The 57,671-nt window shown below is 29.4% G+C and carries 53 protein-coding genes and 4 tRNA genes (1 of these 57 running past the window's edge); 27 read left to right on the top strand and 30 right to left on the bottom strand.

The genetic code is table 11. The features are described from left to right. The 7 genes from Q0731_RS10930 to pdxA form a co-directional block, all read right to left on the bottom strand. Positions 1–169, bottom strand: the 5' portion of a protein-coding gene (locus Q0731_RS10930) for an Hpt domain-containing protein (RefSeq protein WP_299063953.1). It extends 164 nt beyond the left edge of the window; the window shows 169 of its 333 coding nt (coding positions 1–169); the start codon lies at positions 167–169; its stop codon lies beyond the left edge, outside the window. Positions 170–422: 253 nt separating this feature from the next. Beyond that, positions 423–1,760 (bottom strand): acetyl-CoA carboxylase biotin carboxylase subunit, encoded by a 1,338-nt coding sequence (accC, locus tag Q0731_RS10925; protein ID WP_299063951.1) that lies wholly within the window; start codon positions 1,758–1,760, stop codon positions 423–425. Positions 1,761–1,846: 86 nt separating this feature from the next. Further along, positions 1,847–2,326, bottom strand: coding sequence for an acetyl-CoA carboxylase biotin carboxyl carrier protein (accB, locus tag Q0731_RS10920; protein WP_299063949.1), 480 nt, complete (start codon positions 2,324–2,326; stop codon positions 1,847–1,849). Between the two features lie 24 nt (positions 2,327–2,350). After that, positions 2,351–3,346 carry a beta-ketoacyl-ACP synthase III gene (locus Q0731_RS10915; RefSeq protein ID WP_299063946.1) on the bottom strand — a complete coding sequence of 332 codons (996 nt, stop codon included), beginning with the start codon at positions 3,344–3,346 and terminating at the stop codon, positions 2,351–2,353. A gap of 153 nt (positions 3,347–3,499) precedes the next feature. Further along, positions 3,500–3,694, bottom strand: coding sequence for a 50S ribosomal protein L32 (rpmF, locus tag Q0731_RS10910; protein WP_299063944.1), 195 nt, complete (start codon positions 3,692–3,694; stop codon positions 3,500–3,502). 1 nt (position 3,695) lies between these two features. Next, entirely contained in the window at positions 3,696–4,232 is a 537-nt protein-coding gene (locus Q0731_RS10905) for a DUF177 domain-containing protein (RefSeq protein WP_299063942.1), read from the bottom strand. A gap of 69 nt (positions 4,233–4,301) precedes the next feature. Further along, positions 4,302–5,339 (bottom strand): 4-hydroxythreonine-4-phosphate dehydrogenase PdxA, encoded by a 1,038-nt coding sequence (pdxA, locus tag Q0731_RS10900; RefSeq protein WP_299063939.1) that lies wholly within the window; start codon positions 5,337–5,339, stop codon positions 4,302–4,304. A 59-nt stretch (positions 5,340–5,398) separates the two neighbouring features. Between pdxA and Q0731_RS10895 the strand changes: the two genes are divergently transcribed. Next, positions 5,399–5,983 (top strand): riboflavin synthase, encoded by a 585-nt coding sequence (locus Q0731_RS10895; RefSeq protein ID WP_299063936.1) that lies wholly within the window; start codon positions 5,399–5,401, stop codon positions 5,981–5,983. A gap of 96 nt (positions 5,984–6,079) precedes the next feature. Here the strand turns inward: Q0731_RS10895 and rpsT are convergent, their stop codons facing one another. The 3 genes from rpsT to proS all read right to left on the bottom strand — a co-directional run bounded on the left by rpsT (position 6,080) and on the right by proS (position 8,016). After that, positions 6,080–6,331, bottom strand: coding sequence for a 30S ribosomal protein S20 (gene rpsT, locus Q0731_RS10890; protein WP_299063933.1), 252 nt, complete (start codon positions 6,329–6,331; stop codon positions 6,080–6,082). Between the two features lie 38 nt (positions 6,332–6,369). Further along, positions 6,370–6,441 (bottom strand) — tRNA-Glu (locus Q0731_RS10885). A 96-nt stretch (positions 6,442–6,537) separates the two neighbouring features. Next, the gene (proS, locus tag Q0731_RS10880) at positions 6,538–8,016 is read right to left on the bottom strand and encodes a proline--tRNA ligase (RefSeq protein ID WP_299063931.1); all 1,479 of its coding nucleotides are present in this window, start codon (positions 8,014–8,016) and stop codon (positions 6,538–6,540) included. Positions 8,017–8,171: 155 nt separating this feature from the next. Here proS and Q0731_RS10875 point away from each other — a divergent pair, with 155 nt between their 5' ends. The 5 genes from Q0731_RS10875 (at position 8,172) to Q0731_RS10855 (ending at position 13,422) form a co-directional block, all read left to right on the top strand. Beyond that, the gene (locus tag Q0731_RS10875; protein ID WP_299063929.1) at positions 8,172–9,422 is read left to right on the top strand and encodes a hypothetical protein; all 1,251 of its coding nucleotides are present in this window, start codon (positions 8,172–8,174) and stop codon (positions 9,420–9,422) included. A gap of 39 nt (positions 9,423–9,461) precedes the next feature. Next, the gene (locus tag Q0731_RS10870; RefSeq protein ID WP_299063926.1) at positions 9,462–10,877 is read left to right on the top strand and encodes an outer membrane protein transport protein; all 1,416 of its coding nucleotides are present in this window, start codon (positions 9,462–9,464) and stop codon (positions 10,875–10,877) included. A 134-nt stretch (positions 10,878–11,011) separates the two neighbouring features. Beyond that, entirely contained in the window at positions 11,012–11,917 is a 906-nt protein-coding gene (locus Q0731_RS10865; RefSeq protein WP_299063923.1) for a NifU family protein, read from the top strand. A 69-nt stretch (positions 11,918–11,986) separates the two neighbouring features. After that, positions 11,987–12,718: a bifunctional demethylmenaquinone methyltransferase/2-methoxy-6-polyprenyl-1,4-benzoquinol methylase UbiE gene (gene ubiE / locus Q0731_RS10860; protein ID WP_299063920.1), complete on the top strand. Its 732-nt coding sequence runs from the start codon at positions 11,987–11,989 to the stop codon at positions 12,716–12,718. Further along, a complete protein-coding gene (locus Q0731_RS10855; RefSeq protein ID WP_299063917.1) occupies positions 12,718–13,422 on the top strand; it encodes a porin family protein in 705 nt (234 codons plus the stop codon). The genes ubiE and Q0731_RS10855 overlap by 1 nt, the downstream gene beginning before the upstream one ends. A gap of 92 nt (positions 13,423–13,514) precedes the next feature. Here Q0731_RS10855 and Q0731_RS10850 read toward each other — a convergent pair whose 3' ends face one another. Beyond that, the gene (locus Q0731_RS10850) at positions 13,515–14,249 is read right to left on the bottom strand and encodes an RNA methyltransferase (RefSeq protein ID WP_299063914.1); all 735 of its coding nucleotides are present in this window, start codon (positions 14,247–14,249) and stop codon (positions 13,515–13,517) included. Positions 14,250–14,318: 69 nt separating this feature from the next. On the opposite strand from Q0731_RS10850, the gene Q0731_RS10845 reads away from it, so the two are divergent. The 7 genes from Q0731_RS10845 (at position 14,319) to Q0731_RS10815 (ending at position 24,808) form a co-directional block, all read left to right on the top strand. After that, entirely contained in the window at positions 14,319–16,808 is a 2,490-nt protein-coding gene (locus Q0731_RS10845) for a BamA/TamA family outer membrane protein (RefSeq protein ID WP_299063911.1), read from the top strand. A gap of 96 nt (positions 16,809–16,904) precedes the next feature. Then, positions 16,905–17,972 carry a class II fructose-bisphosphate aldolase gene (fbaA, locus tag Q0731_RS10840; RefSeq protein ID WP_299063908.1) on the top strand — a complete coding sequence of 356 codons (1,068 nt, stop codon included), beginning with the start codon at positions 16,905–16,907 and terminating at the stop codon, positions 17,970–17,972. Positions 17,973–18,156: 184 nt separating this feature from the next. Next, entirely contained in the window at positions 18,157–19,014 is an 858-nt protein-coding gene (gene accD, locus Q0731_RS10835) for an acetyl-CoA carboxylase, carboxyltransferase subunit beta (RefSeq protein WP_299063905.1), read from the top strand. A 194-nt stretch (positions 19,015–19,208) separates the two neighbouring features. Further along, positions 19,209–19,478 carry a 30S ribosomal protein S15 gene (gene rpsO / locus Q0731_RS10830; RefSeq protein WP_299063903.1) on the top strand — a complete coding sequence of 90 codons (270 nt, stop codon included), beginning with the start codon at positions 19,209–19,211 and terminating at the stop codon, positions 19,476–19,478. A 266-nt stretch (positions 19,479–19,744) separates the two neighbouring features. After that, positions 19,745–21,976: a polyribonucleotide nucleotidyltransferase gene (locus Q0731_RS10825; RefSeq protein ID WP_299063900.1), complete on the top strand. Its 2,232-nt coding sequence runs from the start codon at positions 19,745–19,747 to the stop codon at positions 21,974–21,976. A 169-nt stretch (positions 21,977–22,145) separates the two neighbouring features. Next, positions 22,146–23,270: a 2-amino-4-hydroxy-6-hydroxymethyldihydropteridine diphosphokinase gene (gene folK / locus Q0731_RS10820; protein ID WP_299063897.1), complete on the top strand. Its 1,125-nt coding sequence runs from the start codon at positions 22,146–22,148 to the stop codon at positions 23,268–23,270. 53 nt (positions 23,271–23,323) lie between these two features. Continuing rightward, complete coding sequence (locus Q0731_RS10815; protein WP_299063894.1) at positions 23,324–24,808, top strand: OmpA family protein; 1,485 nt, start codon at positions 23,324–23,326, stop codon at positions 24,806–24,808. Positions 24,809–24,969: 161 nt separating this feature from the next. Here Q0731_RS10815 and gldC read toward each other — a convergent pair whose 3' ends face one another. Continuing rightward, entirely contained in the window at positions 24,970–25,302 is a 333-nt protein-coding gene (gldC, locus tag Q0731_RS10810) for a gliding motility protein GldC (protein WP_299063891.1), read from the bottom strand. Further along, positions 25,302–26,261 (bottom strand): gliding motility lipoprotein GldB, encoded by a 960-nt coding sequence (gene gldB / locus Q0731_RS10805; RefSeq protein WP_299063889.1) that lies wholly within the window; start codon positions 26,259–26,261, stop codon positions 25,302–25,304. Before gldB ends, gldC begins: the two co-directional genes overlap by 1 nt. Positions 26,262–26,320: 59 nt before the next feature. Between gldB and nadE the strand changes: the two genes are divergently transcribed. Continuing rightward, positions 26,321–27,109, top strand: a complete 789-nt coding sequence (gene nadE, locus Q0731_RS10800) for an NAD(+) synthase (RefSeq protein ID WP_299063886.1) — start codon at positions 26,321–26,323, stop codon at positions 27,107–27,109. 285 nt (positions 27,110–27,394) lie between these two features. Here the strand turns inward: nadE and dnaG are convergent, their stop codons facing one another. The 8 genes from dnaG to Q0731_RS10760 all read right to left on the bottom strand — a co-directional run bounded on the left by dnaG (position 27,395) and on the right by Q0731_RS10760 (position 37,857). Continuing rightward, complete coding sequence (gene dnaG / locus Q0731_RS10795; RefSeq protein ID WP_299063883.1) at positions 27,395–29,437, bottom strand: DNA primase; 2,043 nt, start codon at positions 29,435–29,437, stop codon at positions 27,395–27,397. 216 nt (positions 29,438–29,653) lie between these two features. After that, a complete protein-coding gene (gene clpX / locus Q0731_RS10790; protein WP_299063880.1) occupies positions 29,654–30,892 on the bottom strand; it encodes an ATP-dependent Clp protease ATP-binding subunit ClpX in 1,239 nt (412 codons plus the stop codon). A 77-nt stretch (positions 30,893–30,969) separates the two neighbouring features. Beyond that, complete coding sequence (gene clpP, locus Q0731_RS10785; RefSeq protein WP_299063877.1) at positions 30,970–31,632, bottom strand: ATP-dependent Clp endopeptidase proteolytic subunit ClpP; 663 nt, start codon at positions 31,630–31,632, stop codon at positions 30,970–30,972. A gap of 177 nt (positions 31,633–31,809) precedes the next feature. After that, positions 31,810–33,126, bottom strand: a complete 1,317-nt coding sequence (gene tig, locus Q0731_RS10780) for a trigger factor (protein WP_299063874.1) — start codon at positions 33,124–33,126, stop codon at positions 31,810–31,812. A 94-nt stretch (positions 33,127–33,220) separates the two neighbouring features. Beyond that, entirely contained in the window at positions 33,221–33,580 is a 360-nt protein-coding gene (locus Q0731_RS10775; protein WP_299063871.1) for a phage holin family protein, read from the bottom strand. 468 nt (positions 33,581–34,048) lie between these two features. Next, a complete protein-coding gene (locus Q0731_RS10770; protein WP_299063868.1) occupies positions 34,049–35,845 on the bottom strand; it encodes a lysophospholipid acyltransferase family protein in 1,797 nt (598 codons plus the stop codon). A 277-nt stretch (positions 35,846–36,122) separates the two neighbouring features. Next, entirely contained in the window at positions 36,123–37,376 is a 1,254-nt protein-coding gene (locus Q0731_RS10765) for an aspartate kinase (protein WP_299063867.1), read from the bottom strand. Position 37,377: 1 nt separating this feature from the next. Next, a complete protein-coding gene (locus Q0731_RS10760) occupies positions 37,378–37,857 on the bottom strand; it encodes a GNAT family N-acetyltransferase (RefSeq protein ID WP_299063864.1) in 480 nt (159 codons plus the stop codon). 173 nt (positions 37,858–38,030) lie between these two features. Here Q0731_RS10760 and fbp point away from each other — a divergent pair, with 173 nt between their 5' ends. The 6 genes from fbp (at position 38,031) to Q0731_RS10730 (ending at position 41,839) form a co-directional block, all read left to right on the top strand. Next, positions 38,031–39,041 (top strand): class 1 fructose-bisphosphatase, encoded by a 1,011-nt coding sequence (gene fbp, locus Q0731_RS10755; protein ID WP_299063861.1) that lies wholly within the window; start codon positions 38,031–38,033, stop codon positions 39,039–39,041. A 108-nt stretch (positions 39,042–39,149) separates the two neighbouring features. Continuing rightward, positions 39,150–39,755, top strand: a complete 606-nt coding sequence (locus Q0731_RS10750) for a superoxide dismutase (protein WP_299063859.1) — start codon at positions 39,150–39,152, stop codon at positions 39,753–39,755. A gap of 288 nt (positions 39,756–40,043) precedes the next feature. After that, positions 40,044–40,115, top strand: a tRNA-Gly gene (locus tag Q0731_RS10745). Between the two features lie 19 nt (positions 40,116–40,134). Further along, positions 40,135–40,220: transfer RNA gene (locus tag Q0731_RS10740), tRNA-Leu, on the top strand. A 277-nt stretch (positions 40,221–40,497) separates the two neighbouring features. Continuing rightward, positions 40,498–40,686: a hypothetical protein gene (locus tag Q0731_RS10735; RefSeq protein ID WP_299063856.1), complete on the top strand. Its 189-nt coding sequence runs from the start codon at positions 40,498–40,500 to the stop codon at positions 40,684–40,686. 760 nt (positions 40,687–41,446) lie between these two features. After that, positions 41,447–41,839: a hypothetical protein gene (locus Q0731_RS10730; RefSeq protein WP_366915414.1), complete on the top strand. Its 393-nt coding sequence runs from the start codon at positions 41,447–41,449 to the stop codon at positions 41,837–41,839. 365 nt (positions 41,840–42,204) lie between these two features. On the opposite strand, the gene prfA is transcribed toward Q0731_RS10730, so the two are convergent. The 3 genes from prfA to Q0731_RS10715 form a co-directional block, all read right to left on the bottom strand. Continuing rightward, entirely contained in the window at positions 42,205–43,281 is a 1,077-nt protein-coding gene (prfA, locus tag Q0731_RS10725; protein ID WP_299063854.1) for a peptide chain release factor 1, read from the bottom strand. Between the two features lie 169 nt (positions 43,282–43,450). Next, the gene (locus tag Q0731_RS10720) at positions 43,451–44,629 is read right to left on the bottom strand and encodes an AIR synthase related protein (protein ID WP_299063851.1); all 1,179 of its coding nucleotides are present in this window, start codon (positions 44,627–44,629) and stop codon (positions 43,451–43,453) included. Positions 44,630–44,915: 286 nt separating this feature from the next. Continuing rightward, positions 44,916–47,099 carry a glutamine synthetase III gene (locus Q0731_RS10715; protein WP_299063848.1) on the bottom strand — a complete coding sequence of 728 codons (2,184 nt, stop codon included), beginning with the start codon at positions 47,097–47,099 and terminating at the stop codon, positions 44,916–44,918. A gap of 170 nt (positions 47,100–47,269) precedes the next feature. Between Q0731_RS10715 and Q0731_RS10710 the strand changes: the two genes are divergently transcribed. After that, positions 47,270–48,283, top strand: coding sequence for a glutamine synthetase beta-grasp domain-containing protein (locus Q0731_RS10710; RefSeq protein WP_299063846.1), 1,014 nt, complete (start codon positions 47,270–47,272; stop codon positions 48,281–48,283). 504 nt (positions 48,284–48,787) lie between these two features. On the opposite strand, the gene Q0731_RS10705 is transcribed toward Q0731_RS10710, so the two are convergent. Next, entirely contained in the window at positions 48,788–49,738 is a 951-nt protein-coding gene (locus Q0731_RS10705; RefSeq protein WP_299063843.1) for a calcium/sodium antiporter, read from the bottom strand. A 164-nt stretch (positions 49,739–49,902) separates the two neighbouring features. On the opposite strand from Q0731_RS10705, the gene Q0731_RS10700 reads away from it, so the two are divergent. From Q0731_RS10700 to Q0731_RS10680, 5 genes are all read left to right on the top strand, one after another. Beyond that, positions 49,903–50,055: an SsrA-binding protein gene (locus tag Q0731_RS10700; protein ID WP_299063840.1), complete on the top strand. Its 153-nt coding sequence runs from the start codon at positions 49,903–49,905 to the stop codon at positions 50,053–50,055. Positions 50,056–50,325: 270 nt separating this feature from the next. Continuing rightward, a tRNA-Arg gene (locus tag Q0731_RS10695) sits at positions 50,326–50,399 on the top strand. A gap of 90 nt (positions 50,400–50,489) precedes the next feature. Continuing rightward, positions 50,490–52,145, top strand: a complete 1,656-nt coding sequence (locus tag Q0731_RS10690) for a HAMP domain-containing sensor histidine kinase (RefSeq protein WP_299063837.1) — start codon at positions 50,490–50,492, stop codon at positions 52,143–52,145. Further along, positions 52,142–52,774 (top strand): response regulator transcription factor, encoded by a 633-nt coding sequence (locus tag Q0731_RS10685; protein ID WP_299063834.1) that lies wholly within the window; start codon positions 52,142–52,144, stop codon positions 52,772–52,774. Before Q0731_RS10690 ends, Q0731_RS10685 begins: the two co-directional genes overlap by 4 nt. Positions 52,775–52,925: 151 nt before the next feature. Then, complete coding sequence (locus Q0731_RS10680; protein ID WP_299063832.1) at positions 52,926–53,237, top strand: hypothetical protein; 312 nt, start codon at positions 52,926–52,928, stop codon at positions 53,235–53,237. Positions 53,238–53,633: 396 nt separating this feature from the next. Here the strand turns inward: Q0731_RS10680 and Q0731_RS10675 are convergent, their stop codons facing one another. The 5 genes from Q0731_RS10675 to Q0731_RS10655 all read right to left on the bottom strand — a co-directional run bounded on the left by Q0731_RS10675 (position 53,634) and on the right by Q0731_RS10655 (position 56,485). Next, positions 53,634–53,906: a hypothetical protein gene (locus tag Q0731_RS10675; protein ID WP_299063830.1), complete on the bottom strand. Its 273-nt coding sequence runs from the start codon at positions 53,904–53,906 to the stop codon at positions 53,634–53,636. Positions 53,907–53,908: 2 nt separating this feature from the next. Then, positions 53,909–54,184: an ATP-dependent Clp protease adaptor ClpS gene (locus Q0731_RS10670; RefSeq protein ID WP_299063828.1), complete on the bottom strand. Its 276-nt coding sequence runs from the start codon at positions 54,182–54,184 to the stop codon at positions 53,909–53,911. Positions 54,185–54,194: 10 nt separating this feature from the next. Continuing rightward, positions 54,195–55,031 (bottom strand): 50S ribosomal protein L11 methyltransferase, encoded by an 837-nt coding sequence (gene prmA / locus Q0731_RS10665; RefSeq protein ID WP_299063825.1) that lies wholly within the window; start codon positions 55,029–55,031, stop codon positions 54,195–54,197. 79 nt (positions 55,032–55,110) lie between these two features. Next, positions 55,111–55,869 (bottom strand): triose-phosphate isomerase, encoded by a 759-nt coding sequence (gene tpiA / locus Q0731_RS10660; protein ID WP_299063822.1) that lies wholly within the window; start codon positions 55,867–55,869, stop codon positions 55,111–55,113. 115 nt (positions 55,870–55,984) lie between these two features. Further along, positions 55,985–56,485: a TlpA disulfide reductase family protein gene (locus Q0731_RS10655; protein ID WP_299063819.1), complete on the bottom strand. Its 501-nt coding sequence runs from the start codon at positions 56,483–56,485 to the stop codon at positions 55,985–55,987. A gap of 284 nt (positions 56,486–56,769) precedes the next feature. Here Q0731_RS10655 and pyrF point away from each other — a divergent pair, with 284 nt between their 5' ends. Beyond that, positions 56,770–57,588, top strand: a complete 819-nt coding sequence (gene pyrF / locus Q0731_RS10650) for an orotidine-5'-phosphate decarboxylase (RefSeq protein ID WP_299063816.1) — start codon at positions 56,770–56,772, stop codon at positions 57,586–57,588. Positions 57,589–57,671 lie beyond the last annotated feature (83 nt).

The raw sequence follows: 57,671 nt of genomic DNA, 5'->3' as shown, positions 1-57,671 counted from the left end.
ACTTATGAATGTTATTAGCTACTTCTTCAAATCGCTTTTGTTCAAAATTCTCTTTAAAAATAAGTAATTCTTTAGGAAACTCCTTTTTTAACACACTTAATATACTTTCTTCGAAATTAATATCACCACCAGAAAGTTCTCTTATATAGTTTAAATTTGGTGTCTCCATTTTTATTGTTTTACTTAAAAAATTATAAAGTTAAATAAGTTTTAAGTTAAGAATAAGAAAAACTAATCTATTATTACTTATTTGTGCTAATTTAAAGAATTTAAATGTCTTTACATATTTAATAAATTTTATTGTAAATAACGTTTAAAATATCATAAATATAATAGCATCCTTAAATTCTTTAAAAATCTAATAAAAAAGAGAACACAAATTGTGTTCTCTTTATCTAAAATATTTAAAATAAAGATAGAATCTAATTCATTTTAAAATCTTCCATAAACTTTGTGGTGTAATTTCCAGCAATATAATCTGGATGATCCATTAATTGTCTGTGAAAGGGAATTGTTGTTTTAATACCTTCAATTACAAATTCATCTAAAGCACGTTTCATTTTATTAATAGCTTCTTCTCTTGTTTGAGCAGTCGTTATTAATTTAGCAATCATAGAATCGTAATTTGGCGGAATCATATAACCTGCATATACATGTGTATCTATTCTAATTCCATGACCTCCTGGAGCATGAAAAGTTGTAATTTTCCCTGGAGCTGGTCTAAAATTATTAAATGGGTCTTCAGCATTTATTCTACATTCTATTGAGTGCATTTGAGGAAAATAATTTTTACCTGAAATTGGTACACCTGCAGCTACTAAAATCTGTTCTCTTATTAAATCGTAATTAACAACTTCTTCTGTAATAGGATGTTCTACTTGTATACGTGTATTCATCTCCATAAAAAAGAAATTACGGTGTTTATCAACTAAAAACTCTACAGTACCTGCACCTTCATATTTGATAAATTCTGCAGCTTTTACAGCTGCATCCCCCATTCTATTTCTCAATTCGTCTGTCATAAAAGGAGAAGGAGTTTCTTCAGTTAATTTTTGATGACGACGTTGAACAGAACAATCTCTTTCAGATAAATGACATGCTTTTCCAAAAGAATCTCCCACAATCTGAATTTCGATGTGTCTTGGCTCTTCAATAAGCTTTTCCATGTACATATCATCATTACCAAATGCTGCTTTAGATTCGTGTCTTGCAGAATCCCAAGCATCTTTTAAATCTTCTTCTTTCCAAACAGCACGCATTCCTTTACCTCCACCTCCAGCTGAAGCTTTTAACATAACAGGATAACCTGTTGCTAGAGCAACCTTTTGGCAATCTTTAAAACTTACTATTACACCTTCACTACCTGGAACACAAGGTACACCTGCAGCAATCATTGTAGATTTTGCATTGGCCTTATCTCCCATTTGGTCAATCATTTTACCTGAAGCTCCTATAAACTTAATATTATGTTCATCACATAAACTAGAAAATTTAGCGTTTTCTGATAAAAAACCATAACCTGGATGGATAGCATCTGCATTTGTAATTTCTGCTGCAGAAATAATGTTAGACATTTTTAGGTAAGATTCTGAACTGGGTGCAGGTCCAATACAAACAGCCTCATCAGCAAATCTAACATGTAAACTTTCTGCATCTGCTGTAGAGTATACTGCAACAGTTTTTATACCCATTTCTTTACAGGTTCTAATAACTCGTAATGCTATTTCACCTCTATTGGCAATTAATATTTTTTTAAACATCTTTTTAAATTTAGATTAATTAAATAATTGACTATTAGACAATTTAGAGTTTAAGTCTAAACATCTAGAAATCTAATGATCTAAAATTAAGATGGATCTACCAAAAATAATGGTTGGTCAAATTCTACAGGAGAAGAATCATCAACTAATATTTTAACAACTTTTCCAGAAATTTCAGATTCTATTTCATTAAAAAGTTTCATTGCTTCAATAACACAAACAGTATCTCCTTCAGAAATATCAGTACCTACCTCAACAAAATTAGGTTTGTCTGGTGATGGTTTTCTGTAAAATGTTCCGATAATTGGAGATTTTACAGTTATATATTTAGAATCTTCACTTGCTACTTTTGGTTTTGCTACTTCTGATACTGCAATTGGCGCAGCAGCAACAGGAGCAGCAGCTTGAGGTAATCCACCAATTGGTGCTGCTTGAAGAATTGTTGTTTCTGTTTTACCAGAACCTGTTCTAATTGTAATTTTTACATCTTCCATTTCTAACTTTACCTCACTTGCACCAGATTTAGCTACAAATTTTATAAGGTTTTGAATTTCTTTAATATCCATACTCATAATTGTTTAGTTATTTTTTTATGAATTATACGCCCATTTTACATAAGCAGCTCCCCAAGTGAAACCGCCACCAAATGCAGCAAAAATTATATTATCTCCTTTTTTTAATTGATTTTCGTAATCTGCTAATAACAAAGGTAAAGTTGCAGAAGTAGTATTTCCGTAATTTTGAATGTTCATCATTACTTTTTCTGATGAAACTCCTACCCTTTTAGCAGTTGCTTCAATTATTCTTTTATTAGCTTGATGGGCTGCTAACCACTGTATATCTCTTTCTTCAAGATTATTTCTAGTTAACATTTTTGCTGCAACCTCTGCCATATTAGAAACGGCATATTTAAAAACAGTTTTTCCTTCTTGATATACAAAGTGCTTTTTATCATCTAAGGTTTTTTGAGTGGTTGGCATTAAAGATCCACCAGCTTCAATTCTTAAAAAGTCTCTACCTACTCCATCACTTCTTAAAAACTCGTCTTGTAAACCTAAACCTTCTGTATTAGGTTCAAATAATGCAGCTCCTGCACCATCTCCAAAAATAATACAAGTAGCTCTGTCTTTATAATCTATGATAGAAGACATTTTATCAGCCCCAATCAATAATACTTTTTTGTACCTACCCGACTCAATATAAGCTGCTGCTGTAGACATGCCGTACAAAAAACTAGAACATGCTGCTTGTAAATCATAACCAAAAGCATTTACTGCACCTATTTCAGAGGCCACATAAGCTGCTGTAGATGCTACAAATAAATCTGGTGTTGCTGTTCCCAAAATTACCATATCTATTTCAGTAGGGTCTATATTTGATTTTTGTATAAGTTCTTGTGCTGCTTTTATTGCAAGATAAGAAGTACCTAAACCTTCTTCTTTTAATATTCGTCTTTCTTTGATACCTGTTCTACTAGTAATCCATTCATCATTTGTATCAACCAAAGTTTCTAACTCTTTATTTGTTAGAATATAATCAGGAACGTATTTCCCAACAGCTGTAATTGCTGCAGTAATTTTTGTCATATTATATATTGTTTTCTAATATAATTAGGATATCAAAAGTAGTGAAATTTATTTCACTTTTTCAGCTAAAAATGATCAAAAGAGACAATTTCCATCCAAAAAACGCAAAAAACCCTCAATAATGAGGGTTTTTGTATATACTTTAAAATACTACTAAGCTTCTGCTACTGCAGATTCTAACACTACTTGACCTCTATAGTATAATTTACCTTCGTGCCAGTGAGCTCTGTGATATAAGTGAGATTCTCCTGTTGTAGGATCTGTAGCAATCTGCTGATAAGATGCCTTATAATGAGTTCTTCTCTTATCTCTTCTAGTTTTGGATATCTTTCTTTTAGGATGTGCCATTTTATGTCTTTTTTTCTGTTATTAAATTCTTTAATTTATCCCATCTAGGGTCTGTTTCTTCAACAGGTTTTACTTTTTTTACTTGTAATTCTTTAAACTTATCTAATGCTTTAGATTTCATTGTTCCATCAATAACTTGTGGATGAATTCTTTTATTAGGAACTGATAATACAATCATTTCATATATAAATTGAGCTACATTAAACTCATAAGCTTCATGAGGTAGTATTAAAATCTCCTCATTATCGTCATTAAATTCAGAACCAAAATTTACAATTAATGGTAAAACTGACTGTATGTCTTGGTTATAAAACTCATTTGTAATATCGCAAGGTAATTTAACATACCCTTTAGCTGCAAAGCTTAACTCAAATAATGTGCTTTTTTTAATAAAATTTAATGTTACTTTAATTGATGAACTTTTAAATTCATCATAATTAAAATATGTAAAGAACGTGTTATCAATTTCATATTCAAATAAATGATTACCTTCTTTTAATCCTACAAACTGTATGTTGAATTCTTTTAAGTCTTTCATTACCAAACATCAAATTAAGCGTGCAAAGATATAAAAAATTATTATTTTACAGTCTTTTCTTTTAAAAATTTATTTTTTAACTAAAAGAGGGTTTTTAACCAGTTTCTTATAATCACTTCTCGTTTTAAATATTTCAATTCCGGTAAACAAAGCCTCCTTAAATGAAGATGGGTTTGCTAAGTTTTTACCTGCAATATCAAAACCAGTTCCATGATCTGGTGAGGTTCTTATTTCACTTAAACCAGCTGTATAATTTACCCCGTTTCCAAAAGACAATGCTTTAAAAGGAGCTAATCCTTGATCGTGATACGTTGCTAAAACACCATCAAACTGCTTATACGTTTCAGAACCAAAAAATCCATCAGCTGCATAAGGCCCAAAAACTAATTTTCCAGACTCTTTAATTTCGTTGATTGTTGGTAAAATAATTTCATCATCTTCATTACCAATAACTCCATTATCACCACAATGAGGATTCAATCCTAAAACAGCTATTTTTGGTTTATTAATTCCAAAATCTTGCACTAAAGAAGTGTACATCGTCTCCACTTTATCTTTAATTAAACTCGGGGTAATTGATGTTGAAACTTTAGAAATAGGAATATGACCAGTAATTAAACCTATCCTTAATTTATCAGTCATTAAAATCATTAAGCTTTTCCCATCAAGTTTATCTTCTAGATACTCTGTATGTCCAGGGAAATTGAAAGTATCAGACTGAATTGTCTCTTTATTTATCGGTGCAGTTAATAAAACATCTATTTTCTTTTCTCTTAAAGAAACAACAGCTGCTTCTAAAGATTTTGCTGCATAGCTTCCTGATTCTTTAGTTGCTTGTCCTAATTCTATAGAAATATCTTCTTTCCAAAGGTTTAAAACATTAATTTTATTGTGATTTATTTGATCTAAAGAATTAATACCTTGTACTAAAGTCTCTATTTTTAAAGCTTTTTTATGATAACTAACTACTTTTGTACTTCCAAAAAGAACTGGTGTACAAAAATCTAACATTCTCTTATCTTCAAAAGTTTTAAGAATTACCTCTAAACCAATTCCATTTAAATCTCCTATTGAAATACCAACTATAATTTTATCAGATTTATCCATAGTAACTCTTCTATTATTCTTATTTTTGATTACTACAAAAGTAATTAAAATTTATAGATATGTTTACCGGAATTATAGAAACACTTGGCACAATTTCTAACATTACTAAAGAGCAAGATAACCTTCATTTAACTGTAAAAAGTAATTTTACAAACGAACTAAAAGTTGATCAAAGTGTAGCACATAATGGGGTATGTTTAACGGTTGTTGATATTAAAAACAATGAATATACAGTAACTGCAATTAAAGAAACTTTAGAGAAAACAAATATTGGACACCTCTCTATAGCTGATTCTGTTAATCTAGAAAGAGGAATGAAACTTGGGGATAGACTAGATGGACATATTGTTCAAGGACATGTAGATGAAACAGGTATTTGTACAAGTATTAAAAATGAAAATGGAAGTACTATTTTTACTTTTTCTTATCAATCTGATAAAAACAATATTACTATAGAAAAAGGCTCTATTACTGTAAATGGGGTAAGTTTAACAGTAGTAAACTCTAAACAAAACGAATTTAGCGTAGCAATTATACCTTACACAATAGAAAATACAATTTTTAAATATCTTAAATTGAATGACGTTGTAAATTTAGAATTCGATGTTATTGGTAAATATGTTGCTAGATTAACAAAATCTTAATTTTATAGTTTTCTAAAAAAAATAAAATAAATTTAAACATAAAAAAAAGCTCTAAATATTAATTTAGAGCTTTTAAATTTTGTAATAATAAAATTTTTACAATGCAGCAACGTGCTTTGTTAATTTAGATTTTAAGTTTGCAGCTTTATTTTTATGAATAATATTATTCTTTGCTAATTTATCTAACATAGAAATAACTTTCGTTAATTTAGTTTCTGCATCTTTCTTATCTTCTGCAACACGTAAATCTCTTACAGCATTACGAGTAGTTTTATGCTGATATTTGTTACGTAATCTTTTAGCTTCGTTACTTCTAATTCTTTTTAACGCTGACTGATGATTTGCCATAATTCTTAATTTATTTAGTTTTTTATATTAAAACTTTGTAGTCCGTACGGGAATCGAACCCGTGTTACATGGATGAAAACCATGCGTCCTAACCCCTAGACGAACGGACCAGAACAATCAAGTATGTCTCAATTGCGGGTGCAAATATACAACGTTTTTTAAATTGTGCAATTAATTTTGAAAAAAAATCACTTTTTTTTTCAAAATTAATATGCTTTGGCAAAAAGCACTCTTCTAGAAGAAGGTTTACCTGTTAAAACACAGATACCTACCTCTTCTTTAGCATTATTAGGAATACATCTAATAGTTGCCTTTGTATATTCTTTTATACGGTCTTCTGTCTCTTCTGTACCATCCCAATGAGCAGAAACAAAACCTCCTTTATTTTTTATTACTTTTTTAAATTCTTTAAAATCATTTACAAGTGTTGTATGCTCCTCTCTATATTCTAAGGCTTTTTTAAACAAATTACTTTGTATTTCTTTTAAAAGATTTTCAATATAAACAACAGCATTATCCTGAGCTACTGTTTGTTTCTCTAAAGTATCTCTTCTGGCTATTTCTAGGGTTCCGTTTTCTAAGTCTCTATTACCAATAGCAACCCTAACAGGAACACCTTTTAATTCGTATTCTGCAAATTTTGCTCCTGGCCTGTATGTATCTCTAGTATCAAATTTAACAGATATTCCTTTTTTACGAAGTTCCTTTACAAAAACATTCATTTTTTCTGAAATTGCATCTAATTGATCATCTCCCTTGTAAATAGGTACAATTACCACTTGAATTGGTGCTAATTTTGGAGGTAATACCAAACCTAAATCATCTGAATGTGTCATAATTAATCCACCAATCAAACGAGTTGAAACCCCCCAAGAAGTTGCCCAAACATGTTCTTTCTTTCCTTCTTTAGTAGTAAACTTTACATCAAAAGCCTTTGCAAAATTCTGACCTAAAAAATGGCTAGTACCTGCTTGTAATGCTTTTCCATCTTGCATTAAAGCTTCTATTGTATAAGTATCTTCTGCACCTGCAAAACGTTCGCTATCAGATTTAAAACCTTTTACAACAGGCATTGCCATAAAATTTTCTGCAAATTCTGCATACACTTCTTGCATTTGTTTTGCTTCAATTACCGCTTCATTTTTAGTAGCATGAGCTGTATGCCCTTCTTGCCATAAAAACTCTGCCGTTCTTAAAAATAAACGTGTACGCATTTCCCAACGAACCACATTTGCCCATTGGTTTATTAATAATGGTAAATCTCTATAAGACTCAATCCAACCTTTATAGGTGTTCCAAATAATTGCTTCAGATGTTGGCCGAACTACTAACTCTTCTTCTAATTTAGCTTCAGGATCTACTCTTAACTTCCCTTCATTGTCTGGGTCATTTTGCAAACGATAATGGGTAACAACAGCACATTCTTTTGCAAAACCTTCTGCGTTTTTTTCTTCAGCTTCAAACAAACTCTTTGGCACAAATAATGGAAAATAAGCATTTTCATGTCCTGTTTCTTTAAACATTCGGTCTAATTCTGCTTGTATTTTTTCCCAAATGGCAAATCCATAAGGTTTAATAACCATACATCCTCTTACAGCAGAGTTTTCAGCTAAATCAGCTTTTATTACTAATTCATTATACCATTTAGAATAATCGTCAGCTCTTTTTGTTAAATGTTTACTCATAGTTAATAGTTTGGCACAAATCTTGTTAAGTTTTAAAGTGAAGATTTTGTTAAAAATTAGCGTCTTTTTACAAAAACGATACAAAACTACTATAAATTAAAGAGTTTTCAGTAAATTTAATCAATAAAACAGTCATTCATCTAAATATATTCATCATGAAACTACAAAATTTAAAATTCGGTCTTAGTCAATTATTTGTATTACTAGCAACAAATTTGGTTTTAGTTTCTTGTGGTAGCTATGAATATGCATCAAATAACGATGGTATTTATGGTGATGAAAGAAATTATAGTGAAAGAACAAGAGCAGTTGTTAGTAATCAAAATCAACCTAACAACAGCCAAGAAAATTATTTCTTAAAAAGATTGAATGAGTTAGAGACAAATGACAGTAATGCAATCTTTACAGATGTTGATACTTATAATTCTGTAGATACTATTTATATTGATGAAGAAAGCAACGAGCGAAACATCAATTACAATCAAAACCAACCTTGGGGACAAGGAAGCAACAATGATGTGGTTGTAAACATAAATAATGATCCTTTTTGGGGTGGAAATCAAAATTGGAATGGATTTAATAACTGGAACAGCTTTAATAATTGGGGTTGGGGATTTAACCACTGGGGAGGAATAGGTTTTAACAATTGGGGTTGGGGAAACAATCTCTGGGGTGGAATAGGCTTTAATAATTGGGGATTTAGAAATAGGTTTTGGGGTGTAAACCCATATTGGCATCCTTACCATAACAACTTTGGATGGAACGTTGGTTTTAACAATCCTTATTTTGGAAATCAGTTTTTGTGGGGCAATAGATTCAATAATAACTTTTACAGAAATAATCTTTTTTACGGAAGAAGAACTGCAAACAACAACACATTTAGAAGAAATAACACTATTAATTCTATCAATAGAAACACAACTAGTAGAAGAAGTACTACTGTAGCTAATGGAAGAACAACAACTTCTAGGAGAAGTACGAATACAGGTATTACTAATAGAAGAAGCACAAATAACACAAATAACTCCACTTCAAGAAGAACTAGTTCACCAACTAGAACTACTACAAGAAGAGGTACTGCCAATGTTAACAATAACACAAATAACAATAGACAAGTAGTTGTTGTTAGAAGACCTTCTGCACCTAATACTGCTAAAAGATCTAGTACAACTAACAATAGAGCTACAAATAGCAACACGAATACAAGAAGAAGTACATCTAACACAAGTACGTCTCGTAGAAATACATCTAGCAGAAACACTAACAACAACACTTCTACAAGAAGTCGTAGTTACAATACTCCTTCTAGAAGTGCAAATAGCAGAAGTTCTTCCTCTAGATCTTCTACAAGAAGTACCCCTAGTAGAAGTAGCTCAAGAAGCTCTTCATCTAGAAGTAGAAGGTAAAACAGGCTGTAAAATTAAAAAAGAACAAATACTATTTATATGAAAAGATATATAACAATTGCTATTTTATTTGCTGTAACAATTACATCTAATGCCCAATCTTTGGGATATCAAGATCTAGGACTCCTTTTTTCTGAAAACGACAATAATGGATCTGCACGTTTCACAGCTATGGCTGGAGCTTTTGGATCATTAGGAGGAGATGTTTCTGCAATAAACGTAAATCCTGCTGGTATTTCTGTATTTAACACGAGTACTTTTTCTGGTACTTTTAATTCTAGAAATTCGGAAACTACTGCTAATTATTTCGGAAATTCACTAAAAACACAAGATCAATTTTTCAACCTTTCTCATGCAGGTGCTGTTTTGGTTTTTGATTCTGCTTATAAATCTGAATGGAATAAATTTGCAATTGGATTTAATTATAGAATTACTAAAGACTTTACAAACAGTTTTCTTGCAAATGGAAATAGTGGTGTTGCTACTTTTAGAGAGTTTCCACTAGATAATACGATTGATTATAATATTGCTGATGAACAATTTTTCTCCAATAATTACTCAGGAAAAATGTCTGAATTTAATCTTGCTTTCTCTGCTGTTCATCAGAAAAAATTACACGTAGGTTTATCTCTTAATTTTTATGATTTAAACTTTTCACAAAGAGCACAATTAACCGAATTTAACAGTGACGCTTCTAATAACGAGCTAGATGCAAACTTATACCAAGAAAACACAACTTTAGGCTCTGGTTTTTCTGCTAATGCAGGATTTATTTACAAAGCAAACCAAAACTTTAGATTTGGTTTAGCTTACCAAACACCTACTTGGTTTACTGAGCTTTTTGAAGCTACTAACATTACAGATAATGATGGTTTTTTAGGAGACACAGAAATAACAGTAAGTAATGATAATAGAGCTTACAGTAATACTGCTGATGGCTTTTTTCCTTCACAAGAGTTCTTTTACCGATTAAAAACTCCAGGAAGATTAACTGCCAGTGCTGCATATATTTTTGATAAAAATGGCTTGATTAGTCTAGATTACATACACAGAGGCTATAATGCTCTAAAATTATCTAATAGCGACTTTCGTGCTGAAAATCAATTTTTTGAAAACGATTTAAGAAACACACATTCTTTTAACTTAGGAACTGAATGGAGATTTGATAGATTTAGCATTAGAGGAGGATATCAATTTGAACAAAGTCCAAACATATCATCTATAGAATCTGGTACTTTTAAAGATTCTGGCAATGTTATCGCATCAGAAAACATAAATGGATATTCTTTTGGTGGTGGTTATAATTTTGGAAAGTTTAAAATAGATTTATCATATAGTAACAACAACAGAAACGGAGTTTATAATTTTTATGCTCAACAAGAATTTGATGTAACAGAAACAAATTTAACTATAGATAATAGAACAGTTACAGCAACAATTACTCTAGACTTATAATTCTATAATCAATAAAACATATATCCACTTTTTATAGATCCTTTATATCTGTAGAAAGTGGAATTTTTATTTATTAAATAAAGCAATTATTTTTCCCTTTTTTCCCTTAATTTTGCAAATCAATTTTTAGTATTATGAAAGACGTAAAAATTACAATTCAAGAAACGACCAACAATACCATTATAAAATTTAATATCAATAAAGTTTTAATTAATGGTGGTAGTTATGAATACAATAATATAGATGAAGCTAAAAACTCTCCTTTAGCACAACAATTATTCTACTTACCTTTTGTAAAAAAGATATTTATTACCGCAAATTTTATAGCTATTCAACGCTTTGATATTTTAGAATGGATAGACGTTCAAGAAGAAGTAAAAGAACAAATAGAAGCGTATTTAAATAACGATGGTATTGTGGTTGATGAAAAACCAACTTCTAAAAAAGAAGCTATTGAGGTCTATGCAGAGGCTACTCCAAATCCTTCAGTAATGAAATTTGGCAGCAATAAATCTTTAACACAAACAGATGTTGAATATAAAAATATTGATGAAGCTAGTAAATCATCTCCTCTAGCACAAGCTATTTTTAATTTTCCTTTTGTAAAAGAGGTATTTATTTCTGACAATTACATTTCTGTTACCAAATATGATATGGTAGAATGGAAAGAAGTTTTTACAGAAGTAAGAAATTTTATTCGCGAATATTTAGTTTCAGGAAAAACAATTATTAAAGAATTACCAACAGAAGAAAAATCAATTTCAGAAAATAAAGTTAAAAAACCTCAAGTTCAATTAAATGGTATGGCTGCTAAAATTGTAGATATTTTAGATGAATACATAAAACCTGCAGTTGCAAGTGATGGAGGAAACATTGCTTTTAGATCTTATGATGAAGAACATAAAGTAGTCAGTGTTGTTTTACAAGGTGCTTGTAGTGGTTGCCCATCTTCTACAGCTACCTTAAAAAACGGAATAGAAAATTTACTAAAAGAAATGCTACCTAATCAAATTAACGAAGTGGTAGCAATAAATGGCTAAACTTACCTTACGCAATAAGCTTTAAGCAATAAGCTTACAGCATACTGCATAAAGCTTAAAGCAAAAAAAATGTCAGCAGAAAAAATAAACCCATACAAAGACTCTAAACTTGGCAAAAAAGAACAAGTTGCACAAATGTTTGATAACATTTCTGAAAATTATGATGGCTTAAACAGGGTTATTTCTTTAGGAATTGATGTAAAATGGCGTAAAAAAGTTGTAAAAATTGTTGCAAAAAACAATCCGAAACAAATTTTAGACATTGCTACAGGTACTGGAGATTTGGCCTTAATGATGGCTAAATTAAACCCAGATAGAATTGTAGGTTTAGATATTTCTGAAGGAATGCTCGAAGTTGGAAAGCAAAAAATTGCAAAAGCTAACTTAAATAACAAAATAGAAATGATTGTTGGCGATTCTGAAGATATACCTTTTACAGATAATACTTTTGATGCAATTACAGTTTCTTTTGGAGTCAGAAATTTTGCAAACTTGGCTAAAGGAATAAAAGAAATTGCTAGAGTTTTAAAACCAAATGGTGTTTTGGTTATATTAGAAACCTCTAACCCAACAAAATTTCCTTTTAAACAAGGCTACAAATTATATACTAATTTGTTTTTACCAATTGTTGGTAAACTATTTTCTAAAGACAAAGTTGCATATTCATACTTATCAGAATCTGCAAACTCTTTTCCTTTTGGAGAAGCTTTCAACAATATTTTACAAAAAAATGGGTTTAACCATACAAAAGCTACTCCAGTAACTTTTGGTGTTGCTACAATTTATACTGCCCATAAATAATGATGTGTAAAAGATTTGTAATATTTGTTTTTTTTCTATGTACCTCTACCGCTTTTTTGGCACAAAGAGATAGAGTTGAGTATTTACCAACTTTTGACGATAGAAGAATACACTATGGTTTTTATCTAGGTTTAAATCAAAATGATTTTAAAATTAACCTGCAAGAAAATAATGATGTACCTAATGCAGGAATTACAGTAAATCCTAACATAGGATTTAACATTGGTTTGGTTGCAGATTTAAGATTACACAAAAATTTAAACTTACGTTTTGAACCTGGTTTAATTGCAAATTCTAAGAGAATTATCTTTAATCATTTAATTGATGAGGTGGATAATTTTAGAGATGTAAGTTCTACTTTTTTACATGTTCCTTTAGTCTTTAAATTTAGTGCAGACAGATACAGAAACATAAGACCTTATGTATTAGGAGGAGTTTCTTACAACTACAACCTTTCTAGTAATCAAGACAACCAAGAAGATAATTCTGCAGGAGAGTTTAGAATGACAACGAACAACTTTATGTACGAGGTTGGAGTTGGCATAGATATTTACCTTTATTTTTTTAAATTCTCACCTTCTATTCGTGGAATTTTCGCAATTAACAATGAAATAAAATATGACAACGACCCAAACAGTCAATGGACAGCTCCAATAAGTTATATGGGTACAAGAGGTGTGTTTTTAACCTTTTCCTTTGAGTAAAGTTTAACTGAGTTGCTCATTGTTTTTTTTTAAAAGAGAATTCAACTAAGATTATTTTTTGATAAAAACTCTGGACATTAGGTAGTCTAAACTTAAAATAAACTTCTTTTAAACTCACTTAATAAAACTGCAGTTGCAGTTGCTACATTTAAACTTTCTGTTTGTTGTGTGATCCCAAACCTAGGAATAGAAATTTTATGTTTTATTAAATTTTTAATATCCTTAGAAACTCCATTTGCTTCATTTCCCATAATAAGAATTCCTTCTTTTGGTAAAACTGCTTTATAAACGTTTTCTCCATTCATATCTGCAATAAAAGTTGGTAAATCTGTCTCAGAAAAATAGGTATGTAAATCTACATAACTAATAGAAACTCTAGTTAAAGACCCCATGCTTGCTTGTACCACTTTTTGATTATAACAATCTACAGTATCTTTTGAGCAAATTAACTCATCAACCCCAAACCAATCACATAAACGAATAATAGTACCTAAATTACCAGGATCATTTATGGTATCTAAAGCAACTATTAAACCCTTTTTTATAATTGGTTTTTTTTCAGGAAATTGAAATAGCCCTAAAACTTTATTCGGTGTTTTTAAACTACTAATTTTCTTTAAATCACTTTCAGAAATACGAAATATTTTTTCATTTGTAATCGTGGAAGAAAAATCATCAGTACAAAAGAGAGTATCTACTTTAAATGAAGAATTTAATATTTCTTCAACAACTTTTACCCCTTCAGCTATAAATAATTTATGCTTTAGCCTATACTTTTTTTGAGATAAACTTGTTATTAATTTTAATTGATTTTTTGAGATGCTCATTAATTGATTCTTATTGAAAATAAACCATTGAAAAATACTATTTTTGAATTTGATAGCTCAGCTAAAGTAATGAAAAAACTTTCTTTATACTTTTTTTTAATTTACATATTCGTCTCATGTAATTCTACAAAACATGTTGCAGAAAATGAATATATGCTAACACAAAATTATATTTTTGTTGATAGTATTGAAGACAAAAGTAATGATATTCAGAAATATATTCTTCAAAAACCAAATCCAAGGTTTTTAAATTTACCAATTGCTTTGTATATCTATAATATGGGTAATTATGACAAACCAAAAACTCCATCAGAATGGGGAAAGCAGCACCCTTTATCTTATAATATTATCAAAAACATATTTTCAGAAAAACAAAGTATAAGCTATGCTAATTCTTTTATTCAACTGAATAATTGGTTTTTAAATTACCAAAAACCAGAGATTATCAATACACAAAAAATAAAAAAAACAAAAGATAATTTATGGGCTTACTACAAAACGCAGGGCTATTTTAAATCTAAAATAGAAGCTGATGTGACTAAAACTAAAGATAAAAAAGCTACTGTAGTGTATAATGTAACTAAAGGAAAGCCAACGCTTTTAGATACTATTAACTTTAAAATAGAATCTCTAGTATTAGATTCTATTTATAAAAACGCTAAATCAACATCTTTACTAAAATCAGGAAATCAATACAATGACAATACTTTTAGGCAAGAAGCTAGCAGAATTTTAAAACTTTTTAGAAACAATGGTGTTTTTCATTTCTCAGAATCTGCCCTAGGGTTTTATGTAGATACTACAAGGACAGATTTTAAAACCAATGTAGATTTTTTAATCTCTGGAAACCGATTGGAAGAAAAAAAAGGGAATTATGTAAAAACGCCTTACAATGTTCAAAAAATAACAAAAATAAATGTAAAAACAGATTATTCATTTGCTAAAAAAGGAGAACCTTTACTGGATTCTTTAAATTATAAGGGAATTAATTTTTTTGCTCATGATAAAATTAAATACAATCCAAAATATCTATCACAATCTATTTTTTTTAAACCAAATGAAATTTATAAAGACACTTTAAGGAATTTAACAAGAAATCACTTAAAATCACTTAAAAATTTTAAATCTACCAATATCGAGTTTATACCAATTCCAGGCACAGAAAATGAGTTAAACATGGTAGTAAAATTATCTCCATTAGAAAAATACACTTTAGGTTTTGAAACAGAAGCAACCCATTCTAATATAAGAAATATTGGTATCTCTGGTAAGTTTTCTGTAACTAACAGAAATGTTTTTAAGGGTGCAGAATTATTAAAAGTTTCTCTTTTAGGATCTTGGTTTAATTCTAATATTGGTCCTGGTTGGGAAATTGGTGCAGATACCTCTTTAGAAATACCAAGATTTCTTGCTCCTTTTGGTTTAAGCAAATTAGTCCCAAAAGCAATGTCACCTAGAACTTTGTTTTCCATTGGATCTAGTTTTCAAAAAAATATAGGCTTAGACAGGCAAGCAATTACTTTTTTATCTGACTATAAATGGCAGTATAATGCAAAAAAAACAATTCAATTAGAGGTTTTTAATACACAATACATACAAAATTTAAATATCAATAGTTATTTTAATATTTATAGTTCTGAATTTAACTCACTTAACGCTGTTGGAAAAACTTTAAACAATGACGCTAATTTTACGCTTCCTGTTGATCAAACTAAATTTTCTGAAACTATTAAATTTATGAATGATGTTGCAGAAAATAACAATTTTCAAGCTTCAAACCCAGAAGAATATAATACTGTTCTAAACATATTAGATCGTTATAATATTATAACCTCAGATTTTTTAATACCTGTACTTGCATATTCATACACTTACAATAATCAAACAAATTTTAATGACAATAATTTTTCGTTTTTTAAAGCAAGGATTGCAAATTCTGGAAATATTTTAGGATTAGTATCTAACCAAAAAAACACAAATAACAAAAAAACTTTTGCTAAAATACCATTAGCACAATATTTTAAAACTGATTTAGAATACAAACGATTTTGGAATGTTGGCCTAAATTCAGTTTTTGGAATCAGAACCTTTTTAGGAGCTATTTTAACTTATGACAATTCAGATATTCCGTTTACAAAAAGTTATTTTGCAGGGGGATCTAATGATATTAGAGCTTGGCAAACTTATGAACTTGGTCCAGGGAGTAGAAATACAGGTCTTGAATTTAATGTAGGAAGTCTTAAATTTTTGACAAGTGCAGAATATCGATTTGATATAATAAGTAAATTAAAAGGAGCTATTTTTATTGATGCTGGTAACATTTGGGATATTACAGAATCTGAATTTGTTGACGATGATGCCAAATTTAATAATATATCATCTATACAAGACATTGCTATTGGCTCTGGTTTTGGAGCAAGGCTAGACTTTAGTTTTTTAATAGTACGTTTAGATATTGGTTTTAAAACCTACGAACCTTATTTAAAAGGTAATAAATGGCTTAAAAACTATAACTTTAAAAACGCAGTATATAATATAGGTATCAACTATCCTTTCTAAAAACATTAAAAACCTATAACGTTTTCGTTATTTTATGTTCACTTTACAGGCTATTTTCACTACTTTTGATGGTATAAACGATTAAAATATAGAAAAATGAGTCATAATATAAAACCAGGTGTTGCAACTGGATCAGAAGTACAAGAAATTTTTAATTTTGCAAAGGAAAAAGGATTTGCTTTACCAGCAGTAAACGTAATTGGGTCTAACACAATTAATGGGGTTTTAGAAACTGCAAGAGATTTAAATGCTCCTGTAATTATTCAGTTTTCTAATGGTGGTGCACAATTTAATGCAGGTAAAGGATTGTCTAACGAAGGGCAAAAAGCTGCAATTGCAGGTGGTATTGCAGGTGCAAAACATGTACATGAATTGTCATTAGCTTATGGAGTACCTGTAATTTTACATACAGACCATTGTGCAAAAAAATTATTACCATGGATTGACGGTTTATTAGAAGCATCAGAAAAACATTTTGCAGAAACTGGTAAGCCTTTATACAGTTCTCACATGATTGATTTATCTGAAGAACCATTAGAGGAAAACATTGAAATATGTAAAACTTATTTAGCTCGCATGAGTAAAATGGGTATGACTTTAGAAATTGAATTAGGAATTACAGGTGGAGAAGAAGATGGTGTAGATAACTCTGATGTTGATGAATCTAAATTATACACACAACCAGAAGAAGTTGCGTATGCTTATGAAGAGTTATCTAAAGTAAGTAATAAATTTACAATTGCAGCAGCTTTTGGAAACGTACATGGTGTTTATAAGCCAGGAAACGTAAAATTAACTCCAAAAATCTTAAAAAATTCTCAAGAATTTATTACAAAGAAATATGGTGTTGAAGAAAATCATATCGATTTTGTATTTCATGGTGGATCTGGTTCATCGTTAGAAGAAATTAGAGAAGCTATTGGTTATGGTGTTATTAAAATGAATATTGACACAGATTTACAGTACGCTTTTATGAGCGGAATTAGAGATTATATGGGAGATAAAGTAGATTATTTAAAATCTCAGATTGGAAGTCCTGATGGACCAGATTCTCCAAACAAAAAACATTACGACCCAAGAAAATGGTTGCGTGAAGGAGAAGCTACTTTTATTACACGTTTAAAACAAGCATTTTCAGATTTAAACAACGTAGATACTTTATAGTATTACTTTTTACATACTTTTATAAAAGCATTTTGATTTATATAAATCAAAATGCTTTTTTTGTAAACAACAATAAACAAATTAAGGATGTAGATTTTACAAAAAATCTTTTACATTTGTATTTCATATTTTATTTCTAAATACTTTTTATTTTTGAAATAAAACATTAAAACAAACACATAACATGGCTTGGTTTAAAAGAACAGATAAAGGAATACAGACTTCAACAGAAGATAAAAAAGATACTCCAAAAGGTTTGTGGTATAAAACACCTAGTGGAAAAATAATAGATACAGAAGAATTAAAAAGAAACTTATACGTAAGTCCAGAAGATGGTTACCATGTAAGAATAGGTAGTAAAGAGTATTTCGAATTATTTTTTGATAACAATAAATTTAAAGAATTAGATAAAAACCTTACATCTAAAGATCCTTTAAAATTCGAAGACACAAAAAAATATCCAGACAGATTAAAAGCAGCACAAGAAAAAACAAAATTAAATGACGCTGTTAGAACTGCTGTTGGTAAATCTTTAGGAAAAGATATTGTAATTGCAGCCATGGATTTTGCTTTTATTGGTGGTTCTATGGGCTCTGTTGTAGGAGAAAAAATAGCAAGAGCTATTGACTACTCAATTAAAAACCAACTTCCTTTTTTAATGATATCTAAGTCTGGTGGAGCAAGAATGATGGAAGCCTCACTCTCTTTAATGCAATTAGTAAAAACATCTGTAAAATTAGCACAATTAGCAGAAGCTAAAATACCTTACATTTCCCTTTGTACAGACCCAACAACAGGAGGTACAACAGCATCTTATGCAATGTTAGGCGATATAAATATTGCAGAGCCAAACGCATTAATTGCATTTGCAGGACCTAGAGTTGTAAAAGATACCACAGGTAAAGATTTGCCAGAAGGTTTTCAAAAATCAGAATTTCTATTAGAGCATGGTTTTTTAGATGCTATTTATGAGCGTAAAAATTTAAAAAAACAAGTTAACCTATATATAGACTTAATACAAAACATACCTGTTAGAGCATAAAAAAACTCGTCATTAAGAAGACTTTAGAACGAAGTAGTCTTTTTGATTGTTATTAAGAAATATATTAATTCGTTTCTAGTAAAGACGAAATAATGTGTTCGTTTTCTTATATCAAATTAAAAAAATAAAACTATATTTGCAGCTTCAATGAAAACATCATTGATATACATAAAAATCATTTAAATAATATTGGAATGTATTTAACTAAGGAAGTAAAAGAAAGCATCTTCGAAAAACACGGTAAAGGAAAAAACGATACTGGTTCTTCAGAAGGGCAAATTGCATTATTTACACACAGAATTAACCACTTAACTGGGCACTTAAAAAACAATCGTAAAGATTATAATACAGAGCGTTCATTAGTAATGTTGGTTGGTAAGCGTAAAAATTTATTAGATTATCTAAAGAAAACAGAAATCAATAGATACCGTGCAATTATTAAAGAATTAGGAATTAGAAAATAATTCTTACAAAAAGAGGTGCTTAAACGTACCTCTTTTTTTCTTATAAAAGTTTCTTGTAGCTTGCTACAAATCCTTTAATTTCTTTCCTGCGAAAGCAGAAATCTGATTCTTTCTGTTAAAACTGAAAGCTAATCAAAAAAATATTTTCTGTCTAACTAACAGATTTTATATAAAAAATCAGAATTACCAACAATAATTCTGTATTTCCATTGCAACAACAAACAACAACGCAACAACAAACAAATTAAAAATTAGAATTAAAATTTATGATTCCAAAAGTATTTAACGAGGTAATAGACCTTGGAGATGGTAGAACCATCTCATTAGAAACCGGTAAATTAGCAAAACAAGCTCACGGTTCAGTTGTTGTTCAAATGGGTAAAGCAATGTTATTATGTACTGTAGTATCTAGCTACAAAGCAGGTACTGTAGACTTTTTACCATTAACAGTAGATTATAGAGAAAAATTTGCAGCTGCAGGACGTTATCCTGGAGGATTCTTTAAAAGAGAAGCAAGACCAAGTGATGGAGAAGTATTAACAATGCGTTTAGTAGACCGTGTTTTACGTCCATTATTTCCAAAAGATTATCATTCTGAAGTACAAGTAATGATTCAATTGATGTCTCATGATGAAGATGTTATGCCAGATGCTTTAGCAGGTTTAGCAGCATCAGCAGCAATTCAATTATCAGATTTCCCATTCGAATGTCCTATTTCTGAAGCACGTGTAGCTAGAGTAAATGGAGAATTCGTAATTAACCCAAGTAGAGCTCAATTAGCAGAGTCTGACATTGATATGATGATTGGAGCTTCAGCGGATTCTGTAATGATGGTTGAAGGCGAAATGGATGAAATTTCTGAAGAAGAAATGGCAGACGCTATTAAGTTCGCTCATGAATCTATTAAAATTCAATGTGCTGCTCAAGTAAAATTAGCAGAAGCTTTTGGTAAAAAAGAAACAAGAGAATACGAAGGAGAAAGAGAAGATGAAGCATTAGCAGCAAAAATAAACGACTTTTGTTATGACAAATGTTATGCAATTGCCAAGAAAGGAACTTCTAAAGTAGAACGTACAACTGCTTTTGCTGAAGTAAAAGAAGCATTAAAAGCTACATTTACAGAAGAAGAACTTGAAGATTATGGAGATTTAGTTGGTAAATATTTTAACAATTCTCAAAAAAATGCAGTAAGAGAATTAACTTTAGCTGAAGGCTTACGTTTAGATGGTCGTAAAACAGATGAAATTAGACCAATATGGTGTGAGGTAGATTATTTACCTTCTGTACATGGTTCATCTATTTTTACTCGTGGAGAAACTCAAGCATTAGCTACCGTTACTTTAGGAACTTCTAGAGACGCAATGAAAATAGATATGCCATCTTACGAAGGTGAAGAAAATTTCTATTTACACTATAACTTCCCTCCTTTTTGTACAGGTGAAGCAAGACCTTTAAGAGGAACTTCTCGTAGAGAAGTTGGTCATGGTAACTTAGCACAACGTGGTTTAAAAGGAATGATTCCTGATGATTGTCCTTATACAGTAAGAGTTGTATCTGAAGTTTTAGAATCTAACGGTTCTTCTTCTATGGCAACTGTTTGTGCTGGTACAATGGCATTAATGGACGCAGGTGTACAAATGACTAGACCTGTTTCTGGTATTGCTATGGGATTAATTTCTGATGGTGATCGTTATGCAGTTTTATCTGATATTTTAGGCGATGAAGATCACTTAGGAGATATGGACTTTAAAGTAACAGGTACATCAGAAGGAATTACTGCTTGCCAAATGGATATTAAAGTAAAAGGACTTTCTTATGAGATTTTAGTAAATGCACTAAAACAAGCAAGAGAAGGACGTTTTCATATTTTAGGCAAAATAACAGATACTATTGCAACTGCAAACAGTGATGTTAAAGCACATGCTCCAAAAATGATTAACAGACGTATTCCTAACGATATGATTGGAGCGTTTATTGGACCTGGAGGAAAAAATATTCAAGAATTACAGAAAGAAACAGAAACTACAATTGTAATCACTGAAGATCCTGTAACTGAAGAAGGTATTATAGAAATTTTAGGTACAAAACCAGAAGGAATCGAAGCAGTTATTGCTCGTATTGAATCTATGTTATTTAAACCACAAGTTGGTAGTGCTTATGAAGTAAAAGTAATTAAAATGTTAGATTTTGGTGCTGTTGTAGAATATGTTGGAGCGCCTGGAAATGAAGTTTTATTACATGTATCTGAATTGGCTTGGGAACGTACAGAAAACGTAACTGATGTTGTAAATATGGGAGACGTTTTTGATGTGAAGTACTTTGGTTTAGACCCAAGAACTCGTAAAGAAAAAGTTTCTAGAAAAGCATTGTTACCTAAACCAGAAGGTTATGTAGCAAGACCACCAAGAGATAACAATCGTTCTGGTGGACGTGATAACAGAAGTAGAGACAATCGTAGAGACGATAGAAAACCTAGAGCACCTAGAAAAGAAGACTAGTTTCTAATACATTATTATAAATGTAATCTATTTTAGGATTCTTAATAACTTATTAAAATCGTCAATTAATTTTGACGATTTTTTTGTGCTTTTTTGTTTCTTTGTTATAAACAATGATCAAAGAAATATTTATTTTTTTGCAGTATATTCCTTTTTAATCATAATTTTATTGAAAACCAAAAGAATCACCTATTTATCATTAGGTACAAATCAAGGAAATAAACTTGAAAACCTACAAAATGCTATCAATTTAATTGCTGATGAAATTGGTAATATCCAAAAAGTTTCCTCTGTATATAAAACTCCCTCTTGGGGATTTGATGGTAATGACTTTTATAACATCTGTGTAAAAATTTCTACATTTTTATTGCCAGAAATATTATTGAGTTCTTTATTAAAAATAGAAAATAAGTTAGGTAGAACACGTTCTGATAAAGAAGTATATCAAAATAGAAATATAGATATAGACATTCTGTTAATTAATGATAAAATTATATTTTCTAAAGCATTAATTGTTCCACATTCTAAAATGTTAGAACGAAAATTTGTTCTAATTCCGTTAGCAGAAATTGCATCAGAAGTAACGCATCCCATACAAAAAAAAACTATTGCCAATTGCCTACAAAATTGTAATGACTCTTCTGAAATAGCATTAGTTGAAAAAAAGTTAAAAAGACCAATTCCTATTTCAGAAAAATACAATTACATAGCTATTGAGGGTAATATTGGTGCAGGCAAAACCACTTTAGCAGAAATACTTTCAAAAGAATTTAATGCTAAAACAGTTTTAGAGCGTTTTTCTGATAATGCTTTTTTGCCAAAATTTTACAACGATAAAAAACGCTATGCATTTCCATTAGAAATGAGCTTTTTAGCAGATAGATATCAACAATTAACTGATAATTTAGCTCAAATTAGTCCATCAGAAAATCTTGTTATTTCAGATTATTACATTTTTAAATCTTTAATTTTTGCACAAATAACTTTGCAAAAAGAAGAATATTTACTGTATAAAAAAATGTTTAATTTGGTATACAAACAAACTACAAAACCCGATTTATACATTTATTTATCTCAAAATACAGAGCGTCTTTTAGAAAATATAAAAAAAAGAGGAAGAAGTTATGAACAAAATATTGAAAATTGTTACTTAAAAAATATAGAAAACGGTTATAATAATTTTATCAATAGAGAAAAAATATTAAATTTACAGACGATTGATATATCCAATTTGGACTTCGTTAATAATCCACAAGATTGTAAAACAATTATCAATAAAATAAAAAATTTCTAAAATTAGGGTAAAAATACAACCTACATTAAATCAAACTTATGTCGTATTTAAATATGAATAAAAATATCTTACTTACATTTTTTACTCTATTTATAATAACAATTTTTCCTAGTCAAGCACAAGAAGATACTAGTTCTAAAGATAAAATTGACTTAGACAATAGTAATAGTTGGGCTGTTGGTGCTGGTGCAAGTAATTTTATAATGCATGGAGATTTACGCTCAATTGGTACGCATGATGATACAAATTATTGGAATTTTGGTTTTTATGCGCATGTAGATAAAATGTTTAATCCTTTACTTGGTTTAGAATTAAAGGCTAATTATTACAAAATGACTGGTGGGGCTCAATCCTTTACAGATTTAACAAACCATAGAATTTCTTATGCAGATGATATTCAAAACCCTTTAAACCTAAATTTTGAAGGAGAAGGTTTTGGAGCAGAATTAAATTTGATTTTTAGTTTTACAAACCTATATCAAAGAGAACCTACTAAATGGAATATCACTGGGTATGCAGGTATTGGTTACCACCAGTATAATTCTGCCTTGTTTGAATTTAGAGATGGAGGTGCAACAAATTATAAATTTCCAGGTGCAGATTTTGGCTTCAACCCAAATAGAAATAGTGTTAACTTTGCCAGTTCTATTTATTTAACTGGTCAGATTGGTCTTAAAAGAAGAATTAGCCAGCGTATAGATTTAGAGTTAAGAACTGGTATGTATTTTAATAATGAAGATCATTTAGATGCAGCTATCTCTAGCAAGCAAGATTGGGAAACTTTTTTCTTAACAAGTATTGGTTTGGTTGTTAAATTAGGAAAGAAAAAAACGTTTACAATTTGGAATAACGAAAAAACAGAAGCTTTTAAAGTTATAGATACTGACAAAGATGGTGTAATGGATAATTTAGATATAGAACCAAATACACCTGCAGGTGTAATGGTTTATGGAAACGGTAAAGCTATTGATACAGATAAAGACGGGATTCCTAATTACAAAGATAAATGCCCTTTTAAATATGGATTAGTTAGTGATGAAGGATGCCCTATAAAGGAAGAGTCTGACGAAAAAGAAATAGCTAGTACTAAAAATACTACACCAACAAGCTTAAATAATCAAAACAATAATTTACCAGCAGAAAAAGTAATTATAATGGATAATTACGAAAGAACATCTATTAGCGAAAAAATTGCATTATTGTCTACAAGTATTTATTTTGATACAAATAGTAATAAAATTAAGGATGTTAGTTATGCTAACATCGATAAAATTATTGAGTTGATTAAAAAAGTACCCAATGTAAATTTTGTTATTGAAGGTCATACTGATAATACGAATAGCGAAAAATACAATTTGCTGCTATCTCAAAAGAGGGTAATTACTATAAAAAACTATATGGTAAACAATGGTGTTGCAACAGACAGATTAAAATGCTTTGGTTATGGAGAAAGTAGACCAAAATACTCTAACTGGAATTCTGGAGGAAGACAATTAAATAGAAGAGTTGAAATTAAACCTATAGGTTCTTTTGACTAAAAAATAAAAATACAGCATAATAAAAAAGAGATTACATTTAGTAATCTCTTTTTTGTCTTTTAAAAAGTATTCTTATTCTATGATTAAAAAAATCAATTGTTGTTTTTTAATATTCATCTATAACAACCAATAAAAAATGATTTTTTAGAAAAAAGCAACTATTACTTTAATTCTAATTTTTCTGCAAAATACTGACAAAAATCACGCATTGTTGCACTCATTTTTTGATCATCAGTAGCACGTTCAAAACTATCTGCCATAGAAACTAACGTTTGATGATAAAATTGCTTCATTTCATCAACAGGCATATCTTTTGTCCATAAATCCATTCTTAAAGTATCTTTTTTATGATGATCCCAAACAGAAATCATAATTGCTTTAGAGGCTTCATTATCTATACCTCCATCTTTTGCTGTCCAAGCAATTTCTTCTGGCACTTTGTTTTCATCTAATCCTATCTGGAAATTTATTTGTGAATTGTGTTTTACTGACATTATTTTTTAGGCTTATATTTTGATTTTTTAAATAACTTTTCTGGATCAATTATTAATAATTCTTGCAAAGATACATCATTATTTTGCATAAAAGATTTCACAATTTGCCACCCCAACCAAACACCAATTCTTCCTGGTGACTCATCATCATTTTCTAGGTAAAACTTAGAAAATGGGGCATTTTCTAAAAATCTTTTATTCAACTTTGTTTCTGTACTAAACAATAGTTTTTTTTCTACAAAATACTTCCAAATACCTTCTTCGTTTATAATTGCCCAATCTAACTTTTCTTTTGAATAACCAATCTTAAATCTATCAGAAATAGTAGGCAAATACAAATCTAATAAATACATTTTTTTTCCTTCATAGATCATTTTACCAATAAAACTTCTATTTGGGCAAGGCACTAATTGTTCATCTATTATAGCATTTGTAACATCAACAATTATATGATCCTTTGTGTTATTTTCTTTGATATAATTTGGGTAATCAATATAAAACGGATGTTCATTTCCTAAATAAACATCCAAAGAAACAAGTAATAAACTGTCTGCATAAATTACTCTGCTATCATAATCTATATTAGAAATCATGGTAACAACATTGGGCGATTTAAATTTAGGATTGTAATAGGTAACATGTTTAAAAAGTGATTTTAATTGCACTTCTAGTTCTACTATATTTTGATATAATTTTTGAGTTTCATTAAATAACTCTTGCTCTTCTTTATCATTAATTTTTGCAAAAACTAAGCTGTCTGTAAGTACATTTGGAAACAAATAGGGATATTTTTCCTTTAATTTGGGTAAGGTTTCTTTATTTGTATTGTAAAAATCTACTTCGTGCCTTTTTATAGAAAAATCAACATTTATATTAGAAACATCAATTTGATGCTTTTTTTTATCAGTACACGAAAAAAACAAGCAGAAAATTATTATAATCGTTAAATAAAATCTCATATTCTTTGTATCTTAGTAATTAGATTTAAGAACGATAAAAATACTAAAATAGTTTATCAATGAAGGTAGAAAAAGTTGCAGAACATATAATTAGTTGGTTAAAAGAGTATGCAGAAAATGCAAAAGTAAAAGGATTTGTAGTTGGAGTTTCTGGAGGAATAGACTCTGCATTAACCTCTACTTTATGTGCCAAAACCGGTTTTCCTACACTCTGTGTAGAAATGCCAATCCATCAAGCAGAAAGTCAAGTTACTAGGGCAGAAGAACATATTAAACAGTTAAAAGAAAAATTTGATAATGTTGCTGATGTAAGGGTTGATTTAACCGCTACTTTTGATGGTTTTAAAAATGTAGTTCCAACAGTAAATGATACTGCTAAAGTAGATTTATCTTTAGCAAATACAAGAGCAAGATTAAGAATGACGACACTTTACTACTTAGCTGGATTGCATAGTTATTTAGTAGCAGGTACTGGAAACAAAGTAGAAGATTTTGGCGTAGGTTTTTATACCAAATATGGTGATGGAGGAGTCGATTTAAGTCCGATTGCAGATTTAATGAAATCTGAAGTTTATGAATTAGCTGCTTTTTTAAACGTACCAAATTCCATACAAAAAGCAGCACCAACAGATGGTTTATTTGGTGATAGTAGAACTGATGAAGATCAAATAGGAGCTTCTTATGACGAGCTAGAATGGGCTATGAAAATGCAAGATGAAGGAAAATCTATCAGCGATTTTTCTGGAAGAGAGCAAGAAGTTTTTAAAATTTATTCTAGATTAAATAGCATTAATCAACATAAGATGATTCCGATTCCAATTTGTGAAATACCAAAAGAAATTAAATAATATTTTCTTTAAAAATAAAAAAAGCCTTAATATTAAATTAAGGCTTTTTCAGTTTTAAAGTAAGTTTGCTGCAAGCATCATTTCCTTTATTTTCATGTATGCTCTTTTTTTTGAGCCTCTATAAATTTCAAAAGGTAATAAAATGAATAATTGAACAATCTTTAATACTTGTAATAATCGTTTCATAGCTAGATAATTATAAGTTTGGAACTGCAATATACAAAAAACTATTTAAGTAGAACTTACTCAAATAACCAAGAGGTCTAATTTTACCATTTCTTAACACTAAACTACTCTGTTAAGTTTTTCAAAAAGTCTCATTTTTAAGCTTGTATAATTTCTAATAACATCTAAATCTATGGATGTATTCTGGTTTTTAACAGCCTCATTCATCAACTCTTCTATTTTTTCTCCTATTAAAACTCTTCTTAAATTATATACAACATCATTTACCCCTTTTGCTAAAACTTCTAAAGCAGACTTTACTTCTATATTTTGTCCTTCCCAATCACTTAATTGACGATTAGGGTTTTCTTGCTCCATTAAAATGGTGGTAACTAATGATGCAATTGCTGGATTTTTATGATTAATCAAATCATCAATATCTAATTTTTCTAATTGATTTAATTGATGGATAATTTCTGTATAAATCTCTTGAAAAAGAGTATTAGAAAATTCTATTTCATCTTCTTGTAAATGCACATAAATTTCTGCGGATACTGTATTTTCATATTTTCTATGATCAATTTTTTCTCTTCCAGCTTCATCTGTATGAATTATTTCTTCAATAAACTCAACTTGTTCATTTCCATACAACAATAAAATTTTAATAATTTCATTTTCTAAAATTGATAATTGATCTATCTTTTGACTCGCAACAACTCCACCTTTAACCAACCCCATTTGAGCTTGTTCTTGCTCCATATAATATTCTGCTGGTGGCTCATTAGGATCTTGCTGTGGTTTGTTTTGCTGACGAGCTGCTACTTTATTTTTTTGCTGTTCTCTTTTAGTTTTATCTTCTAAATTTTTACTTACTAACTGTGCCAATTCACTAAACAAAACACGCTCAGAAATATCCATAATTCTTGCACATTCTTGTACATAAACTTCACGTTGAATGCCATCTGGAATTTTAGAAATACTACTTACAATATCTCTTATAACTCCTGCTTTTTTTATAGGATCGTTATTAGAATCTTTTAATAAAAGTGATACTTTAAAGTTGATGAAATCTTGTGCAGATTCTTCTAAATAAGTCTTTAATTCTGAATTTGAATGTGATTTTGCAAAACTGTCTGGATCTTCTCCATCAGGAAATTGAACTACCTTTACGTTCATTCCTTGTTCTAGAATAATATCAATACCACGAATGGAAGCTCTCATTCCTGCTGCATCTCCATCAAAAAGTACCGTAATATTTTTGGTAAGCCTATTTACCAAACGTATTTGATCTGAGGTTAATGCTGTACCAGAAGATGCTACCACGTTTTCTATACCAGATTGGTTAAAAGAAATAACATCTGTGTACCCTTCTACCAAATAACAGTTGTCTTGTTTTGCAATTTCTTTTTTTGCCTGAAAAAGTCCGTATAAAATTTTACTTTTATGGTAAATATCACTTTCAGGAGAGTTTAGATATTTTGCTGCTTTTTTATCGGCAGTTAAAATTCGTCCTCCAAAACCTAAAATTCTACCAGACATAGAATGTATAGGAAACATTACTCTACCTTTAAAACGATCGAATTTTTTGTTTTCTTTTACAATGGTTAACCCTGTAGCAGCCATGTATTTTAAGTCATATCCTTTGGCTAAAGCTGCATCTGTAAAACCACTCCATTCATCTAAACAATAACCGAGTTCAAACTTTTTAATGGTTTCATCTGTAAAACCTCGTTCTTTAAAATAAGATAAGCCTATTGCTTTACCTTTATTAGAGTTTAGCATGATGTCATGAAAATACTCTTTGGCAAAAGTAGACACCAAAAACATACTTTCTCGCTCATTCATCTGTGCTTTTTCTTCGGATGTTTGCTCGGTTTCTTCTAATTCTATATTGTATTTTTTAGCTAACCATCTTAAAGCTTCTGGGTAGGTATAATGCTCATGTTCCATTAAAAACGAAACTGAGTTGCCTCCTTTTCCTGTAGAAAAATCTTTCCAGATTTGTTTTACTGGAGACACCATAAAAGAAGGTGATTTTTCGTCTGTAAAAGGACTTAATCCTTTAAAATTACTTCCTGCTTTTTTAAGTTGTACAAACTCACCAATAACCTCTTCTACTCTTGCAGATTCGAAAATACGGTCTATAGAACTTCTGGATATCATTTTAAATTGATTATAAAAGTATTACAAATATAGTGAGAAGTTATTTTATAATACAAAGACCTCACAGGTTTTGAAAACTTGTGAGGCCTAATAATTTTTTAGAAAAACTTCTTTTTTTAGTTGGCAATTTGCGTTAAGGATTGAAACGGCATCCTTTTTGTTTTTCACAAAAAGATATAGTGGAAAGCCTGACCCTTGGGAAACGCCCAAAAAAAATTATGAAGCTGCCCTTAACTTTTTTAAAGTTGTATTTGTTAGTTTTGCTTCTGCGTATTCTTTGGTTACATTAAACTGCTTATCGTCTGAACTTGGTAAATCGAACATGGCATCTGTAAAAATAGCTTCACATAAAGAACGTAAACCTCTTGCACCTAACTTATACTCAACTGCTTTTTCTACAATATAATTTAAGGCATCTTCCTCTATAGAAAACTCCACATCATCCATAGTAAATAACTTAGAATACTGCTTAATTATTGCATTTTTAGGTTCTGTTAAAATAGACCTTAATGTTTTAGCATCTAGAGGATTCATGTAGCTTAAAACTGGTAAACGCCCAATAATTTCTGGAATTAAACCAAAGGCTTTTAAATCTGAAGGAATAATGTATTGTAACAAGTTTTCTTCATCTACTTTATCATCATCTAAAGAGGCTCCAAAACCTACAGCTTGCATGTTTAAACGTTTGCTAATATGTCTTTCAATACCAGAAAATGCTCCTCCTGCAATAAATAAAATTTCTTTGGTATCTACTTCTATAAATTTTTGCTCTGGGTGTTTTCTTCCTCCTTTTGGAGCAACATTTACAACAGTACCTTCTAATAATTTTAACATTGCTTGTTGCACTCCTTCACCAGAAACATCTCTAGTTATTGATGGATTATCGCCTTTTCTGGCAATTTTATCTATTTCATCAATAAAAATAATACCTCTTTGTGCTTTGTCTACATCGTAATCTGCAGCTTGTAATAATTTACTCAAAATGCTTTCTACATCTTCACCTACATACCCTGCTTGTGTTAAAACAGTGGCATCTACAATAGCAAAAGGTACGTTTAGCATTCTTGCAATTGTTTTTGCTACTAAGGTTTTTCCTGTACCTGTTTCACCTACTAAAACAATGTTCGATTTTTCTATTTCTATATCATCTTTATCGTCTTTAGACTGTAATAATCTTTTGTAATGATTATAGACAGCAACAGACATGGCTCTTTTGGTTTCTAGTTGACCAATGATATATTGATCTAGAAAATCTTTAATTTCCTTTGGTTTTTTTAGTGTTAAATCTTTAGATAAATCACTTGTTTTTGCTTCAGAAATTTCTTCTTCTACAATGCCATGTGCTTGTTCTATACATTTATCACAAATATGAGCATCCATCCCTGCAATTAGCAAGTCTGTTTCTGCTTTTTTACGTCCGCAGAACGAACATTCTAGGTTTTCTTCTTTCGACATTTTTCCTCGCTTTAGTCTTTAAGATTTGGGCTTTAAGCAGGCTTACTGCATACAGCTTATTGCTTAAAGCATGCTATTTATTTCTTTCTTGCTAAAACTTCATCAATCATTCCATAAGCTTTTGCTTCCTCTGCTTTCATCCAATAATCTCTATCAGAATCTTCTTGTACTTTTTTAAAGGTTTGTCCTGAATGATCTGCAATAATATCATATAGTTCTGTTTTTAACTTCCCTATTTCTTTGACTGTAATTTCCATATCAGAAGCTTGCCCTTGTGCACCACCCATTGGTTGGTGAATCATAATACGAGAATGTGGTAATGCAGAACGTTTACCTTTTGCACCTGCACACATTAAAACAGCACCCATAGAAGCTGCCATACCTGTACAAATTGTTGCAACATCTGGCTTTATAAATTGCATGGTATCATAAATACCCAAACCAGCATACACACCTCCTCCTGGAGAGTTGATATAAATTGAAATATCTTTATTGGCATCTACACTTTCTAAGAACAATAATTGAGCCTGAATAACATTGGCTACTTGATCATTAACTCCTGTTCCTAAAAAGATAATTCTATCCATCATTAAACGCGAAAAAACATCCATTTGAGTAATGTTCATTTGGCGTTCTTCCATAATATAAGGTGTTAAACTACTTGTTATTTTACCTAAATATGTACTGTTGATTCCTTGATGTTTTGTTGCGTATTTTTCGAACTCTTTTCCGTAATCCATTTTGAGTTTTAATTTAATATTTGATTTGTAAATATAAGAACTATTTTTTTACTTACTTGCTACTTTATGTCGCTAAAAAAACCTGAATTTTAAAAATTCAGGTTTTTTATTTTAGTATTTAAGATAAAGAAACATTCTAATTTAACAAACAGATTGTTTCAATACTTATAATAACTTTTACTTATAAACTTCTTTGATAAAATCTTCGTAAGAAAGTTCTTTTGTTTTAAACTTCATGTTCTCTTTGTAAAAAGTCAATAATTTCTGACTAATTAATTGAGATTGTAATTTTTGAGCTTCTTCTTGGTTTTGTAAGATTTTACCAGCAATATCATCCAATTCTTTTTCTTCTGGATTCATGTTACCAAACTGTGCCATTTGAGTTCTAATAAAACCTTTTGCATAGTCTACCAATTCTTTGTAGTCTAATTTAATGTCATTATCTTTCATAATCTTTCCTTCGATTAATTGATAACGTAACCCTTTTTCAGATTTTTCAAATTCTGCAGTAGCTTCTTCTGTTGTTAATTCTTTTTCTCCAGCTGTTTTTAACCATTTCTTTAAGAAATCTGCTGGTAAATCAAACTTTGTATTTTCTACCAAGTGTTCTGTTACAGCGTTTAATAATTGCTGGTCTCCTTGTTGTTGAAATTGCTTTTCTGCATCTTCTTTAATTTTGGCTCTTAATTCTGTTACAGAAGTTACTGAACCATCTGCAAATAGTTGATCAAACAATTCTTTGTCTAAATCTGCTGGTTGTGTTTCTGTAATTCCTTCAATAGTAAAAGAAACGGTTACATCTAAATTGTGAATTGCATCATGAGAAACACCTAAAACGTGTTCTAATCTGTGAGCATCTTCAAATAAGCCTTTTGTTGCTAACTCAATTACATCTCCAACTTTCGCTCCAACTAATTTAGCGTTTCCTTCTTTAATATCTTTTATTAAAAAAGTAGATTTTTTATTGATTTCTTTTTCTTCATTTACAAAAGTACCAGTTATGCTAGAACTTTCAGCAGCAACTTCTACAGGGTTTACTTTTCCGTAACGATTTTGAATGTTCTTCACTTCTTCGTCTAATAAATCCTCAGTTGCAACAATGTTGTATTGTGTTACTTTATTTTTTCCTTTTAAATCTACTTCAAAAACAGGTGCTAAACCTAATTCAAATTCAAAAGAAAAAGTTTCTGCATCCCAGTTAAAATTTTCTTCCATTCTAGGAATAGGATTTCCTAAAATATCTAATTTTTCTTCTGTTAAAAATTTATTTAAAGATTGTTGTAAAAGCTTGTTAACCTCATCTATCATAATAGATTTACCATACTGCTTTTTAATCATTCCCATTGGCACATGTCCTTTTCTAAAACCAGGAACATCTGCTTTTTTACGATAATCTGTTAATAATTCTGTTACTTTTGCTTGATAATCATCTGCAACAATATCAACCTTTACAACTGCGTTTAACGCATCAATGTTTTCTTTTGTAATATTCATTTATTTGTTCTTTTATCTTGAAAAATCGAGTGCAAAATTAGTGATTTTAATTGATTGCACAAATGTTTAAACACTTCTATTTCAGCAATGTTGTTTAGTTTTGAATCCTTTTTTTATCTTCTTTTAATAATGTAAACAATGCCGACCTAAAAATAGAGAGTAAAATACTGAATAATAAGGCTGTCCAGAAACCAGAAACTGTAAAATCTGATACCAATTTATCTGCCAATAAAATAATACACGCATTTATTACAAAAATAAATAACCCAAAAGTTACTAAAGTTGCTGGCAATGTGAAAAATATTAAAAGCGGACGAACAAACATATTTAGCAAAGAAATTATTACTGCTACAATAATTGCTGATGTATAGCCTGCTACTGAAATTCCTGGTAAAATACTGGCTAAAACAACAACTGCTAAGGCTGTAAGTAATATTTTTAAAAATGTTTTCATGTTATGTATTTTATTATATAAATGCTAAAATTGTACCAAAAGGATGTGCCTGCTTTTTTGTCATGTTCTAAAATTTAATTTTGTATTCACACAAAATTAAAATATTTTAAAATTGCGTTTCCATTGAAACGAAACAGATAACTCTAAAAAAAAGGATTTTTAACGAGCTTTATATGGTTAAAATTGTGTAAAAAAATGATATAATTTCTCCTGATATGATTTAATAGTTTGTTAAAAAAATATAAACCTTGTTTAAATACTTAACATTTATTTGTAAAAACGGGTTTAAAATTATTTTTAATGAAATTTGATCATAAAATAATTAAAGAATAAATAATATAATAAACTACTCTTATTGTACTATTTGCGTTAGGGATTGCAGTGGAAAGCCCACAGGAAGGAACGACCGAGGACTTGAAACGGAAAGCCCGACCCTTTTTGGGGAACGCCCAAATAAAAAAATAGTGACTATTCTGTAATTTTCGACTCTAACGCTGCTTGAAATTCTTCTATAACAGGTTTTACTGTGCTTTCTGGTATTTCTGCTACCTTAAGATATAACAAACCATCTACTGTATTGTTAAATTTGGGATCTACATTAAAAGCAACTAAACGTGCGTTTTGTTTGATATATTTTTTAATAAGTACAGGTATTCTTAATGCTCCTGGTTCTATTTCATCGATAATTTTATCGAACTTTTGCAAATCTGCTTTGGTGGCATCAAACACAAAATCTTTATCAGCATCTTTTAATTTTACTTTGTATTCTTTCTTCGGATGAATGTATTGTGCAATGTAAGGATAGTAATAATGAGATTTCATAAATTCTATCATTAACGATTTTGAAAAATCTGAAAATTTATTGCTTATAGAAACACCACCCATTAAATATTTATAGGTTGGATAACGCAGAGTAACATGTATAATTCCTTTCCATAGCAAAAATAATGGCATTGGTTTTTGCTGATATTCGCCAATTATAAAAGCACGACCCATTTCTATAGTATTGCTCATCATTTGATGCAATTCTGGCTCAATTCTAAACAAAGTATGAATATAGAAACCTTTAATTCCGTACTTTTTAAAAATTTCTTTACCTAGCCCCATTCTGTAGGCTCCAACTAAACAATTTGCTTGTTGATCCCACAATAATAAATGATGATAGAATTCATCAAATTTATCTAAATCAATTTCTTTATTTGTTCCCTCTCCAACTTCTCTAAAAGTAATTTCACGTAATCTACCAATTTCGTGCAATAAATTAGGAATTTCTTTGGCACTTGCAAAAAACACTTCGTAATTTTTGCTTTCTAGCAATTTGCAATTTGTTTTTCTTAGTGAACTTATTTCGCTAATAAATAAGGCAGGATTTTTTTGATGCGTTATTTTTTTTACTGATTTCTTGGGGATTTTTAAGTGCTGATTAGAAATTAATCTATTTACTTTCTTAAAAGGATTTGCCAACATGTAGGTTTTCTTTCTAAGAAACTTAGCATAATTATTAATCTCTTTAAATTCGTTTTGCTCTTTAACAGCTATTGGTTTGCCTATTCTTACTTTTATAACTCGATTTTTTTGAGATAGTAATTCTGATGGTAATTTTGCAGATCTAAAAGTATCGGAAATATTCGCTAAAAAATAAAAAAGACGACTGTTTTTGGCATGGAAATAAATTGGTATTACTGGTACATTTGCTTTTTTTATGAACTTAACAGCCCCTTTTTCCCAAGTTTTATCTAGATATAATTTTCCGTTTTTATAAGTAGAAACCTCACCTGCAGGAAAAATACCTAGAGGTTTTCCTTCTTTTAAATGTAACAATGCATTTTTGATACCTGCAACACTAGATTTTGCATCCTTTCTATTTTCAAAAGGATTTACAGGCATTATGTAAGATTTTAAAGGAGCTACTTTTTGTAATAAAAAATTGGCAATAATTTTATAATCGGTTCTTTTTTCTACAAGTAGTTTTAATAATAAAACACCATCAATTCCGCCTAAAGGATGGTTTGAAATTGTTATAAAAGCACCATCTTTTGGGATTCTTTTTAAATCTTCTTCAGGAATTTCAAACTTTACCTGACAATGTTCTAAAACACCGTTTAAAAAATGTAGATCGGTTTTATCTTTATTTTGATCATACATTTTGTTTACAGAAGAAATGCGCAGTATTTTTAACAAAAACCATCCAACAGAAACACCAAAAAAACCAAACTTTTGCAAACCAATTACTTTGGCTATTTCTTTAGAAGTTACTAATGCCATAAATTGAAGTTAAAGCTAAAACAAACATACTAAAAAAGGTAGGTATTTTCATTAAATTATTGCCAAAACAGGCTGAAATAATGCTTTATAAAAGAACCATGAATTCGCTGATTTTTTCTTTTTTGAAGCTAGCATAACACTAATTTTTTATTTGTAAAAAGTTTCTAAACCTAATTATAAATTTCATTCATAAATTCATATAAAAATCGAACTTGATAAAATTACATTTATCAACTAGGTCCTAAAAATTATATTCATTAAAAATTCTCTTAAAAAATTATTTTGCTTCTAAAACAATTTGCATTGTTTCTTTATTTACCTGTGTTAAAAGAAAACTTCCTTTTTCTTGGATACTTTGTATTGCTTTATCATCAAAATGACGAACAGTATACAAATCGACTCCTTTTTGAACATCTATTTTAAATTCTGTTTTTAACTCTTTGTAAAACGCATCAAAATTATTGAATTTATTATCAATACAAACAGAAAAACTAATGGCAGAATTTTGAATTACATTTACTTTTAATTGATAATCGTGTAATTTTTTAAAAATATAACTAATATTATTTTCTACCATAAAAGAAAAATCAAGTGCAGATATAGATACTAAAATTTGATTTTTCTTTACAATAAAACACGGAATATAAGGCACTAACCTTGTTCCTTTGGTAACTTTTGTACCCGTTTCTTTAGGATTGATAAAAGAACGTACCAATAAAGGAATTTCTTTTCTTTCTAGAGGTTGTAAGGTTTTTGGATGGATAACAGATGCTCCGTAAAACGCCATTTCTATAGCCTCTTCATAAGAAATTTGTTCTAGTAAAGTTGTATCAGAAAAAACTCTTGGATCTGCATTTAAAACCCCTGGTACATCTTTCCAGATAGTTACATTTTCTGCATCTAAACAATAGGCAAAAATACCTGCTGTATAATCAGAACCTTCTCTACCTAAAGTAGTTGTGTTTTCTGTATCATTTGCAGCAATAAAACCTTGTGTTATGTTTAATTTTGATGCATCTAATTTTTCACTAATTAATTCTTGCGTTAAATTCCAATCTACTTTTGCATCTCTGTAATTACTATCTGTTTTTATATAGTTTCTTACATCAAACCAAATATTTTCTACCCCAATTTTAGTTAAATATGCACTGATTATTTTGGTTGATAAAATTTCTCCAAAACAAATAATTTGATCATACACATAATTATATCTTTGTGATGTATTACGTGACAAAAACCAACTTAACTCACCTAAAGTAATCTCTATTTCTTTATAAATTTCATCGTTTTTATCAAACAAATCATTCATTATATTTTTATGAAAGCTTTCAATTACAGCTAACTTATCAGATAAATCTTTAGCTTTGTTGTAGTAAGCATCAATAACCTCTTCAAAAGCATTGGTTATTTTTCCCATGGCAGAAATTACAACAACGGTATTTTCTGTACCTTCACTTTGTAAAATACTTGTTATATTTTTTACACTTGCTGCATCTTTTACAGATGCTCCTCCAAATTTAAAAATCTTCATTTTAATTATTTTCAATATAGTTTGCTAAATTTTCTTTATCCATTTGCACAATAGACCAATCATTTAAATAGGTAGCACCTGTACTTTTATAAAAGTTGACTGCATTGGTGTTCCAATCAATAACTTCCCAAGCAACTCTATTATAATTATGATCATGTGCATATTGCAAAACAGCGGTATACAATGCTTTTCCTGCTCCTATTTTCTGTTTACTTTTGGTAACAATTAAATCTTCTAAATGAATAGATTTTCCTTTCCAAGTAGAATATCGTTCATAAAACAAAGCAATTCCAATTATTTTATTTTCTTGCTCTGCTACAAAAACTTTAAACTGTGGGTTTTTAGAAAAACCATCTTCAATTAAAGTTTCTACAGTAATTTCTACTGCTTCTGGCTCTTTTTCAAAAACTGCTAATTCTGTAATCAAATTTAGTACAGATTGCATGTCTTTTTCTTCACCAAGTCTTACAATAAAATCCATTTTACCTAAAATTTGTTCAAAGATAGTTTTTTTGTAGGTCGCTAAAAATATTTAAACATTTTATACAATTATTACCAATTTGTTTAAAAAAGTTATTAAAAAAAGATAGAAAAGGATAGTTAAATCTTTAAAAAAATGCATTTTTGTAGTAAATCGTTAAATAAAGATTATATATGTCAGTAAAAAAACAGACTTTAGGTGAATTTATTATTGAACACCAACATGCTTTTAAATATAGTTCTGGAGAGTTATCTAGTCTTTTAAATTCTATAAGATTAGCTGCTAAAGTGGTTAATCATGAAGTAAATAAAGCAGGTTTAGTAGATATTATTGGTGCAGCAGGTGACACAAATATACAAGGTGAAGATCAGCAAAAATTAGACGTTTATGCAAATGATAAATTTATTCAAACTTTAACTAGAAGAAATATTGTTTGTGGTATTGCAAGTGAAGAAGAAGATAGTTTTATTACTATAAATAGTATTGATGAAAATCATCAAAATAAATATGTTGTTTTAATTGACCCTTTAGATGGTTCTTCTAATATTGATGTTAATGTGTCTGTAGGAACTATTTTTTCTATTTACAGACGTGTTACCCCAACAGGAACTCCAGTACAATTAAAGGATTTTTTACAAAAAGGAAGCGAGCAAGTTGCTGCTGGTTATGTAGTGTATGGAACCTCTACAATGATTGTTTATACAACTGGTGATGGTGTAAATGGTTTTACATTAAATCCTGCAATTGGTTCTTTTTACTTATCTCATCCAAATATGAGTTTTCCAGAAGATGGCAATATTTACTCAGTAAATGAAGGAAATTATCAAGATTTTCCTCTTGGTGTAAAAAAATATATAAAATATTGTCAGGAAGAAGAAGGAGACAGACCTTATACAAGTAGATATATTGGTTCTTTAGTTTCAGATTTTCATAGAAATATGATTAAAGGTGGTATTTACATGTACCCAAAAGGCTCTAGAAACCCAGATGGTAAACTACGATTATTGTACGAGTGTAACCCAATGGCTTTTATTGCTGAACAAGCTAATGGAAAATCTTCTGATGGCTACATAAGAACTATGGATGTAGAACCTACTGAGTTACATCAAAGAGTTCCTTTTATATGTGGGAGTAAAAATATGGTAAATCAATTAGAAGAATTTATGCAAATTCACGGAGAATAAATCTTGCTTATACTTTAATAAGTTATCATAACATAAATTTCTTGTTAAACAATCCGATAATCAGTAATTTTACACAGTAAATTAATATATAACTTTAAAAATACAAAAATGGCTTTTCAATTACCAGAATTAGGATATGCTTATGATGCATTAGCACCAAATATAGATGCAAAAACTATGGAAATTCACCATAGCAAACATCATCAAGGATATACAAACAACTTAAACAATGCAATTGCAGGTACAGATTTAGAAGGAAAATCTATTGAAGATATTCTTACCAATTTAGATTTAGAAAACAAAGCTGTTAGAAATAATGGTGGTGGTTTTTATAATCACTCATTATTTTGGACTGTTTTAAATCCAAATGATAGAGGTTACTTATCTGGTGAATTAAAAGATGCAATTGAAGCAGCTTTTGGATCTAAAGATGATTTTATTACAGCTTTTTCAAAAGCAGCAGCTACACAATTTGGTTCTGGTTGGGCTTGGTTGTGTGTAGATAAAGATGGTAAAGTTTCTGTATGTTCTACTCCAAACCAAGACAATCCTTTAATGCCAAATGGTTGTGGAGGAACGCCAATATTAGCTTTAGATGTATGGGAACATGCATACTACTTAAACTACCAAAATAGAAGACCAGATTATATTAGTGCATTTTTTAATGTAGTAAACTGGAACGAAGTTGAAAGACGTTATGCAGCTGCAAAATAAAGCAAGATAATTATCTCACTCAAAATGTAGATTAGCTTAAAAGTGAGTTTACAAATCTTCATAAAAAAGCATCCTAAATTTTAGGGTGCTTTTTTATTTAAAATTAATTTTCAGGATATTTAAATGTAACCTTTTGATTATTAAGACCTAAATTTCAGAGCGTAAAAAAGAGAAAAAATATTCATCAAAAAAAACAAAAAACACTTGTTAAAACAATAAAACTTTATATATTTGCACCGCTCTTAAGAATAAGAGTTTTTAAATAAGTTCATTTATAAAATTATGACTGCGAAAGTAGCTCAGGGGTAGAGCATCACCTTGCCAAGGTGGGGGTCGCGGGTTCAAATCCCGTCTTTCGCTCTATCTATAATAATACCATGCTGAAGTGGTGGAATTGGTAGACACGCTGGACTTAAAATCCAGTGAGCAGTAATGCTCGTATGGGTTCAAGTCCCATCTTCAGTACTAAAACCGTAACATTTATTTGTTACGGTTTTTTTTGTCTTATAATATATTTTTATTATTACTCTTCTACATTTTATAAATTATTCTGATTCCATTTTGGTAGGTAAATATATTAGCTGCTTTAAAATTAGATTTTAAATAGTTAATTTTACTAAACTAACTATTAGGGTTATAAAATAAACACATTGATTTAATCAATCTATTTTGATAAAAATCAACAATATTTGTGTAAAATATTATTAATTTTGATTATTTTTATAGTAAATAGTAAAATAGAATGAAATTTATTGAAAAATTAGGTACTGCTAATTTCTTAATGCTAGCATTGTGTCTTCTTATTGTTATTGTTGCAGAATATCTTTTTTTAACAGGAGATGAATTACACGGAATCTTTTTAGGTCTTTGGGCACCAACCTTATTGGGTGTTATGATTTATATAAAACTGGTTGCTCATGAGCGCAAATGATATTGTTTTATACTTTTCTATTTTTATAGTTATTTGTGTTGTAGTATGGGCATTTATAATGATAAATGAGTTTGATAAAGCAAGCAAAGGCTAGTTTTATGAGAACTATTCTATTACAAACTTTTAAAACCACATAAGTTTATAATTATATTAAAAATGTTTAACGGTTTAATAGCCAAAAATAGTTGGTAAAAACCTCTGAAAGTTATACTAATAAAGGTTTTAAAGAAAGTTTATTGAAACCGGTTTCAATAAACTTTTTTTGTAGTATGAAAACATCAAAAAAAAGCGTTGTTGGGGTTGTCGAGGTCTTGACACAATTAAATGGGGAAAACAACTAGGAAAACAAAGATTTAAATGCAAAAATTGTGGTTTACTTTTTACCTCAAAAAACAAATCTGTTACAGATTCAAACCGATTTATTTGGTTTGAAAAATGGATAATTGGAAGAAGAACCATTGAGCAATTATCAAAAGAAAGTACCTATTCTGTTAGAAGTTTAAAACGCTATTTTAATAGCTATTTATCAAAAGCTCCAATTCTTTCAGTTTACCCTTCAGAAAAAGTTAATTTATTAATTGATGGCACTTATTTTAGTAATGGTATTTGTTTGGTTCTCTATAGAGATGCTACGATTAAATTCACACAACTTTATCGTTTTTATAATGGTGAACATTATTCAGAAATAAAAGAAGATTTAGAGAATCTTTTAAAGCTTGGTGTTCAAATATAAAGCGTTACTTCTGATGGACACAAATCTATATTAAAAGCGATAAGAGAGGTTTTACCAGGTGCTAAACTACAACGTTGTTTAGTACATATACAAAGGGATTGTAGAATATGGCTAACAAATAGACCTAAAAGTTCTGCTGGATATGATTTGAAGCAAATTACCTCTAAAATACATTTAATAAATTCACATTATGAGTTAAGTCTTTGGCTTTTAAACTTAAATAAATGGCATCAAGAATATAGAGAATATATCAATCAAAAAAGCTACAATTTAGAAACAGAAAGATATTGGTATACTCATAAAATGGTTAGAAGATCTTTTATGACTATTAAAAGAGCGTTACCAAATATGTTTTACTATTTAGATAATCCTAAAATACCTAAATCAACAATTCTATTGAATCTTTTTTTGGTCATATGAAAGGGCATTTAAACATTCATAGAGGTTTATCTTACAAACATAGAAAGCAGTATATAATGTGGTATTTATTCTTCAAAAATAGAACGTAGGTTTTTTTGAGCTATAAACTTACCAGTAATGAAAGGACTTCGTTAAAAGCCCTTTCATTACTGTATAAGATTAATCTTATCGCTAATAAGTTGCTCCTCAGCAGCGCTTATGTCCTCTTCAGATTAATGCTATAATATAAAAATAATTTTACTCAAAATTACCAACTATTTTTGGCATCATTACCTGTTTAACTATATTTTATAAATAGGAGATTCAATCATAAAAAAAATCCTCAAAACTTAGTTTTGAGGATTTTTTTTTATGAATCTAAGAAATTATATACCATCTGCTAAACCTTTTAATTTCTCTGTATTTTCTGCCAACATTAATTCATCAATAATTTTCTGAATATCACCATTCATAATATTGGGTAAATCATATAATGACAAACCAATTCTATGATCTGTAACACGTCCTTGTGCATAGTTATACGTTCTAATTTTAGCACTTCTATCACCAGAAGAAACCATAGAGCCACGCTTTAATGCATCTTCTGCATTTTTCTTTGCCAATTCTAAATCATATAAACGAGAACGTAAAACTTTAAATGCTTTCTCTTTGTTTTTATGCTGTGATTTTTGATCTTGACATTGTGCAACTAAACCTGTAGGAATGTGCGTTAAACGAACAGCAGAATACGTAGTGTTTACAGATTGCCCTCCTGGACCTGATGAACAGAAAAAGTCAATTCTTACCTCTTTTGGATTGATCTCCACATCAAACTCTTCTGCTTCTGGAAAAACCATACAAGTGGCTGCCGAAGTATGTACACGTCCTTGAGTTTCTGTTTGTGGTACTCTCTGTACACGATGCACACCTGCTTCAAATTTTAAAATCCCATAAACATCTGCACCTGTTACTTCAAACTGAATTTCTTTAAAACCACCATTTGTTCCTTCAGAATAATCTACTGTAGAAACTTTCCATCCTTTACTTTCACAATATTTAGAATACATTCTAAACAAATCTCCAGCAAAAATACTGGCTTCGTCTCCACCAGTTCCTGCACGTAATTCTACTACTGCATTTTTAGAATCTTCCGGATCTTTTGGAATTAATAAAAACTTTATTTCATCTTCTAAAAGAGGAATTCTAGTATTGGCTTCATCAATTTCCATCTTTGCCATTTCATTCATCTCTGCATCAGAACCATCAGCAAGAATTTCTTTTGCCTCTTCTATGTTACTCATTAAGGCTTGGTATTCATTACCTTTCTTAACAACGTCTCCTAAATCTTTATATTCTTTCATTAATTGCGCATAACGCTTCTGATCCATAATAATTTCTGGCTGAATAATTAAATCAGAAACCTCATCATAACGTTGCTTTACAATTCTTAATTTATCTAACATCTTCTATCTTTTCTTGTGTGGCGAATTTACAATTTTTATGGGTATATTTTATGTAAGGAAACTGTTTTTATAAAATCACTCTCTAAAAACCCTCTTTTTAATTTTAGTTTTCTTGTTGATTAAAAAAAAGCCAAAACAAAAATTTGTTTTGGCTTTTTTTAGCTTTTATTTAATACTCAAAAACACCAAACTCACTTTTAATAGTCAGTTTCTTACTTTCTGAAGCTTCTACCCTACCAACAATTTTAGCATCCACATTAAAAGACTTAGAAATAGCGATAATATCTTCTGCAATTTCTGGAGAAACATAAATTTCCATTCGATGGCCACAGTTAAAAACTTGATACATTTCTTTCCAATCTGTTTTAGATTGTTCTTGTATCAATTTAAATAAAGGCGGAATAGGAAATAGATTATCTTTTACAATATGTAAATTATCTACAAAATGTAAAATTTTAGTTTGTGCACCACCAGAACAATGAATCATTCCATGTACAGAATCTGAATTAAATTCAGATATAATTTTCTTTATAATTGGTGCATACGTTCTTGTTGGAGACAACACTAATTTACCAGCATCAATAGGCGAATTTTCTACTTTATCAGTTAATTTTGTATTTCCAGAATACACTAAATCACTTGGTACTGCAGCATCAAAACTTTCTGGGTATTTTTCTGCCAAATACTTATGGAAAACATCGTGTCTTGCAGATGTTAACCCATTAGAACCCATACCTCCATTATATTCAGTTTCATACGTTGCTTGTCCAAAAGATTCTAAACCAACAATTACATCTCCTGCTTTTATATTTGCATTATCTACAACATCACTACGTTTCATTCTTGCAGTTACTGTAGAGTCTACAATAATTGTACGTACTAAATCGCCAACATCCGCAGTTTCTCCTCCTGTAGAATGAATCGTTACTCCAAAACCTTTTAAGTCTTCGATTAATTCTTCTGTTCCGTTTATAATTGCTGATAAAACTTCACCAGGAATTTTGCTTTTATTTCTTCCAATTGTAGAAGATAACATTATATTATCTGTTGCACCAACACACAATAAATCATCAATATTCATTATTAATGCATCTTGTGCAATGCCTTTCCAAACAGAAATATCGCCAGTTTCTTTCCAATACATGTATGCTAAAGAAGATTTTGTTCCTGCTCCATCTGCATGCATTATTAAACAATAATCATCATCATTTGTTAAATAATCTGGCACTATTTTACAAAACGCTTTTGGAAATAAACCTTTGTCTATATTCTTAATAGCTTTGTGTACATCTTCTTTTGATGCAGATACGCCTCTTTGTGCATAACGTTTAGAAACTTCTTGACTCATATTATTGTTTTGAATGTTGCAAATTTAGTCTTTTGATTAAAAAAAACAGAAGATTTTAAAATGAATTTGTTATAAAAAATTAACTAGATAGAAAGCATTGTTTTGATTTTAAAGACCTCACAAGTTTTTAAAACCTGTGAGGTCTGTTATTACAAATTTGTAAATTTAAATGACTTGCCTTTTAAGTTCTCAATATGCGTTAAGGATTGAATGGCATGTTTGAGCTCTCACGCTTTTTAGCGTGAAGCGAGTAATGAAAGCCTGTTAAAACGCCCAAACAAATATTCTATTTAGTAAATAAAAGCTCCCTATACTTTGTTAAAGGCCATAAATTATCATCAACCATAGTTTCTAATTGATCACAATGATATCTAATATCTACTAAATAAGGTTTTACTTTACTAGAATATAGTGCTGCTAATTTTAAACCTATTTGCTTATTTGCTTTGTCCTTTTCTGATTCCATTTTAATAACCAAAGCATTAATTTGGGTAATATGATTAGAAATAACCATAATTAATTCTATTTGTTCTTTAGCGATGTTTTTATATTCTCCACCAAAAATTTCTTTTAAGTTTTTGGTATTTTCTAAGAGTGTATTTTGGTAAATAATAGCGGTTGGCACTACTTGATTTCTAGCAATATCAGCTAAAACACGTGCTTCAATTTGTATTTTTTTTGTGTAGGTTTCTAAATCAATTTCATAACGAGCTTCTAACTCAACTTTACTCATTACCTCCATTTCTTCAAATAAAGAAACAGTGTTGTCTACAATTTTAACTTTTAAAGCATCTGGTGTTGTTTTGTTATTACTTAGCCCCCTTTTTTTAGCTTCCTTTTCCCAAGATTCTCCATAACTATCTCCTTCAAAACGAATGTTTTTAGAATCTTTTATATATTCTCTTAAAATATTAAAAACAGCTTCATCTTTTTTCAAGCCTTTTTCATCTACTAAAGCATCTACTTCTATTTTAAATTCTTTTAATTGTTTTGCTACAATGGTGTTTAAAACAGTCATTGGTATGGCACAATTTGCAGAAGAACCAACGGCTCTAAATTCAAATTTATTACCTGTAAATGCAAAAGGAGAGGTTCTATTTGTATCTGTATTATCGAGTAATATTTCAGGAATTTTACCTATAATATTCAATTTTAAATCTGTTTTTTCTTGTGGAGATAATTTTCCTTTGGTAACATTTTCTAGCTCGTCTAAAACAGCAGATAACTGGCTGCCAATAAATATAGAAATTATTGGTGGTGGTGCCTCATTTGCTCCTAAACGATATTCATTACTTGCAGATGCTATAGAAGATCTTAACAACTCTTCATAATTATATACTGCTTTTATGGTATTTATAAAAAAGGTTAAAAATTGCAAGTTTTTCATGGGTGTTTTACCCGGACTTAACAAGTTTGTTTTATCATCTAAAGATAAAGACCAGTTGTTGTGTTTTGCAGAACCATTAATATCTTTAAATGGTTTTTCATGGAATAATACTTTAAATTTATGTCTACGAGATACTTTTTGCATCACATCCATTAACAAAGAATTATGGTCTACTGCTAAATTTGCTTCCTCAAAAATGGGTGCAACTTCAAATTGATTGGGTGCAACTTCATTATGCCTTGTTTTTACAGGAATACCCAACAACATACATTCTTGCTCTAAATCTTGCATAAAACTCATAGCTCTTGCTGGTATTGTACCAAAATAATGATCATCTAACTGTTGCCCTTTTGCAAAAGTATGGCCTAATAAAGTTCTACCCGTTAATAATAAATCGGGTCTAGAAAGTGCCAAAGCATCATCAATTAAAAAAAACTCTTGTTCTAAACCTAAGGTTGCACTTACTTTGTTTGCATTTTTATCAAAATATTTACAAACTGCAGTTGCATGTGTATCTATTGCTTGTAAAGATCTTAGTAATGGTGTTTTATTGTCTAAAGCTTCACCTGTGTAAGCAACAAAAATTGTAGGTATACATAAAGTAGTTTCAAAAATAAAAGCGGGTGATGTTGGGTCCCAAGCAGTATAACCTCTGGCTTCAAAAGTATTTCTAATTCCTCCATGAGGAAAACTAGAGGCATCTGGCTGTTGTTGAACGAGTTGTTCTCCATCAAACTTTTCCATTGCTAAACTTCCGTTAATCGATTCGAAAAAAGCATCGTGTTTTTCTGCTGTTGCACCTGTAAGTGGCTGAAACCAATGAGTATAATGTGTTGCTCCTTTAGACATTGCCCAATCTTTCATACTTACAGCTACTTGATCTGCAATTTTACGATCTATCTTAGTTCCATGTTCAATAGCATTCATTACACTTTCATAAGCTGCACGTGTAAGATACTGTTGCATAGCATGTTTATTAAACACATGCTGACCAAAAAGTGTAGATCTTTTTTCATTTTGAATCACTTTTACAGGACTTCTATGGAGTGTTTCTTGAAGTGCATTGAATCTTATCCTTGACATATTACCAAAATTTACTATTTATTTTTAATTTTAGACAAAGATACCCTTTCAAAATTAGGGATAAAATTATTTTTTATCTATTTTAAAAAATTTACCCCTATTTTTTTTGATATGTAATGAAAATATTTGATTTTTGTAGAACGAACATCACATAAAATTAATAATATATTATGGCTAAAATTAAATTAGAATACATTTGGTTAGATGGATATTTTCCAACCCAAAACATGAGAAGTAAAACCAAAGTTGAAGAACATGATGACTTTAAAGGAACAGTTGAAGAATTAGGACTTTGGTCTTTTGATGGTTCTTCTACAAAACAAGCTTCTGGTGGAGCTTCAGACTGTATTTTAAAGCCTGTTGCCATTTATCCAGATCCTGCTAGAGTTAACGGATATTTAGTAATGACAGAAGTGTTAAATGCTGATGGAACTCCACACGTTTCTAACGGTAGAGCTACTATTGAAGATGATGATAACGATTTCTGGTTTGGTTTTGAGCAAGAATACTTTATTATGGATTCTAAAACACAATTACCTTTAGGTTTCCCTGTTGGTGGTTACCCAGGTCCTCAAGGAATGTATTACTGTTCTGTTGGTGGAAAAAATACTTTTGGTAGAGATTTCGTAGAAGAGCATGCAGATTTATGTATTGACGCAGGTTTAAACTTTGAAGGAATTAATCAAGAAGTTGCTTCTGGACAATGGGAATTTCAATTATTTGCAAAAGGTGCTAAGAAAGCAGGTGATGAAATTTGGATTGCTCGTTACTTATTAGACCGTTTAACTGAAAAGTATGGTTGGTACATTGAATACCACCCAAAACCAGTAAAAGGAGATTGGAATGGATCTGGAATGCATGCAAACTTCTCTAACTCTATTTTAAGAGAATGTGGTTCTAAAGAAAAGTATGCAGAAATCTGTGAGGCTTTTAGACCAGTAACTAAAGAACACATTGAGGTTTATGGTGAGTTTAACGAACAACGTTTAACTGGTTTACATGAAACTGCATCTATTAATGATTTCTCTTGGGGAGTTTCTGATAGAGGAGCATCAATTAGAATACCAATTATCGCTGTAGAAAAAGGATATCATGGTTGGTTAGAAGACAGAAGACCTTCTTCTAATGGAGACCCTTATAAAATTGCTGCAAGAATTATTAAAACTGTAAAGCCAGTTAAATAATCTTATCGATTTATATAATATTTAAAACGCTAACATGTATTTGTTAGCGTTTTTTTGTGCACTATTTTGGGCGTTACCAAAGGTCGGGCTTTCCATTATATCTTTCTTGTACTAAACTTTTTTTAGTATCTAATTCATTAGGTTTACAGTATTATATAAGAGTTTATTCATTTTTATTTTGCTTACAAGAAAGGATGCCATTGCAATCCCTAACGCAAAAAAGTAGCAACTATTTTTAAACGCTTAATTTGCAATAAGGTATAATATAAGTTGATGATAACAGAGATATTTTATAACAACAAAAAAAGGGGGCAACTTTTTGTGATTTATCCAGAATTCGAAATGACAAAAATTTGTACTAAAAGTAAGTGTCAAAAAAACGACCACAATTGTCACTTCTAGTCTAAGAGAGATCTTATAAAATGATTAGATAAAGGTTAAGCAAATCTCTATAATTTCTCTTAAAATTGAAATTACAAAACTCTCAAAAAAAAAAAAATAAATTTAAACAGTTGTTTTAAAAACTAGGTATATAAAAATTACATATCCTAAAAATATAAACATTCCTTTAAACCTGCTTAAAACATATTTCTTTGGCATAAAAACTAACGGAATTAAAACCGCAGAAAAACCCAACATCCAAAAAATATCTCTCGATAATATTTGAGCTTCTGTTACTGGTATCTGTTTTATAAGAGCTGTAATCCCTAAAACAGATGCTATATTAAAAATATTAGAACCAATTAAATTTCCTAAAGAAATTGCTTTTTCTCCTTTCACTGCTGCAATTACAGACGCAGCCAATTCTGGTACACTTGTACCTATTGCAATCATGGTTATAGAAATAACGCCCTCACTAACTCCCAAATTTTGTGCAATATCTTTTGCCCCTTTTACTAAAAACTCAGAACCAAAATATAGGGCTAAAACACCAATTAACAACCAAAAAACTATTTTACTATACCCAACTGAAACCAATGCATCATCTACTTCTTCCACTACAACATCTTCATTTCTAGCACTTTTAATCAATACAAAAAGAAAAATAGCCAAACCTATTAAAAGAAAAACGCCTTCTAGTTGCGTTAAAAGGTTATCATTCCATAAAAAATAATACAATACAACAGAAAACAGCATCATTACTGGCCAATTCAATTTATAAAAATCTTTACTCACTACAATAGGCCCTATAATTGCTGTAATACCCAAAACAAGACCAATATTTGCAATATTAGAACCTATAACATTATTTATAGCAATGGCAGGAGAGCCATCTAAAGCTGCTTGTAAACTAACTAATAACTCAGGTGCAGAAGTTGCAAAAGAAACTACTGTCATACCAATTACCATTTTAGTAATATGTAGCTTAAAAGACAAACCAATTGAAGCTCTCACTAAAAACTCACCTCCTAAAACTAATAAAACTAGTCCTATAATTACATAAAAAATACTCATATATATTATTTTTTGCGAAGATACATTTTTATCACTTTAAGATAATAATAAAAAATAAATGTCATAGGCTAAAGGATATAGAAATAACAACTTTTTTAGTAAAGCTTAAACTTTTAAAAAATTCAAAGTTAATTTTAGTAAATTTGGTTATCAATTTATAACTAATGAAAAAACTGGTTTTTAAAGTACTTGCTAAAATTAACAAATTAATCTTACCTTCTTTTACAAAAAAAGGACTAGATATTTCTAAAGCTTCAAAAATTCAACTAGCAATTATAGGCTGGAGAGCTTTTGTTACTAAAAATTCATTAAGCTAAACTTAATGAAATAGGGTTATAGCAAAGTATTAATAGAAACTACAATTCTTGTTTAAAGACTAAACCCTTTATTAAGTGAAGTTAGCATTAAATGTGATAAAATATCTGCTTATAAAATTACAATCTTTATAGATGTACTTTCTGTAAAAAATAAAGAGATAGAGATAACCAAAACTATAATGGATGCTTTTAAAATAGAAATAAATTCATAAAAAACACTAATACTCTTTTAGTTTTAAAAAAATGCTACTATATTTGCACCCTCAAAAAGGCCATGTGGCGCAACTGAATAGCGCACTTGATTACGGCTCAAGAGGTTATAGGTTTGAATCCTATCATGGTCACTAGTAAACTTTCAAAAAAATCCTTTAAAATTAATTTTAAAGGATTTTTTTTGTTAACTTCATTTAATCAATCTTAAATTTACTCAAATAATGAGCATAAAAACGCTTATTGCCATCATTATTAATAGTTTAATTGTTTTTGCTGTATCAATTTTATCGATAACATCTTACAAACAGTTTTCTAAAGTTTTGGATGATAGAATACTACTTCAATTAAATTCGATTAAGACATTAAAGAAAAATCAAATTGAAAATTTAATTGAAAATGAATGGAATGCCTTTTTGAACTTAGAAGATGGGGAACATTACTTAGAAGATCAAAAAATAAAGATACCAAAAAATAAAATTAAAACTTCGGGTATTTACGACTTTACACCTTATCACTCAGAAGGTAAAACTACAATTGGTATGGTATCTATTAAAAACAACAAATATACTTTTGGCTATATCGATTACAATAAAATTAAAACCATTCTTGAAGAAAGAACAGGAATGGGAGAAAGTGGAGAATCTTATTTAGTGGGTACTGACTTTACCATGAGATCTGAATCTAGATTCTATAAAGACAGTATCCCTTCTTCTATTATTGTAAATACAAATGGTGTAAAAAGTGCAGCTTTAGGAAAACAAGGAAAAACTATTTTTAAAGATTATAGAGGCATAAATGTATACAGTGTATACAGCCTTCTTACAATTTCTAATCTTAAATTAATTTTACTTTCAGAAATTGATGAAAGTGAAGTTACCATTCCTTTAAACAATTTAAAAATTAAACTTATAGAACTTACAATAACTATTATTTTTATTTCGATAATTTTATCATTTTTCTTAATCAGGATTATTACAAATCCTATTAATAACATGAAAGAAAGTCTGAAAACAATGGCTAATGGTGATTATACTCAAACTATTGAATTCCCTAAAAAATCGAATGAAATAAAAGAAATGTTTACTGCATTAGCAAATCTTAAAAAGTCATTGCAAGGTGCTGTAGAATTTTCTAATGAATTAGGTAAAATGAACTTAAACGCAACACACGCTCCTAAAAGCAAAAATGATTTATTAGGGAGTAGCCTAATTGCCATGAGAGATAAATTATTAGAATTTAGAAATAAAGAAAAAGTAAATAGAATACTTACAAAAAAACTCTTGTTTGATGGTTTAGAAGAAGAAAGAAAAAGACTTTCTAGAGAGCTACATGATGGTATTGGACCACTTTTAACTTCATTAAAATTTTACATCGAAAATAGAATAGCAGACACAAATCAAAAAAAAGAGATGAAAGAGATTGTAGATACAACAATATCTGAAATTCGATTAATGTCTAGTGCTTTAAGGCCTACTTCTATTGATGATTTTGGTGTTGGTCCTACGCTTACAAATTATGTAAAATCACTTGAAAATTCTATAAACATAAATATAAAATTTGAGGATTCTACAAATACAGGAAATAGTAAAATATCTAATAATCAAGGAACTAATATCTTTAGAATTTGCCAAGAACTTGTAAATAATTCTATAAAACACGCAGAAGCAAAAAACATTACCATTACTTTATCAGAATTTGATAATTTTGTTGCTCTTTTCTATTTTGATGATGGGAAAGGTTTTGATGTTAAAAAAGTAACCTTAGGATCTGGAATAACAAATATTTACGAGAGAGTAGAAATTTGTGATGGTACAATACAAATTGAATCCAACAAACATAAAACAACTTTTGAAATTGAAATTCCTTTAATAATATGAGCAAAATAAAAGTAATTATAGCAGATGATCATGAACTTTTTAGGAATGGGTTAACAGAACTTGTTAAAAAGCAAGAAAATATAGAAGTAATTGGCAGTGTTGCTGATGGAAATCAATTTCTAAATATTATAAAAAAAAATAAGGAAGTAGATATTGTACTTTTAGATATTACCATGCCTAATATGGATGGTTTTGATGTTTTAAAAAAACTAAAAGACATTAAATCATCCATAAAACCAATTATTATATCGATGCATAATGATGGAAATTATATGGCAAAATGCTTTAAAAGTGGAGCTTATGGCTACTTATTAAAAAATACCGACGAAAAAGAACTCAATACTGCAATTGAAACTGTATATCTTGGAAAAAAATATTTTAATACAGAAGTTACAGAAAAAATGATCAATTTTATGTCTTCTAATAGCGTTAGTGAAAAGATTATTTCTAAAAAAGAAACAGAAGTATTAATGCTAATCTCTAAAGGTCTTACCACTAAAGAAATTGCAAATCAACTATTTGTGAGCTCTAGAACTATTGAAACTCATAGAGCAAATATTTTAAAAAAATTGGAGGTTAAAAACACCGCAGAATTGATAAAAAAAGCAGTAAAAATAAAATTAATTTAGAAAAAAATAATAACATTTTTTAAAAGTGAGAACAACAAGCCTTTTTATGTTAAAAATTAAGTATAAATACGGATGTAAAATACGTAATTTCATACAATCCTAATAGCCTTATTTCTTATGTAAATTTGAGTATAATTTAAAACCAAATATCATGAGAAATTTTGCAATAACATTCGGAATATTATTTTTATCATTAAGCGTTTTTGGTCAAAATAACAACAACAACAACAACAACAATCTTAAAAGCTACGAGTATAAAAACTTAAAGCCTTGGAATAAAAAAGCAACAGAAACTGTTATTTCTACTAAAAATTCATCAGAGAAATTATCTTCTCCAGAGTATAAAAATAAAAAGGCTTGGGAAAATAATTCTGAAAACAAAACAGTTATTGTAATAGGTTCTGAAAGGTCTAAATTAAGAGGTCCTGCTTATAAAAACTATAAGCCTTGGAAGAAAAAGTAAATAGTTTATAACCTTATATAAAGCTGTCTAATTAATTTTATGCAGCTTTTTTTATTTTAAAAAAAACTAACCTATAGACTATAAAACCTATAATACTGATAATTAAATGGCATTTTGTTTTTTTTAAACAATACTTTTTAATTAAAATACTTTAAATAAAAAAGACCCTGAATAAAAATCCAAGGTCCTTTCGTCTAACCAAACTTAGTATAAAACTAACTACTAATATCATTAAGAATCAATAAAGATTCATTTTTTTTATATCAAAATCATATTATCGTAATTTTAAATCACTTTAATAGTGTTCTTGTATTTATGACACCTACTTGTTTTTAAAGTCACTTCAAAAAAACAAATAAATTAACTTTTATAAATATTATTTAGACGAAAGGTAGGTTAATGAAGATATTGCTTTATCAATAATCGATGAGCAGGAATACTCTTATCATAATTATTGACTAATAATTCTAAAATTTCTGGTGCTTTTACACCAATATCTTTTTTATGAAGATATCTTGAAACATATAAATTGTAAGTTGAATTACTTTTTTCAAAAATTAAAAAATGTGTATCATTTAATTCAGTAAAACTAATTTCGTTTCCAGAAAAAGTATCTGATTTATCTAAGAAGAAGGCTGAAAACTCGTAATATTTAAAAACGTTTTCCATTCTTATACCAATTCTGCTGATAAACCTAATTGTAATAATTTAGAACATCTAGGCTCTAAATCCTTCAATTCTCCAGATTTTACGGTACACTTTCCTTTGTAATGTACTAAAGTTGCACATTGTTCTGCTTGCTCAAAAGTATGATCACATACATCAATTAAAGAATCAATTACATGATCAAATGTATTTACATCATCGTTATGCAACACTATTTCATGTTGAAAAACTTCTTGTTCTAAAACATCAACTTCTTCTTGAATTTTTTCTTTTGTACTCATAACCACAAAATTACAACTTATTGTATTTTAATGCAACCCAATTATTCCTTTCAATAAAAGTTTCTAATTTTAAATCGTATTTAGAAACTTCTGCATCAATAATTGGTATATCTTCTTTATAAAAACCACTTAATAATAAAATACCATTATCATTTAAGCAATTTACATAGGCTTTTATATCTGTTAACAAAATATTTCTGTTGATGTTGGCAATGATAACATCATACTTTTTGTCTACTAAAAGAGAAGCATCTCCCTCAAAAACGGAAATATGTTTACATTTATTGCGAGAAACATTTTCTATTGAATTTTCATAACACCAATTATCAATATCTATAGCATCTGTTGGCTTTGCTCCTTTCATTTCAGCAAAAATTGCTAAAATTCCGGTGCCACAACCCATATCTAATACTTTTTTATTTGTTAAATTTAAGTTTAATAAATGCTCTACCATCATGTGAGTTGTTTCATGATGCCCAGTACCAAAACTCATTTTAGGTTCAATAACAATATCGTATTTTAAATTCGGATTTTCATGAAAAGGAGCCCTTATACTAACTAAATCATTTACTTGAATAGGAGTAAAATTCTTTTCCCATTCTGCATTCCAATTTGTCTGTGCTACTTCATTTTGTTTGTATTCTATAGAAAACTCATCAGAATTTAACACAAAAATATTTTCAAGAATATTAGCATCCCAATCTTCTTTTTGAATGTATGCTGTAACGCCGTTTTCATTTTCAACAAAACTCTCAAAACCAACATTGCCTAATTCTGCAATTAAAATTTCTGTTGCTGGTTCTTTTGGTGCTATTGTAAAGTTGTATTCTATATAAATATTATCCATAAACTTAGTAGTAAAAAAAATGCATCAAGATTTTTAAATCTTGATGCAAATTTATTGTAAATATCTTTAAAAAGAGTGCTTAAATAGCTTTAATAATTCCTGTAAAATCAGCTACTTTTAAAGCTGCTCCACCAATTAAACCTCCATCTACATCTGGCTTAGAAAAAATTTCTTCTGCATTAGCAGGTTTTACACTTCCACCGTATAAAATAGAAACGTTATCTGCTACTTCTTGGTTATATTTTTTAGCTACGATACTTCTAATAAAAGCATGCATTTCTTGTGCTTGTTCTGCACTTGCAGTTTCTCCTGTACCAATTGCCCAAACTGGCTCATAAGCTAAAATAATGCTTTTCCAAGCAGCTGCTTCTAAATGAAATAATGCGTTAGAAATTTGGCTTTCTACTACTGCAAAATGATTGTCAGATTTTCTGTCTTCTAACAATTCTCCAAAACAGAAAATAGTTTCTAAATCATTTTCTAAAATAGCATCTACTTTTGCTGCTAAAGATGCATCTGTTTCATTAAAATACGTTCTTCTTTCTGAGTGTCCTAAAATAACAGTTTTAATTCCGATTGCTTTTAACATATCCGCAGAAATTTCTCCTGTATAAGCACCGTTTTTAGCTTGATGCATATTTTGTGCAACTACTTCTATTTTAGATTTTTTAGCTGCTTTTAATGATGCAGATAAATTTACAAAAGTAGGAGCAACAATTACACGAGTATTTTTTAATTTTTGCTCTTTAATTGCCTTTTTTAAGTCTTTGATAAGTTTTTTACTTTCTTGCTTATCATTGTTCATTTTCCAGTTTCCTGCTACTATTTTAGATCTCATAAGTATTGTTTTTTACCTTAGAAGGTTTGTATTAAATTCTTTTTTTATTTTGATGTAAAATTAAGAAATGGAAAGTCAATATGCTATCATAAAAACAAATAATTACGATAACGTTTTATATTTCTGTTTTCAAAGCTTTGATCAAGTCTTCATCTGAAGCATCTGTTGCTTTAAAGAGTAAAATTTTGCCATTTTCATCAACAACTACATATCTAGGAATCCAACTAAGATTTAAAAAATCAACCAAATCTCCCTCTTTCATTCCTTTTGGTAAATTGTAATGCTGTCCTTTAATTTGATATCTTTCTACTCCCCTTTTCCAAGCACCAATTCTTTCATCAACAGATAAAAATAAAAATACTACTTCTGGAAATTGCTTCTGTAACTTCTTTACTTTTGGTATCCCTACCAAACAATCTCTACACCAAGAAGCCCAAACATCTATAAGTATCTTTTTGCTTTTATGTTGATTTAAAACCTGTTTAAATGTTGATGAAACATCATTTAAATCATACAATTTTTCATTCAATGCCTTCTCTGAAAACACCGTTGGTTTTTCTAAATTACAACTCATAAAAGAGATCAATACAACTAAAATAATTCCTTTTTTAAACATTTATTTTTTAATTTTAGTCTTGCAAGTTATTTATTACTTACACCAATAATGTGTAATTAAAATTTTACCAAGAATGCACAAATTAAACTTATCATTAAATAAAAATAGAATTATCACGAATAAAAAATCAATAGATTTTTATTTGATTTTTTACCATTTTTTATTTTAGCCTCATAAAAGAAAAAAATCGTGCATTCGTAGCTTTTAAAATATTTTATTGATTTAATGTATTCACTAAATTTAAAAGCAAAAATACTTACTTTTGCGTAACTTTTATAAAACAGATGACAACAGAAGAACTTATTGCCCAAATTAAAGCTAAAAAATCATTTTTATGTATCGGATTAGATGTGGATTTGAATAAAATTCCAGCACATCTTTTAAAAGAAGAAGATCCTATTTTTGCATTTAACAAAGCAATTATTGATGCAACGCATCATTTATGTGTTGCCTATAAACCAAATACTGCTTTTTATGAAGCTTATGGCATTAAAGGTTGGCAATCATTAGAAAAAACAATTCAGTATTTAAATACAAATTACCCTGAAATTTATACGATTGCAGATGCAAAACGTGGCGATATTGGCAACACCTCAACCATGTATGCCAAAGCATTTTTTGAAGATTTAGCGTTCGATTCTGTTACAGTTGCTCCTTATATGGGAAAAGATTCTGTAGAACCCTTTTTAGCTTTTAAGAACAAACATACCATTATGTTAGCACTAACTTCGAATAAAGGTGCTTTCGATTTTCAGACAAAAGAAATAAATGGTAGAGAATTGTACAAAGAAGTTTTAGAAACTTCTAAAGGATGGAAAAACGCTGAAAACTTAATGTATGTTGTTGGTGCTACAAAAGCAGAATATTTTAAAGAAATTAGAAAAATAGTACCTACTTCTTTTTTATTAGTACCTGGTGTTGGTGCTCAAGGAGGTAATTTACAGGATGTTTGTAAATATGGTTTATCAGATAATATTGGTTTGCTAATTAACTCTTCTAGAGGAATTATTTATGCTTCAGACAACAATGATTTTGCTAAAAAAGCTGCTTTAAAAGCAGCAGAATTACAACAAGAAATGGCTGTTATTTTAGATGGAATTTAAAATAACTAGGCACTTTCAGAAGTAGTACATTAAATTACTTTCAAGATTAAAAAAGGACACAAAAATCACATTTTTTGTGTCCT

Source organism: uncultured Polaribacter sp., from assembly GCF_947497695.1.
Taxonomy (GTDB): Bacteria; Bacteroidota; Bacteroidia; order Flavobacteriales; family Flavobacteriaceae; genus Polaribacter.
Note: the sequence above shows the minus strand (reverse complement) of the source record. Positions and strands in the feature narration are given on the sequence as shown.

Coding starts and splice junctions, on each gene's coding strand:
- accC (WP_299063951.1), bottom strand. CDS start 1,760: ATGTTTAAAAAAATATTAATTGCCAATAGAGGTGAAATAGCATTACGA.
- accB (WP_299063949.1), bottom strand. CDS start 2,326: ATGGATATTAAAGAAATTCAAAACCTTATAAAATTTGTAGCTAAATCT.
- Q0731_RS10915 (WP_299063946.1), bottom strand. CDS start 3,346: ATGACAAAAATTACTGCAGCAATTACAGCTGTTGGGAAATACGTTCCT.
- rpmF (WP_299063944.1), bottom strand. CDS start 3,694: ATGGCACATCCTAAAAGAAAGATATCCAAAACTAGAAGAGATAAGAGA.
- Q0731_RS10905 (WP_299063942.1), bottom strand. CDS start 4,232: ATGAAAGACTTAAAAGAATTCAACATACAGTTTGTAGGATTAAAAGAA.
- pdxA (WP_299063939.1), bottom strand. CDS start 5,339: ATGGATAAATCTGATAAAATTATAGTTGGTATTTCAATAGGAGATTTA.
- Q0731_RS10895 (WP_299063936.1), top strand. CDS start 5,399: ATGTTTACCGGAATTATAGAAACACTTGGCACAATTTCTAACATTACT.
- rpsT (WP_299063933.1), bottom strand. CDS start 6,331: ATGGCAAATCATCAGTCAGCGTTAAAAAGAATTAGAAGTAACGAAGCT.
- proS (WP_299063931.1), bottom strand. CDS start 8,016: ATGAGTAAACATTTAACAAAAAGAGCTGACGATTATTCTAAATGGTAT.
- Q0731_RS10875 (WP_299063929.1), top strand. CDS start 8,172: ATGAAACTACAAAATTTAAAATTCGGTCTTAGTCAATTATTTGTATTA.
- Q0731_RS10870 (WP_299063926.1), top strand. CDS start 9,462: ATGAAAAGATATATAACAATTGCTATTTTATTTGCTGTAACAATTACA.
- Q0731_RS10865 (WP_299063923.1), top strand. CDS start 11,012: ATGAAAGACGTAAAAATTACAATTCAAGAAACGACCAACAATACCATT.
- ubiE (WP_299063920.1), top strand. CDS start 11,987: ATGTCAGCAGAAAAAATAAACCCATACAAAGACTCTAAACTTGGCAAA.
- Q0731_RS10855 (WP_299063917.1), top strand. CDS start 12,718: ATGATGTGTAAAAGATTTGTAATATTTGTTTTTTTTCTATGTACCTCT.
- Q0731_RS10850 (WP_299063914.1), bottom strand. CDS start 14,249: ATGAGCATCTCAAAAAATCAATTAAAATTAATAACAAGTTTATCTCAA.
- Q0731_RS10845 (WP_299063911.1), top strand. CDS start 14,319: ATGAAAAAACTTTCTTTATACTTTTTTTTAATTTACATATTCGTCTCA.
- fbaA (WP_299063908.1), top strand. CDS start 16,905: ATGAGTCATAATATAAAACCAGGTGTTGCAACTGGATCAGAAGTACAA.
- accD (WP_299063905.1), top strand. CDS start 18,157: ATGGCTTGGTTTAAAAGAACAGATAAAGGAATACAGACTTCAACAGAA.
- rpsO (WP_299063903.1), top strand. CDS start 19,209: ATGTATTTAACTAAGGAAGTAAAAGAAAGCATCTTCGAAAAACACGGT.
- Q0731_RS10825 (WP_299063900.1), top strand. CDS start 19,745: ATGATTCCAAAAGTATTTAACGAGGTAATAGACCTTGGAGATGGTAGA.
- Q0731_RS10815 (WP_299063894.1), top strand. CDS start 23,324: ATGAATAAAAATATCTTACTTACATTTTTTACTCTATTTATAATAACA.
- gldC (WP_299063891.1), bottom strand. CDS start 25,302: ATGTCAGTAAAACACAATTCACAAATAAATTTCCAGATAGGATTAGAT.
- gldB (WP_299063889.1), bottom strand. CDS start 26,261: ATGAGATTTTATTTAACGATTATAATAATTTTCTGCTTGTTTTTTTCG.
- nadE (WP_299063886.1), top strand. CDS start 26,321: ATGAAGGTAGAAAAAGTTGCAGAACATATAATTAGTTGGTTAAAAGAG.
- dnaG (WP_299063883.1), bottom strand. CDS start 29,437: ATGATATCCAGAAGTTCTATAGACCGTATTTTCGAATCTGCAAGAGTA.
- clpX (WP_299063880.1), bottom strand. CDS start 30,892: ATGTCGAAAGAAGAAAACCTAGAATGTTCGTTCTGCGGACGTAAAAAA.
- clpP (WP_299063877.1), bottom strand. CDS start 31,632: ATGGATTACGGAAAAGAGTTCGAAAAATACGCAACAAAACATCAAGGA.
- tig (WP_299063874.1), bottom strand. CDS start 33,126: ATGAATATTACAAAAGAAAACATTGATGCGTTAAACGCAGTTGTAAAG.
- Q0731_RS10775 (WP_299063871.1), bottom strand. CDS start 33,580: ATGAAAACATTTTTAAAAATATTACTTACAGCCTTAGCAGTTGTTGTT.
- Q0731_RS10770 (WP_299063868.1), bottom strand. CDS start 35,845: ATGGCATTAGTAACTTCTAAAGAAATAGCCAAAGTAATTGGTTTGCAA.
- Q0731_RS10765 (WP_299063867.1), bottom strand. CDS start 37,376: ATGAAGATTTTTAAATTTGGAGGAGCATCTGTAAAAGATGCAGCAAGT.
- Q0731_RS10760 (WP_299063864.1), bottom strand. CDS start 37,857: ATGGATTTTATTGTAAGACTTGGTGAAGAAAAAGACATGCAATCTGTA.
- fbp (WP_299063861.1), top strand. CDS start 38,031: ATGTCAGTAAAAAAACAGACTTTAGGTGAATTTATTATTGAACACCAA.
- Q0731_RS10750 (WP_299063859.1), top strand. CDS start 39,150: ATGGCTTTTCAATTACCAGAATTAGGATATGCTTATGATGCATTAGCA.
- Q0731_RS10735 (WP_299063856.1), top strand. CDS start 40,498: ATGAAATTTATTGAAAAATTAGGTACTGCTAATTTCTTAATGCTAGCA.
- prfA (WP_299063854.1), bottom strand. CDS start 43,281: ATGTTAGATAAATTAAGAATTGTAAAGCAACGTTATGATGAGGTTTCT.
- Q0731_RS10720 (WP_299063851.1), bottom strand. CDS start 44,629: ATGAGTCAAGAAGTTTCTAAACGTTATGCACAAAGAGGCGTATCTGCA.
- Q0731_RS10715 (WP_299063848.1), bottom strand. CDS start 47,099: ATGTCAAGGATAAGATTCAATGCACTTCAAGAAACACTCCATAGAAGT.
- Q0731_RS10710 (WP_299063846.1), top strand. CDS start 47,270: ATGGCTAAAATTAAATTAGAATACATTTGGTTAGATGGATATTTTCCA.
- Q0731_RS10705 (WP_299063843.1), bottom strand. CDS start 49,738: ATGAGTATTTTTTATGTAATTATAGGACTAGTTTTATTAGTTTTAGGA.
- Q0731_RS10700 (WP_299063840.1), top strand. CDS start 49,903: ATGAAAAAACTGGTTTTTAAAGTACTTGCTAAAATTAACAAATTAATC.
- Q0731_RS10690 (WP_299063837.1), top strand. CDS start 50,490: ATGAGCATAAAAACGCTTATTGCCATCATTATTAATAGTTTAATTGTT.
- Q0731_RS10685 (WP_299063834.1), top strand. CDS start 52,142: ATGAGCAAAATAAAAGTAATTATAGCAGATGATCATGAACTTTTTAGG.
- Q0731_RS10680 (WP_299063832.1), top strand. CDS start 52,926: ATGAGAAATTTTGCAATAACATTCGGAATATTATTTTTATCATTAAGC.
- Q0731_RS10675 (WP_299063830.1), bottom strand. CDS start 53,906: ATGGAAAACGTTTTTAAATATTACGAGTTTTCAGCCTTCTTCTTAGAT.
- Q0731_RS10670 (WP_299063828.1), bottom strand. CDS start 54,184: ATGAGTACAAAAGAAAAAATTCAAGAAGAAGTTGATGTTTTAGAACAA.
- prmA (WP_299063825.1), bottom strand. CDS start 55,031: ATGGATAATATTTATATAGAATACAACTTTACAATAGCACCAAAAGAA.
- tpiA (WP_299063822.1), bottom strand. CDS start 55,869: ATGAGATCTAAAATAGTAGCAGGAAACTGGAAAATGAACAATGATAAG.
- Q0731_RS10655 (WP_299063819.1), bottom strand. CDS start 56,485: ATGTTTAAAAAAGGAATTATTTTAGTTGTATTGATCTCTTTTATGAGT.
- pyrF (WP_299063816.1), top strand. CDS start 56,770: ATGACAACAGAAGAACTTATTGCCCAAATTAAAGCTAAAAAATCATTT.